Annotated in this window: 59 protein-coding genes and 2 tRNA genes (1 of these 61 cut by a window edge); 36 read left to right on the forward strand and 25 right to left on the reverse strand. The window is 46.3% G+C overall.

Translation table 11 applies throughout. The features are described 5' to 3' along the window. Positions 1-74 precede the first annotated feature (74 nt). Entirely contained in the window at positions 75-1,577 is a 1,503-nt protein-coding gene (locus ASJ33_RS04290; protein WP_041330862.1) for a phytoene desaturase family protein, read from the forward strand. On the opposite strand, the gene ASJ33_RS04295 is transcribed toward ASJ33_RS04290, so the two are convergent. Continuing rightward, positions 1,574-2,164: a PAP2 family protein gene (locus ASJ33_RS04295; protein ID WP_023652283.1), complete on the reverse strand. Its 591-nt coding sequence runs from the start codon at positions 2,162-2,164 to the stop codon at positions 1,574-1,576. The genes ASJ33_RS04290 and ASJ33_RS04295 overlap by 4 nt on opposite strands. A gap of 218 nt (positions 2,165-2,382) precedes the next feature. Here ASJ33_RS04295 and ASJ33_RS04300 point away from each other — a divergent pair, with 218 nt between their 5' ends. From ASJ33_RS04300 to ASJ33_RS04315, 4 genes are all read left to right on the forward strand, one after another. Continuing rightward, complete coding sequence (locus tag ASJ33_RS04300) at positions 2,383-3,129, forward strand: ABC transporter ATP-binding protein (protein WP_023652284.1); 747 nt, start codon at positions 2,383-2,385, stop codon at positions 3,127-3,129. Beyond that, entirely contained in the window at positions 3,122-3,847 is a 726-nt protein-coding gene (locus ASJ33_RS04305; RefSeq protein WP_041330867.1) for an ABC transporter permease, read from the forward strand. The genes ASJ33_RS04300 and ASJ33_RS04305 overlap by 8 nt, the downstream gene beginning before the upstream one ends. Before the next feature lie 99 nt (positions 3,848-3,946). Beyond that, entirely contained in the window at positions 3,947-4,702 is a 756-nt protein-coding gene (locus ASJ33_RS04310) for an ABC transporter ATP-binding protein (RefSeq protein WP_012882010.1), read from the forward strand. Beyond that, the gene (locus tag ASJ33_RS04315) at positions 4,684-5,919 is read left to right on the forward strand and encodes a SufB/SufD family protein (RefSeq protein ID WP_023652286.1); all 1,236 of its coding nucleotides are present in this window, start codon (positions 4,684-4,686) and stop codon (positions 5,917-5,919) included. The genes ASJ33_RS04310 and ASJ33_RS04315 overlap by 19 nt, the downstream gene beginning before the upstream one ends. A 67-nt stretch (positions 5,920-5,986) precedes the next feature. Here ASJ33_RS04315 and ASJ33_RS04320 read toward each other — a convergent pair whose 3' ends face one another. From ASJ33_RS04320 to ASJ33_RS04340, 5 genes are all read right to left on the reverse strand, one after another. Further along, complete coding sequence (locus tag ASJ33_RS04320; protein WP_023652287.1) at positions 5,987-6,778, reverse strand: ABC transporter ATP-binding protein; 792 nt, start codon at positions 6,776-6,778, stop codon at positions 5,987-5,989. Positions 6,779-6,865: 87 nt separating this feature from the next. After that, positions 6,866-6,938 (reverse strand) — tRNA-Lys (locus ASJ33_RS04325). 114 nt (positions 6,939-7,052) lie between these two features. Beyond that, the gene (locus ASJ33_RS04330; RefSeq protein WP_012882013.1) at positions 7,053-7,706 is read right to left on the reverse strand and encodes a thymidylate synthase; all 654 of its coding nucleotides are present in this window, start codon (positions 7,704-7,706) and stop codon (positions 7,053-7,055) included. 11 nt (positions 7,707-7,717) lie between these two features. Next, positions 7,718-8,422 carry a hypothetical protein gene (locus ASJ33_RS04335; RefSeq protein WP_023652288.1) on the reverse strand — a complete coding sequence of 235 codons (705 nt, stop codon included), beginning with the start codon at positions 8,420-8,422 and terminating at the stop codon, positions 7,718-7,720. A 12-nt stretch (positions 8,423-8,434) separates the two neighbouring features. Further along, the gene (locus ASJ33_RS04340) at positions 8,435-9,025 is read right to left on the reverse strand and encodes a hypothetical protein (protein WP_023652289.1); all 591 of its coding nucleotides are present in this window, start codon (positions 9,023-9,025) and stop codon (positions 8,435-8,437) included. Between the two features lie 168 nt (positions 9,026-9,193). Between ASJ33_RS04340 and ASJ33_RS04345 the strand changes: the two genes are divergently transcribed. Genes ASJ33_RS04345 through ASJ33_RS04355 form a run of 3 tightly spaced genes read left to right on the forward strand, consistent with a single transcriptional unit; the run spans position 9,194 to position 11,632 of the window. Continuing rightward, positions 9,194-9,544, forward strand: coding sequence for an archease (locus ASJ33_RS04345; protein WP_236886573.1), 351 nt, complete (start codon positions 9,194-9,196; stop codon positions 9,542-9,544). 9 nt (positions 9,545-9,553) lie between these two features. Continuing rightward, positions 9,554-11,014: an RtcB family protein gene (locus tag ASJ33_RS04350; RefSeq protein ID WP_023652291.1), complete on the forward strand. Its 1,461-nt coding sequence runs from the start codon at positions 9,554-9,556 to the stop codon at positions 11,012-11,014. Beyond that, positions 11,015-11,632 carry a SagB/ThcOx family dehydrogenase gene (locus ASJ33_RS04355; RefSeq protein ID WP_023652292.1) on the forward strand — a complete coding sequence of 206 codons (618 nt, stop codon included), beginning with the start codon at positions 11,015-11,017 and terminating at the stop codon, positions 11,630-11,632. Between the two features lie 2 nt (positions 11,633-11,634). Here the strand turns inward: ASJ33_RS04355 and cimA are convergent, their stop codons facing one another. From cimA to ASJ33_RS04410, 11 genes are all read right to left on the reverse strand, one after another. After that, on the reverse strand, positions 11,635-13,236 hold the full coding sequence (gene cimA / locus ASJ33_RS04360) for a citramalate synthase (protein ID WP_023652293.1): 1,602 nt from the start codon (positions 13,234-13,236) through the stop codon (positions 11,635-11,637). Positions 13,237-13,242: 6 nt separating this feature from the next. Next, positions 13,243-14,340: a 3-isopropylmalate dehydrogenase gene (gene leuB, locus ASJ33_RS04365; RefSeq protein ID WP_041330870.1), complete on the reverse strand. Its 1,098-nt coding sequence runs from the start codon at positions 14,338-14,340 to the stop codon at positions 13,243-13,245. Next, positions 14,341-14,841, reverse strand: a complete 501-nt coding sequence (gene leuD, locus ASJ33_RS04370; protein WP_012882021.1) for a 3-isopropylmalate dehydratase small subunit — start codon at positions 14,839-14,841, stop codon at positions 14,341-14,343. A gap of 71 nt (positions 14,842-14,912) precedes the next feature. After that, complete coding sequence (leuC, locus tag ASJ33_RS04375) at positions 14,913-16,166, reverse strand: 3-isopropylmalate dehydratase large subunit (protein WP_041330873.1); 1,254 nt, start codon at positions 16,164-16,166, stop codon at positions 14,913-14,915. 17 nt (positions 16,167-16,183) lie between these two features. Beyond that, on the reverse strand, positions 16,184-16,585 hold the full coding sequence (locus ASJ33_RS04380; protein ID WP_041330876.1) for an MgtC/SapB family protein: 402 nt from the start codon (positions 16,583-16,585) through the stop codon (positions 16,184-16,186). Positions 16,586-16,600: 15 nt separating this feature from the next. Beyond that, positions 16,601-18,118, reverse strand: a complete 1,518-nt coding sequence (locus tag ASJ33_RS04385; RefSeq protein WP_041330877.1) for a 2-isopropylmalate synthase — start codon at positions 18,116-18,118, stop codon at positions 16,601-16,603. A gap of 175 nt (positions 18,119-18,293) precedes the next feature. After that, positions 18,294-19,292: a ketol-acid reductoisomerase gene (gene ilvC / locus ASJ33_RS04390; protein WP_041330878.1), complete on the reverse strand. Its 999-nt coding sequence runs from the start codon at positions 19,290-19,292 to the stop codon at positions 18,294-18,296. Positions 19,293-19,310: 18 nt separating this feature from the next. Then, positions 19,311-19,847, reverse strand: coding sequence for an acetolactate synthase small subunit (gene ilvN / locus ASJ33_RS04395; RefSeq protein ID WP_023652300.1), 537 nt, complete (start codon positions 19,845-19,847; stop codon positions 19,311-19,313). Next, positions 19,823-21,532 carry a biosynthetic-type acetolactate synthase large subunit gene (gene ilvB, locus ASJ33_RS04400; protein ID WP_023652301.1) on the reverse strand — a complete coding sequence of 570 codons (1,710 nt, stop codon included), beginning with the start codon at positions 21,530-21,532 and terminating at the stop codon, positions 19,823-19,825. Before ilvB ends, ilvN begins: the two co-directional genes overlap by 25 nt. A gap of 21 nt (positions 21,533-21,553) precedes the next feature. Next, a complete protein-coding gene (gene ilvD, locus ASJ33_RS04405; RefSeq protein WP_041330881.1) occupies positions 21,554-23,221 on the reverse strand; it encodes a dihydroxy-acid dehydratase in 1,668 nt (555 codons plus the stop codon). A gap of 100 nt (positions 23,222-23,321) precedes the next feature. Then, entirely contained in the window at positions 23,322-23,963 is a 642-nt protein-coding gene (locus tag ASJ33_RS04410) for an L-threonylcarbamoyladenylate synthase (RefSeq protein ID WP_023652303.1), read from the reverse strand. Between the two features lie 231 nt (positions 23,964-24,194). Between ASJ33_RS04410 and guaA the strand changes: the two genes are divergently transcribed. The 6 genes from guaA to ASJ33_RS04440 are packed head-to-tail and all read left to right on the forward strand — an operon-like array spanning position 24,195 to position 30,133. Continuing rightward, entirely contained in the window at positions 24,195-25,796 is a 1,602-nt protein-coding gene (gene guaA, locus ASJ33_RS04415; protein ID WP_172644179.1) for a glutamine-hydrolyzing GMP synthase, read from the forward strand. A 6-nt stretch (positions 25,797-25,802) separates the two neighbouring features. Further along, the gene (locus ASJ33_RS04420; RefSeq protein ID WP_012882031.1) at positions 25,803-26,114 is read left to right on the forward strand and encodes a hypothetical protein; all 312 of its coding nucleotides are present in this window, start codon (positions 25,803-25,805) and stop codon (positions 26,112-26,114) included. Between the two features lie 19 nt (positions 26,115-26,133). Continuing rightward, positions 26,134-27,411 (forward strand): phosphoribosylamine--glycine ligase, encoded by a 1,278-nt coding sequence (purD, locus tag ASJ33_RS04425; RefSeq protein ID WP_041330883.1) that lies wholly within the window; start codon positions 26,134-26,136, stop codon positions 27,409-27,411. After that, on the forward strand, positions 27,402-27,866 hold the full coding sequence (gene purE, locus ASJ33_RS04430) for a 5-(carboxyamino)imidazole ribonucleotide mutase (RefSeq protein ID WP_012882033.1): 465 nt from the start codon (positions 27,402-27,404) through the stop codon (positions 27,864-27,866). The genes purD and purE overlap by 10 nt, the downstream gene beginning before the upstream one ends. Then, a complete protein-coding gene (purB, locus tag ASJ33_RS04435) occupies positions 27,863-29,218 on the forward strand; it encodes an adenylosuccinate lyase (protein WP_023652306.1) in 1,356 nt (451 codons plus the stop codon). The genes purE and purB overlap by 4 nt, the downstream gene beginning before the upstream one ends. Then, positions 29,219-30,133, forward strand: a complete 915-nt coding sequence (locus tag ASJ33_RS04440; RefSeq protein WP_023652307.1) for a phosphoribosylaminoimidazolesuccinocarboxamide synthase — start codon at positions 29,219-29,221, stop codon at positions 30,131-30,133. Between the two features lie 65 nt (positions 30,134-30,198). Here ASJ33_RS04440 and hisB read toward each other — a convergent pair whose 3' ends face one another. From hisB to ASJ33_RS04465, 5 genes are read right to left on the reverse strand one after another with little or no spacing between them, the layout of a single operon-like run. Further along, a complete protein-coding gene (gene hisB / locus ASJ33_RS04445) occupies positions 30,199-30,789 on the reverse strand; it encodes an imidazoleglycerol-phosphate dehydratase HisB (RefSeq protein ID WP_023652308.1) in 591 nt (196 codons plus the stop codon). A 1-nt stretch (position 30,790) separates the two neighbouring features. After that, positions 30,791-31,867: a histidinol-phosphate transaminase gene (hisC, locus tag ASJ33_RS04450; protein WP_041330884.1), complete on the reverse strand. Its 1,077-nt coding sequence runs from the start codon at positions 31,865-31,867 to the stop codon at positions 30,791-30,793. Between the two features lie 12 nt (positions 31,868-31,879). Continuing rightward, the gene (gene hisD, locus ASJ33_RS04455; RefSeq protein WP_041330885.1) at positions 31,880-33,190 is read right to left on the reverse strand and encodes a histidinol dehydrogenase; all 1,311 of its coding nucleotides are present in this window, start codon (positions 33,188-33,190) and stop codon (positions 31,880-31,882) included. A gap of 6 nt (positions 33,191-33,196) precedes the next feature. Next, a complete protein-coding gene (gene hisG / locus ASJ33_RS04460; RefSeq protein WP_041330887.1) occupies positions 33,197-34,603 on the reverse strand; it encodes an ATP phosphoribosyltransferase in 1,407 nt (468 codons plus the stop codon). Then, positions 34,596-35,834 (reverse strand): ATP phosphoribosyltransferase regulatory subunit, encoded by a 1,239-nt coding sequence (locus ASJ33_RS04465; protein WP_041330888.1) that lies wholly within the window; start codon positions 35,832-35,834, stop codon positions 34,596-34,598. Before ASJ33_RS04465 ends, hisG begins: the two co-directional genes overlap by 8 nt. 141 nt (positions 35,835-35,975) lie before the next feature. On the opposite strand from ASJ33_RS04465, the gene ASJ33_RS04470 reads away from it, so the two are divergent. Beyond that, complete coding sequence (locus tag ASJ33_RS04470; RefSeq protein ID WP_023652313.1) at positions 35,976-36,266, forward strand: NfeD family protein; 291 nt, start codon at positions 35,976-35,978, stop codon at positions 36,264-36,266. Beyond that, entirely contained in the window at positions 36,267-37,070 is an 804-nt protein-coding gene (locus ASJ33_RS04475) for a slipin family protein (protein WP_012882041.1), read from the forward strand. Between the two features lie 71 nt (positions 37,071-37,141). On the opposite strand, the gene ASJ33_RS04480 is transcribed toward ASJ33_RS04475, so the two are convergent. After that, on the reverse strand, positions 37,142-37,930 hold the full coding sequence (locus tag ASJ33_RS04480) for a biotin--[acetyl-CoA-carboxylase] ligase (RefSeq protein WP_023652314.1): 789 nt from the start codon (positions 37,928-37,930) through the stop codon (positions 37,142-37,144). An 88-nt stretch (positions 37,931-38,018) separates the two neighbouring features. Here ASJ33_RS04480 and ASJ33_RS04485 point away from each other — a divergent pair, with 88 nt between their 5' ends. From ASJ33_RS04485 to ASJ33_RS04575, 19 genes are all read left to right on the forward strand, one after another. Continuing rightward, positions 38,019-38,573, forward strand: a complete 555-nt coding sequence (locus ASJ33_RS04485; RefSeq protein ID WP_023652315.1) for a DNA polymerase ligase N-terminal domain-containing protein — start codon at positions 38,019-38,021, stop codon at positions 38,571-38,573. A 39-nt stretch (positions 38,574-38,612) separates the two neighbouring features. After that, complete coding sequence (locus ASJ33_RS04490) at positions 38,613-39,509, forward strand: ABC transporter ATP-binding protein (protein ID WP_023652316.1); 897 nt, start codon at positions 38,613-38,615, stop codon at positions 39,507-39,509. Then, positions 39,502-40,719: an ABC transporter permease gene (locus ASJ33_RS04495; RefSeq protein WP_023652317.1), complete on the forward strand. Its 1,218-nt coding sequence runs from the start codon at positions 39,502-39,504 to the stop codon at positions 40,717-40,719. Before ASJ33_RS04490 ends, ASJ33_RS04495 begins: the two co-directional genes overlap by 8 nt. Before the next feature lie 103 nt (positions 40,720-40,822). Beyond that, positions 40,823-40,897 (forward strand) — tRNA-Gly (locus tag ASJ33_RS04500). A 25-nt stretch (positions 40,898-40,922) separates the two neighbouring features. Then, positions 40,923-41,138, forward strand: coding sequence for a hypothetical protein (locus tag ASJ33_RS04505; protein WP_023652318.1), 216 nt, complete (start codon positions 40,923-40,925; stop codon positions 41,136-41,138). A 45-nt stretch (positions 41,139-41,183) separates the two neighbouring features. Next, positions 41,184-41,399 (forward strand): hypothetical protein, encoded by a 216-nt coding sequence (locus tag ASJ33_RS04510; protein ID WP_012882047.1) that lies wholly within the window; start codon positions 41,184-41,186, stop codon positions 41,397-41,399. Between the two features lie 287 nt (positions 41,400-41,686). Then, positions 41,687-42,910, forward strand: coding sequence for an ABC transporter permease (locus tag ASJ33_RS04515; protein WP_041330890.1), 1,224 nt, complete (start codon positions 41,687-41,689; stop codon positions 42,908-42,910). A gap of 1 nt (position 42,911) precedes the next feature. Beyond that, positions 42,912-43,622, forward strand: coding sequence for an ABC transporter ATP-binding protein (locus tag ASJ33_RS04520; protein ID WP_023652320.1), 711 nt, complete (start codon positions 42,912-42,914; stop codon positions 43,620-43,622). Between the two features lie 12 nt (positions 43,623-43,634). Next, a complete protein-coding gene (gene hemW / locus ASJ33_RS04525) occupies positions 43,635-44,771 on the forward strand; it encodes a radical SAM family heme chaperone HemW (RefSeq protein WP_023652321.1) in 1,137 nt (378 codons plus the stop codon). Between the two features lie 61 nt (positions 44,772-44,832). Continuing rightward, positions 44,833-46,650, forward strand: a complete 1,818-nt coding sequence (gene lepA, locus ASJ33_RS04530) for a translation elongation factor 4 (RefSeq protein ID WP_012882050.1) — start codon at positions 44,833-44,835, stop codon at positions 46,648-46,650. 139 nt (positions 46,651-46,789) lie between these two features. Further along, the gene (locus tag ASJ33_RS04535; RefSeq protein ID WP_041330893.1) at positions 46,790-48,736 is read left to right on the forward strand and encodes an NADH-quinone oxidoreductase subunit L; all 1,947 of its coding nucleotides are present in this window, start codon (positions 46,790-46,792) and stop codon (positions 48,734-48,736) included. Beyond that, positions 48,733-49,581, forward strand: a complete 849-nt coding sequence (locus tag ASJ33_RS04540) for an NADH-quinone oxidoreductase subunit H (RefSeq protein WP_041330895.1) — start codon at positions 48,733-48,735, stop codon at positions 49,579-49,581. Before ASJ33_RS04535 ends, ASJ33_RS04540 begins: the two co-directional genes overlap by 4 nt. Further along, positions 49,582-50,049 (forward strand): NADH-quinone oxidoreductase subunit B family protein, encoded by a 468-nt coding sequence (locus ASJ33_RS04545; RefSeq protein ID WP_012882053.1) that lies wholly within the window; start codon positions 49,582-49,584, stop codon positions 50,047-50,049. Beyond that, a complete protein-coding gene (gene nuoE / locus ASJ33_RS04550; protein ID WP_023652324.1) occupies positions 50,042-50,527 on the forward strand; it encodes an NADH-quinone oxidoreductase subunit NuoE in 486 nt (161 codons plus the stop codon). The genes ASJ33_RS04545 and nuoE overlap by 8 nt, the downstream gene beginning before the upstream one ends. Positions 50,528-50,540: 13 nt before the next feature. Continuing rightward, positions 50,541-52,463 (forward strand): NADH-ubiquinone oxidoreductase-F iron-sulfur binding region domain-containing protein, encoded by a 1,923-nt coding sequence (locus tag ASJ33_RS04555; protein WP_041330897.1) that lies wholly within the window; start codon positions 50,541-50,543, stop codon positions 52,461-52,463. Then, on the forward strand, positions 52,463-53,056 hold the full coding sequence (locus ASJ33_RS04560; protein ID WP_041330901.1) for a 2Fe-2S iron-sulfur cluster-binding protein: 594 nt from the start codon (positions 52,463-52,465) through the stop codon (positions 53,054-53,056). Before ASJ33_RS04555 ends, ASJ33_RS04560 begins: the two co-directional genes overlap by 1 nt. Positions 53,057-53,058: 2 nt before the next feature. Continuing rightward, positions 53,059-54,444, forward strand: coding sequence for an FAD-dependent oxidoreductase (locus ASJ33_RS04565; protein WP_041330902.1), 1,386 nt, complete (start codon positions 53,059-53,061; stop codon positions 54,442-54,444). Then, positions 54,445-55,524 (forward strand): nickel-dependent hydrogenase large subunit, encoded by a 1,080-nt coding sequence (locus ASJ33_RS04570; RefSeq protein WP_041330903.1) that lies wholly within the window; start codon positions 54,445-54,447, stop codon positions 55,522-55,524. 9 nt (positions 55,525-55,533) lie between these two features. Next, on the forward strand, positions 55,534-55,878 hold the full coding sequence (locus tag ASJ33_RS04575) for a 4Fe-4S binding protein (protein ID WP_041330905.1): 345 nt from the start codon (positions 55,534-55,536) through the stop codon (positions 55,876-55,878). Positions 55,879-55,957: 79 nt separating this feature from the next. Here ASJ33_RS04575 and epmA read toward each other — a convergent pair whose 3' ends face one another. Together epmA and efp are read right to left on the reverse strand one after the other, a co-directional pair. Continuing rightward, positions 55,958-56,887: an EF-P lysine aminoacylase EpmA gene (gene epmA, locus ASJ33_RS04580; RefSeq protein ID WP_023652330.1), complete on the reverse strand. Its 930-nt coding sequence runs from the start codon at positions 56,885-56,887 to the stop codon at positions 55,958-55,960. A gap of 5 nt (positions 56,888-56,892) precedes the next feature. Further along, positions 56,893-57,459, reverse strand: a complete 567-nt coding sequence (gene efp, locus ASJ33_RS04585) for an elongation factor P (RefSeq protein WP_012882061.1) — start codon at positions 57,457-57,459, stop codon at positions 56,893-56,895. A 189-nt stretch (positions 57,460-57,648) separates the two neighbouring features. On the opposite strand from efp, the gene ASJ33_RS04590 reads away from it, so the two are divergent. Further along, a protein-coding gene (locus ASJ33_RS04590) for a MarR family winged helix-turn-helix transcriptional regulator (protein ID WP_023652331.1) crosses the window boundary here: on the forward strand, positions 57,649-57,671 show its beginning. It continues 463 nt past the right edge of the window; only the first 23 of its 486 coding nucleotides appear in the window; its start codon is at positions 57,649-57,651; its stop codon lies off the right edge, out of view.

Consider the following 57,671-nt stretch of genomic DNA (forward strand, 5'->3'; position numbering starts at 1 on the left):
TTTTTATTTATTTTTCCGCTATTGACGCTTAGACAAAAGCGGAATATTATTCGGCTGTATTTCAGGAGGCCGTCATGTCTGCAAAGAAAGTTATCATTATCGGTGCGGGTCTGGCCGGACTTTCTGCCGGTTGTTATTCCCGTATGAATGGTTATGATACCTGTATTTATGAACATCATTCTGAGCCGGGTGGGGTTGCGGCTACCTGGCGGCGGGGTGAATACCTGATTGACGGCGGTATTCACTTTATGATGGGGTATAAGAACGGCACTGATTTATTTAATATTTACCGCCAGCTTGGGGTGGCAGACCCTGCCAATTTTGTTCCGGCAAAATCATACGGCAGTTTTATCGATATTGAACAGGGCCGGCAATTGGATATACCTCTCAATATTTCAGAACTGGCTTTAGATATGAAAATGCTTTCTCCTGCCGACACCCCGTTGATAGATGATTTGGCAACTGCAGTAGGTGCTTTCTCCTGCAAAGATTTAACCACTTACGGGCAAATAAATCCGCCTGAACTCACTTCCGGATTAGACAGGCTTACCACTATCTGGAAAATGCGTGGTCTATTTAAATATATGTCTGGCAAATACACACGAAGTATGGAAGAATATACTTCGGGAATGCAAAACCGCTGGCTGGCTGATTGTCTGAATAATCTGTTTACTCCCCAGTCCCCTGTCTGGTTTGTAATCATGTTGTTAGCTATTGCCGGTGATGGGCAAATAAGCTATCTCTCAAAAGGCTGTAAAGATTTTGTACTCCAGATAGAAAAACGTTATAAAGATCTGAATGGAGAAATAATCTACTCCACGACAGTAGAGCAAATATTGGTTAACAATGACTGCGCAATCGGGGTCAGACTGACTGACGGGACTGAAGATTTTGCCGATTATATAATTTCGGCCGGGGATATTCATAATACTGTTTTTCACCTGCTTGACGGCAAATATATCGGTAAAAAGCTTCAGAATAAATTTGATACCTATGAACTCAGCCCCCCGTATTTTGCGGCCAGTTTCGGTGTAAAACATACTTTTGAAAATGAAAATGTTTTCAATACCATTGTTCTAAAACAGCCGCTGCGTATTGGGAAACGGGAAATCCATCAAATATTTGTCCGTATATTTAACTACAGCAATCATTTTGCTCCTGAAGGCAAGAGTGTCATTCAGGCCGAGTTTGAAACGGATTGGGATTACTGGGATAACCTTTGGCAGACAGACAAGGAAAAATACACTGCTGAAAAAGAACGGCTGGCATCAGAAATATTGACCCATCTGGAGATGCTCTATTTTGGCTTATCCCAACTGGTAGAGGTTACGGATATAGCTACTCCCTGCACTCTGAATCGTTATACGTTAAATTATAAAGGTGCACCTGAGGGTTGGAGGATTAACCTTCAAAATTTCAAGGAAGAAACACGACGGACTTTAGAGGGGCTTTCAAACCTCTATCTGGCGGGGCATTGGGTATCAGGGGGTGTTCCGGGGGTAATTCTTTCCGGGCGTCAGGCTGTGCAGCTTATATGTGCCAAAGAAAAAAAGCCTTTTTTTACACGGACTACTTAAATATTCACCATATTAAAAATATTAAAAACGGTGACTATCACTGTACCAGCCAGCAATGCACCGGCTGTTACCTGCCCCATGGTATGTTCTTTCAGATAAACTCTGGCCCAAGCCATCATTGGTACCAGTAGCATGAAACCTAAAGCGCTATAGCCGTAAAGCATCAAGGCTATGCTGGAGAAAGCGCTGGCAAATGCGGTGTGAACGCTTATTTTCCAAAAGAAATTTACTATCATAAAAAGCACACTGGAAACAAAACCGGCAAACAAAGCGGCAATAAGTTTATCCGGTGCGCCAATAAATATCAGTACAATCAGGGCGGCGCCCACCATTACCGAGCCTAAAACATATAAAATATGGCGCTGCTCACGTGGGTTTGAAAAAACCGACTGCAATTTGCCTTTTTTGACCATATTCAAAATAACCAGAAATATCGGCAGCATGCACAAAACTATAAATATAAATGACCACCTGATGGCTTCCCACAAGTTTTCGGTGGAGTCTTTAGCCAGCAGGAAAACGAACAGTATACTTAGTGTGAGCGGATTGAAAATATCGGAGATGTAGTTTGCCAGTTTGGTTTTCAAGTCACCTTCCCAGTATATAAAACCTTCATTCCCATATTAGCATAAACTGTTATCCAGCACTAATAAGTTTCGGATATGTTTCCCTCACTCTTGCGGCAGTGCGTATATTGCGGGTATTATGAATGGTATTTATATCTAAGAAATCAGGCAGTATCAAGCTTTAGGTACTTGGCAGTGAAGACTTTTAAATCCTGCCGTTAACTAGAAAGGGATACATTATGACTGAAACTGCTATCAGCTTGCGGGATATTTCTTTCAATTATAAACACATCAAAGCTTTGGATGGTTTGAGTTTGGAGATTCCCTGCGGTATAAGCTTCGGGATAATGGGGCCTAACGGGGCAGGCAAAACCACTCTTATTCGGATAATGGTGGGGCTTCTCCGCCAAAAAAGCGGATATCTTGCCATACTGGGCAAAGAGTTCAGCCGCCAGCTGGAATATCAGCTGGGGTACATGCCCCAGATACATTCCCTGTATACCGAACTGACAGTCAGCCAGAATATAGACTTTTTTGCCTGTATCTACGGGCTACGGGATAAAACACTGCGTAAAGCCCGTATAGAAGAAGTAATCAGGCTGGTAGACCTCTGGGATAGACGGAACGATGCTGTGATGAACCTTTCCGGTGGCATGAAACAGAGGGTAAGTCTGGCTTGTGCCATTGTCCATAATCCTCCGGTAATATTTCTGGATGAACCTACCGTGGGGCTTGACCCTGAACTGCGCTGCCGTTTTTGGGAGTATTTTAAAAATTTAAACCAAAAAGGTGTGACTATTATAATTTCCAGCCATACTCTTGATGATGCCGCCCACTGTGACCGTCTGGCGTTTCTGCGTGAAGGCAAAGTAATTGCCGAAGGTACTCCGCCAGAATTAAAGGCGGCTACGGGTAAAGCTGATGCCAGTCTGGAAGATGCCTTTTTGTATTCCATCCGCACAGGAGGTGCTCTCAGCCATGAATAATATACTGGCTATTGCCCAGAGGCTTATCCGCCAGTTGCTCCATGACCGGCGGACTATGGCGCTGATAATAGTAGTTCCGGTGGTGGTTATGGGGCTTATAGGTATCAGCTTCCCTGATGCAACAGTGCTTGATTATATTGCCCCGGCCATGCTGGCCACTTTAGCCCTGTTTTTCAGCTTCCTGCTGACCGGCATTTCATTCCTTAGGGAGACATCTCAGGGTACTATGGAAAGGCTTATGGCTGCACCTGTTTCCCGTCTGGACATAGTTGCCGGTTATCTTTTGGGTTTTTTCGTGTTTGCCTTGCTCCAGACACTTATCATTGTTCTTTTCACCATCTACGTGCTGGGAGTCAACTTTCAGGGTGAACTCTGGCAGATTCTGCTCTTTCAGGTGTTTATTATTACCGGGGCGGTTACCCTGGGCATTTTCACCAGCAGTTTTGCCAAAAATGAATTTCAAATGGTTCAGTTTATCCCTCTTATTATTGTTCCCCAGGTGTTTTTGTGCGGTGTCATCTGGCCTGTTTCCCAGATGCCGGAGTGGCTTCAGTATCTGTCAAATATATTGCCGCTGACTTATGGTGTGGATGGCATGCGTGAAATAATGCTTCAGGGTAAAAATCTGACTGAATTAGGGTTTCAGTGTGGCGTTTTGATACTGTTTGCGGTTATTACTACTGTTTTGGCAACACTTACCGTACCCAAACGCCGCTAAAGCAAAACAGGCAGGCAAATTCTTGCTCTGCAAATTGCATATCCGCCGCTTTACTGGTAACATTTAATATGTACTTAGCATAGATACAGGGGTATTTAAATGGATTCAGAAATTCTGCTTGAGGTTAAGGATCTCCATGTTGAGGTAGATGGTCGTGAAATACTCCACGGAGTTGACCTGATACTACCCGCAGGAGAGACCCATGTTATCTTTGGGCCTAACGGCAGCGGTAAAACCACCCTGCTGATGACACTCATGGGTTTTCCCCGTTACAAAATAACTAAAGGACAGCTCATATTTAACGGCAAAGATATTACCCATGTTCCGCTTGATGAGCGTGCCCGTTTGGGCATTGGCATCAGTTTTCAGCGTCCGCCGGTGGTACGCGGGGTAAAACTGAGGGAAATGGTTCGAAGTTCTCTTCGTACTAAAGAGGATTCAGGCGTAATTGACGAGCTTGCCAAAAAAGCAAACATGATAAATTTTCTGGAGAGAGATGTAAACCACGGTTTTTCCGGCGGTGAAATCAAACGTTCCGAGTTGCTACAGCTACTGGCGCAGGGTCCAGATATGGTGTTGCTTGATGAACCGGAATCAGGGGTTGATTTGGAAAATATCGCCCTTATCGGCAGCCTTATAAACGATTTGTTAGAGAAAAAGCACCCTATCCGCGAACGCAAACGCGGTGGTTTGGTAATAACCCATACCGGGCATATTTTGGATTATGTAAACGCCCGTACCGGTTATGTGCTCTGTCACGGGCGCATAAATTGCACCGGGGATCCGCGGGATATGCTTGAAACCATCAAGCAGAACGGTTATCAGGAGTGTGTAGAATGTCCCCGAAAGATCTAAGGCCTAATCTGGCTGATAAAGCCGGTGCTGCTATAAATAAAAAGCCCGCTATTGGTGATGATATACTTCTGGAAAAATTCACCGATAATACGGAAGCTCATAAATATGTAAGCAAGCCATCTGAGCTTGCCGCTGAAGATAAAGCCCGCATGCTTGAGTCAGGTGTAGTACTGGATGACCTGAAAGAACGGAGCGGAACATATATCCAGATGGATAACCGCCCGGTTCATTTTTCAGCTCAGCAAGATGGCATAGAGATTATGTCAACCAGTGAAGCCGCTCTGAAGTATGATTGGTTGAAAGATTACTGGTGGAAAGCGGTATCTGTAGATGCAGATAAATATACTGCTCACGTTGAGCTTAATAAGGCGGATGGCTATTTTATACGGGCACTTCCCGGCGTAAAAACTGAATTCCCCGTACAATCCTGTATGTATATGGCAAAAAACCAGTCCATCCAGAATGTCCACAATATTATCATTGCCGAAGAAGGTTCCGAGCTGCATATTATTACCGGTTGTACTTCCGCTCACCGCACTGAGACCGGTCTGCATCTGGGTGTGACCGAGTTTTTTATAAAAAAGGGCGCTAAAGTAACCTTTACCATGATACATACCTGGTCACCGGATATAGCAGTTCGCCCGCGTACCGGTGCTATAGTGGAAGAAAACGGCGTTTTTCTGAGCAACTACGTTATCATGAAGACTGTTAAAAACCTGCAGTCATATCCGGTAGCTTACCTGAATGGCGAAAATGCAGTTGCCCGCTTTAATAGTGTTATGGTTTGCCCACCCGGCTCTAAAATGGATGTCGGTTCGCGGGTTTTCCTGAATGCCAAGCATACCCGGACCGAGCTTATTACCCGTGCCCTCACCACCGGCGGAGAAATCATTTCCCGCGGGTATATTGAAGGGAAAGTGCCGGATTGCAAGGGACACCTGGAATGCCGCGGCCTTATTTTGGGTGACAATGGCATTATTTATGCTATACCTGAGCTGATGGGAAAGGTGTCCGGGGTGGATTTATCCCATGAAGCGGCGGTTGGTAAGATAGCCGAAGAAGAAGTCGAGTACTTGATGGCCAGGGGCTTGAACAAAGATGAAGCTACAGCTGCTATCGTACGCGGCTTTTTAAATGTAGATGTAGAGGGTTTGCCTCCCCTGCTCAAGGAAGAAATGGACAAAGCTATTAAACTGGGCGACCAGGAAGGCATGTAAGAATAAAATTACATTTGTGACAGATTTAAGCCCTCTGGAAACAGAGGGCTTATTAGTATAATTGGTGTTAATACAGATAATAAAAGCTGTCTTTATTCAGCAAATTCACTTCAAATCCGAAAAGTTCTGAAAAATTGGCCTCAGTCATTATTTCGGTTTTTACTCCATCCCGAAAAATACTGCCATCTTTCAGCATAACTACTCTGTTTATTTCCGGTATTATATCGGTAAGGTTATGGGTCACCAGTATTATCTGGGTATCCATATTTGAAATTTTGCTGAGTAGCATACGCAACTGGTGGGCAGATTTCATATCAAGGTTGGTAGTTGGTTCGTCCAGGAGCAGGCTTTGGGGGTTATTTACCAGTGCTCTGGCAATAACTACTCTTCGGGCTTCCCCGCTGGAAATTTCATCTGTCAGTCTTTTGGCTAGATGGTCTATTTCCAGCATATGCATTATATCTTTGGCATAAGTTTCCATCTGCGGGCTGACCAGATTTGCATCATGAAGATAAGATGAACCAAAATAACCGCTTAACACCGCTTCTTTGCAGGTCTGGCTGATATCTTGGCTTAAAATTTCGGCGGATACTATTCCCAACTGGCTTCGCAGCGAAAACACATCCCAGTTCTCCTGCCCGAGTATACGCAGGCTTGAACCATGTGGGTCAAATATCGGGTACAGTTCGCGGGTTATGGTCTTAATCAGACTGGATTTACCCGCCCCATTCGGGCCGAGTATTGCCAGATTCTGCCCTCTATTGATAACCATGTTTATGTTTTTCAGGCACAGGCGCTCACCGCGCATAAGGCTGATATTTTTAAACTCTATAAGAGGGGGCAAATCCCTTTTGGTCATAATAATATCCTTTTGCATTACCTGTTAATATCCGGAAATAGAAAAGCGGTCAATATCCTGCATGACCGCTTGGGAAACGTGATAAAGTGAGCCGAGGAGGACTCGAACCTCCAACCAATTGATTAAGAGTCAATTGCTCTGCCAATTGAGCTATCGGCCCACGTTTAAAGCATCCATATTTTAACACTATAGGCAGTTTGTGACAAATAACTGCTGGCTGTTTTTGAAAAGAACGTTCAGCATTATAGTACAAATAAGCTGAAATGCCAAATGCCTAAACGCCGTTCATGCCGGCGGCGGTTTTGGCTATATCCCATGCATAATCATATATATGCATACCCTTGCTCATGGCGATAATCTCACCGTCCTCCACCCCTATTTCGGCAGCCATGTATTCCTTCAGCATCTGGATAGCGGCCAGATTAGACGGGAAACCTGCCCATAAATCCCACGAGCGGAAATATATAATAAAATGGAGTTTCCCATAACGCACTCTGGTATCTATACTGCGGAGGCAGGGAGGGTCTTCCAAATCCAGTGTTTCGGGGTTGCCTACAGTCATAAATGCCTGATTAGTATTGAAGCCTGTTTCCTTGTACATTTTGATGACTTTGGCAATCTGGGCTTCAAGATACTGGCCATAGGTATATTGCTCACCTTCCGCCCGGTGGGCAGTCATAAGATACGGCAGGTAGTTATCTATGTATTCCATAGTGGAGGGTGCAGGTACACCGGGCGGAACATCAGGTATAAGGGGGCGGTTACCGGGGTTTTTAATATGGACAGTTATCATATCCAGTTCTTTGCGTTTTTGTCCTGAATAACTGCCACGTTCAATAGTGTACTCATAACCGTCTGTAAGTACCTGCCTCAGGCACAAAAACCATGCTTCAGAGAGATCTCTGGCTTCCACTGAGGTAATTTTCATCAGTCTTCCCCTTATTTTTTCTTAAACAGGGCAAAAAAACGATCCTGATATTCGTTAAAAAGCTCCCAACGTTCCAATTCATCTTTCAATTCTTTCGGGTCAGCTTCATCACGAAGTGTTTTAGAAAACAGTTCTTCAATATAAAAACGGGCATCACTGGGTACACCATCAGTACCTATTCCCAGCCGTCCCTGGCTGCCCAAATCTGACAGATTGCCTTGCAGCGAATGACGGGTAAGATCGTAGATGAATTTTAACAGAGATACATCCCAAAGGGTATCTTCCCCTTGGATTATGGTGGTTAGTTTGGTTTTATCTTTATCCAGTTGTTGGCTTATATTCTGAGCTACGGTGTGCAATTCCCCCGGTACAATATTCAGCCCCTTGGATTCATTTTTATAGGCATACATTAGCCCGGGTGCCTGAGAGCCATAACGGTCAACCAGCAGGCTGAAATAGCGTTTGGCTTCGTCAGAGAAGCCTTCAAGTCGGGTCAGGTAATACGGGGTGACTATCCGCGGCTGCTGAACTATCACTTTCCCTTCTCTAATTACCGTTTCCATCTGTGAAGACGTGTCGTCTTCTGCAACAGGATAAGACGGCGTAGTCAGCAGATAATAATCTATATTGGTAATACCGAATGTTGCCAGCCGCTGTTTTGGCGGCCGGAGTATCCGTGTATTTGCCACAGCTTTAAAAATCAGAGAATCATCCACCCTAATAAACCCCTACTTTATCTGTGAAAGTGCTTGTTTCATTTGAGCCAGAGATTCTATATACCTTGCCTCAAATTCATTTTTCCGTTTCCGCCATTCTTCCTGAAAACGGGGGTGCTTCTCTATGTCATTTGACAGACCCGGAGGCATTTCCATCCCCTGTTGCATAGCCTTTTGCAGGTATTGTGAATATTGCTGCTTTAGTTGGTCATAAGCGCTGCGGCGCTGTTTTTCACCCTGGTCAGTATAATGTGCCATGATTTGTTTTATCTGGCTGATAATTGTTTCTGCGTTTGCCTGATCTTCCTTGATGCCCTTTATACCTTCCATTGCCTTGCTAGCGGTATTGGCCGCGGCTTCATTTTCAGGCAGAGTAATGAGGGGCAAAAGATGGTTTTCTATGCCTTTTCCCACATACTCACGTGGTTTCCCTTGGTATTGTTGAAGTTCATCTTTGAGGTTAATATTCCCTTTTAGATAGGCGGTGGCCAGCTTTTCCCCGGCAGGCAGGTACTTCCAACGGGCTTTCTCATCCTCGGTAACTTCTTCAATATCCTTAAGCTTTTCCATGGCGATTTCAAAAGCAGACTTAATTTCGCCCATATTCACTCCGATTTCATTTATTCGCCTCTATTATACTAAATGACGGTTAAAGCTGAAAGAAATTTACGCTCACAAATGGCTAAAATGTTATAATAAATAGCGATGTTTTCCGGATACAAGCTGATTCAGCATACTGCCGATACGGGCATTCTCGCTCAAGGGGCAAATTTGAGTGATGCCTTCGCGTTTATGGCCAGTGGCCTTTTCAATCTTATTACAGATACCTCTACCCTGAAACAGGATAAAACTGTATCAATAAGCTTTGATGCTGACAATTATGAAAATCTGCTGGTTAAGTGGCTGAATGAACTTATATATATATTTGACACTCAAAGATTGGTGTTTTGCCGTTTTGAAGTAGCGGTGAGTTCTGCTTTTAAGCTTACCGCTATCTGTTTTGGTCAGAAAGTTACTGCGGATATCCCTTTACATCATTATGTAAAGGGCGCTACTTATCACTTGCTTAAAGTTAAAAAGATTACCGGAGGGTACAAGCTTCAAGTGTTATTGGATATCTAGGAGGCAGTTATGACCAGCCCGTGGCAGGGAATACTAAAAAAAATAGATGATTACCGTTGGGAAATTCCTCAAAACTACAAAGTAGGTATGAAAGTGCCCGGTCTGGTATATGCCAGTGAGCATATGCTTAACCAAATATGGGAGGAGCATGCTATAGAGCAGATTGCCAATGTAGCTTTCTTGCCTGGCATTACCGGCAAGTCTATGGCGATGCCTGATATACACTGGGGGTATGGATTTCCTATTGGAGGGGTGGCTGCTACCCGAATAAGTGATGGAGTAATCTCACCGGGTGGTGTAGGTTTTGATATAAACTGCGGAACCCGCCTTTTGAGGACGAACCTGTGCGTGGAAGAAGTGCAGCCAAAGATAAACGAACTTTTAAATGGACTTTTTGACAAAATACCCTCCGGTGTGGGTACTGGCGGTAATATAAAACTAAGCCTGACCGATATTGATAATGTAATGACCCGCGGTGGGAGCTGGGCTTTGGAAAAAGGTATGGGCGAAGCCGAAGATGTTAAACTGACGGAAGAATCCGGCAGCTTGTCCGGTGCGAACCCTGACGAAGTTTCCATTAAAGCCAAGACCAGAGGTTCTTCCCAGCTGGGTACACTGGGTTCAGGCAACCACTTTTTGGAAGTGCAGGTTGTAGATGAAATATTTGACACTGAAGTGGCAGATGTATTTGGAGTTCAGCAAACAGGGCAAGTGCTTTTTCTTATCCACACCGGTTCGCGGGGTTTGGGACATCAGGTATGCACTGATTACGTACAGCTGTTAAACGAGATGTCTAAAAAGTATGGCATAAATTTACCTGACCGTCAGCTGGCCTGTGCCCCGTTAAAATCAGAAGATGGTCAGGATTATCTGGCAGCGATGGCATGTGCCGCTAATTATGCTTGGGCTAACCGCCAGTGCATTACCCAGTGGGCACGTGAAGTATTTATGAAAATATTTGAAAAAGGCCCGCGTGATTTAGGTATGAGCCAGATATACGATGTAGCCCATAATATTGCCAAGATAGAGGAACATACGGTAGACGGTAAAATTCAAAATGTGTGTGTCCATCGCAAAGGTGCTACCCGCTCTTTCCCTGCCGGGCGGCCTGAAATACCAGCTGTTTACCGAAAAGTAGGGCAGCCTGTTATAATACCCGGTGATATGGGGAGATACTCTTATGTAGCGGTAGGTACCGAGACTGCCATGCATGAAACATTCGGATCTACCTGCCATGGTGCCGGCAGGATACTAAGCCGGGGTGCAGCCAAAAAAACTGCGTCCGGTGCCCAGCTTATAGATACCCTTAAGACTCAGGGGATAAGTATAAGGGTAGGAGATATTGGCAGTTTGGTGGAAGAAGCATCCGAGGCCTACAAAGATGTGGCTGATGTGGTGGAAGTGACTCACAAAGCTGGTATTGCCCGGAACATATTTAAAACCAGACCGTTGGGAGTAATAAAAGGATAAATGACTGATATTATAAAATTAGCCCTGCCCGCTGTGCGGGGGAAAATGACACTTGAAGAGGCTATAAACAAACGGCGTTCGGTAAGATCCTTTTCAAGCCGCGGGCTGACTATGGAGATGTTATCCCAATTATTATGGGCGTCAAACGGCATTACCGATATCGTAGATAAATTGCGTTCTACTCCCAGTGCCGGGGCAATTTATCCGCTGGACCTTTATATCATCGTTGGGAACAAAGGAATAGAAGCTTTGGAAGCCGGTGTATACCGGTATAACCCTGAGCGGCACGGTATTCATCTGCAAGTGAATGGTGATTTCCGCAAGCAACTGGCAGAGGGGTGTTTTAAGCAGAATTTTGTGGCAGATGCACCCTTTTCACTGGTTATCTGTTATCGGCCGGAAGAGCTTATAAAAAGATATGGCACCTGTGCTGATAAGTATGCCTATTTTGAAGTGGGACATGTGGCTCAAAACTTTAGTTTGGAATGTGTGGCTTTGGGTTTAGGAAGTGTAGTAATAGGTGCTTTTGCCGAAGAAATTATATGCAAATCTATGAATCTAAGCGGGCACCCCAAACCCCTGTATATAATTGCGGCGGGTTTCCCCGCCGCCAAATAAGTTTACTGTTTCTTGCAGTTTTTACATTTCTTGGTAATCAGCCAGTATTCAAAGCTGTCTGACAAAGCTAGCCAGCTGGCTTCGATGATATTTGGGCTGGCACCTACCGTATGCCAGGTACTTTCACCATCAGTAGATTCAATCAGCACCCTCACCAAAGCATCTGTACCGCTGGTCTGCTCCAGTATACGCACCTTGTAGTCTGAAAGATGGACGGAAGAAAGCTCAGGGTAAAACTGGCAAAGACCCTTACGCAAAGCAGCATCAAGTGCGTTTATGGGGCCATTGCCTTCGGCTACCGTATGCATAACTTCGCCGTCTACCCTCACTTTTACTATACCTTCGGCCATCATTTCGTCTTGGCTGCGCATAGCTGAGGGGCGGCGCTGTTTTTCCACTACTACCATGAAGTCTATAAGCTCAAACGGGGCTGCATAACCCATTTGGGTGCGGTTTACCAGCAAATCAAAAGAAGCCTCTGCATTTTCATACTGAAAACCCAGGCTTTCCATTCTCTTGACCTGCTGAAGCAGGTCTTTGACTTCTTTTGAGTCAGGCGTCAGATTTATGCCAATAGCTTTTGCTCTTTGGACAATATTTGACCTGCCTGCAAGTTCCGATACCAGCAGACGCTGATGGTTACCCACCAGTTCCGGTTCTATATGCTGATAGCTGCCTGACCATTTGCTGAGGCCGCTGACATGCAGGCCTGCTTTGTGGGAAAAGGCGCTGGCACCCACATACGGCAAAAACGGTTCGGAAACCAGATTTGCCAGTTCGCTTATATAATGGGAAGTTTCAGTTAGTAGTTTCAGTTGGCTGTCGGTTATGCAGTCTATACTCATTTTTAACTTCAAGATAGGTATGATGGAACATAAATTAGCATTGCCGCACCGTTCGCCAAAACCGTTTATCGTACCCTGAATCTGGCTGGCACCGGCTTTGAGAGCGGCTATGCTGTTAGCTACGGCCATTTCTGTATCATTATGAGAGTGAATACCTACGCAAATATTTACCGACTTGGTTACCGCTTCTACGGCTTTGGCTATTTCTTCGGGCAGACTGCCTCCATTGGTATCGCAAAGCACCACGCCCTCAGCTCCGGCCTTTTCCGCCGCCTGCAAAACCTGTATGGAATATTCGGGGTTGTCTTTGTAGCCGTCAAAAAAGTGTTCAGCATCCAGAAATACCTTTATGCATTTTGAACGCAGGTATTCAATGGAATCAGTAATCATGGACAGATTTTCTTCCAGAGTGGTTTCCAGCACTTGGGTCACCTGTCTGGCTGAACTCTTACCGACTAATGTAACATATTCCGTACCTGCCTCAACCAGTTGCTTCAGAGTTGCATCTGCTTCGGCTTTAACTTTGGGGCGGCGGGTAGACCCAAAAGCAACCATTTTGGCATTTTTCAGTTTAAGTGACCGTGCTTGAGTAAAAAACTCGCTGTCTTTGGGGTTTGAGCCCGGCCAGCCGCCCTCAATATAGTGTATACCCAGTTCATCCAGTTTTTGGGCAATCTTAAGCTTGTCCGCTACCGTAAAGGAAATTCCTTCACGCTGAGAACCGTCTCTTAGAGTAGTATCGTATAATTTTACCTGCACAGGAGTTTAGCCTCCTATCGTTTTAGCTATCTGGCTGCCCATCTCGGCTGTACCGAGCTTGGTGTTGCCCTTTTTAAATATATCTATCGTAGCATAACCAGCCGCTAGAACCTTGTCAACCGCCGCCTCGATTTCAGCAGCTTCGGCCTCCAGCCCGCAGGAATAGCGAAGCATCATGGCTATGCTTAAAATGGTGGCAATGGGGTTGGCAATATTTTGTTTAGCAATAGTGGGTGCACTGCCGTGAATAGGTTCGTAAAGGCCGAAAGTTTTAGTGCCTTTTGCCGGTATGCCTGCCAAAGAGGCAGAGGGCAGCATGCCCATAGATCCTGCTAGCATGGAGGCTTCGTCTGTTAAAATATCGCCAAACATATTTTCAGTCACAATAACATCAAAATATGTGGGTGCAAGTATCAATTTCATGGCACAGGCATCAACCAGTATATGTTCCACTGTTACATCAGGATAATCTTTTGCTAGTTCTATAACTACCTGCCGCCACAAGCGTGAAGACAGCAGCACATTGGCTTTGTCTACGCTGACCAGTTTCTTTTTGCGGCTTCGTGCCAATTCAAAGCCAACACGCACAATTCGTTCAATCTCCTTTTCGGAGTAGGTCATGCTGTCAGTAGCTTTGCGGATGCCCGAAGGTGTAGTCCAGCGTTTTTTCGGCTTGGCAAAATAAACACCACCCGTCAATTCTCGTATAAATATAAAGTCAGTGCTTTTTATTATTTCGGCTTTTACGGGAGCGGAATTTATCAGCGAAGGAGCCACCTTGACCGGGCGGATATTGGCAAAAAGACCAAGGCCGCGTCTTAAGGCCAGCAAACCGTCTTCAGGGTGAACCGGCAATTTGGGGTCATCAAAGCGGGGGTCACCTACGGCTGCCAGTAAAACGGCATCAGACTTTTTGCACATGGCCAGCGTTGTCGGACTGAGTGCCACCCCCTCTTTGTCTATGCAGCAGCCGCCAATAAGACCGTACTGATATTCAAAAGTATGTTTGTATTTTTTGGCAACAGCATTAAGCACCTTTAGGCCTTCGGCCATAACTTCCGGGCCTATGCCGTCACCGGGCAGAACTGTCAGTTTGAAATCCAACTAAACACCTCTTCCGCAAAGTTTTTCACGGGTATATTCTATAAGACCGCCGGCCTTTATAAGGCGGGACATAAACTCAGGATAGGGTTTGGCGGCAAAGCTTTCACCTGTAGTCAGGTCTTTGATAACGCCGCTTTCCAAATCTATTTCCAGTTCATCGCCACTGTTTATTTTTTCGGCTGCTTCCGCACTTTCAAGCAATGGCAGGCCTATGTTTATAGCGTTGCGGAAAAATATACGGGCAAAACTGGAGGCTATAACCGCCGAAACCCCCGAAGCTTTTATGGAAATAGGAGCATGCTCACGTGACGAACCGCAGCCGAAATTGGTGGTGGCTACGATAAAATCACCCGGCTTAACCTTTTTTACAAAGTCCAAATCTATATCTTCCATACAGTGTTCGGCCAATGCCTTGGGTTCAGATACGTTTAAATAACGGGCAGGAATAATGGCATCCGTATCAACATTTTCACCGTATTTATGTACAAATCCTTTTAACATCTTTTCTCCTAGCTGAATAAAGCCTGTTTTAAACAAGAGCTTCTTCGTATCCCTCTGACAGGGTTAACTATTTAAATTTCATCGGGATGGGCAATGTACCCCTTGATGGCAGTAGCGGTGGCAACTGCCGGCCCGGCCAGATATACTTCGCTCTTGGGGCTGCCCATACGCCCTACAAAATTGCGGTTAGTGGTTGCCAGACAGCGTTCACCGGCGGCCAAAATACCCATATGCCCGCCGAGGCAAGGACCGCAGGTGGGAGTGGAAACCGCAACCCCGGCATTGATAAAGGTTTCAATATAGCCGGCCTTCAGGGCGTCCAGATAGACCTGCTGCGAACCGGGTATAACAATAGTCCGCAAATCAGGGTTAACTTTATTCCCTTCAAGTAACTTGGCAGATATGGCCAAGTCTTCCAGCCTGCCGTTAGTGCATGAGCCGATGATAACCTGGTCAACCTTTATTTTACCAATCTGGCTGATGGGACGGGCATTTGCCGGTGAATGCGGCAGTGATACCTGCGGCTCAAGTTTGGAAATATCAAAATTATATGTTTTGGCATAAGATGCATCAGCATCATTATCATAAACCGTGTACTGGCGTTTGGCTCTGGGGGTTACATATTCCAGGGTTTTTTCGTCAACCCTGAAAAGTCCTGCCTTGCCGCCAGCCTCTATGGCCATATTTGACATGGTAAAGCGGTTTTCCATGGATAGGGCATCAATAGCCTCTCCGCAGAAATACATGGCAGAGTACAAAGCCCCGTCTACCCCTATTTGCCCTATGGTGTACAAAATCAGGTCTTTGCCGCCAATCCATTTAGGCAGCTTGCCCGAATAGTTAAATTTAATGGTGAGGGGGACTTTCATCCAAACCTCACCGGTTGCCATGGCGGCGGCTATATCTGTTGAGCCCATGCCGGTAGTAAAAGCGCCAAGTGCCCCGTAAGTGCAGGTGTGCGAATCAGCGCCTACCACAATATCCCCCGGCAGTACCAGACCCTGCTCGTGCAGGATTACGTGCTCAACGCCCATTTTGCCGCATTCGAAAAAGAGTATCCCCTGCTCACGGGCAAATTCACGCACCATTTTTACCTGTTCGGCAGATGCAATGTCTTTGTTGGGTACAAAATGGTCAGGCACAAAAACTATCTTATTGGGATCAAACACCTTGCTGACCCCAATCTTTTTAAATTCTTTAACGGCTATAGGTGCGGTAATGTCATTAGCCAGTACCAGGTCTACCTTGGCATTTATAAAATCACCCGGGCTGACCTGTGTTTTACCGCTGTGGGCGGCCAGTATTTTTTCAACTAAGTTCATCATAACCTCTCCAAGAATATCTAACGGAATTTTACCCGGTCAATAAGTAATATAAGCAGTATCACACCGGTACTGACGGCGGATAAAAAGTACATACCTGCACCCACCGCCAATCCTATGCCGGCAACAGCCCAGATAGTGGCGGCAGTGGTTAACCCCTCAACATGTCCCTCTGACTGGCGGAGTATAGCCCCCGCTCCCAGAAAGCCCACCCCGGTAACTATCCCGGCAGCTATCCGGCTGATATCCGTTTCTGAAAAACCATATATAGATACCAGCGTTATCAGGCAGGAACCCACGCAGATAAGAGTATTGGTGCGCAGCCCGGCTGCCTTGCCCGAGCGTTCCCGTTCATAACCAATAGCACCGCCCAGTACCACGGCCAGCAGAATGCGAAACAGCATTTCCACTTCTATCGGCATGGCATGTCGCTCCTTTTAAGATGCGTTCTTGACCCTGAGCAAACGGTTTAAAGCGTTCATATAAGCCTTGGCACTGGCTACTATTATATCCGTATCTGATCCGCGTCCGGTATATGTTACCCCGTCACTCTCAATACGGATAAGCACTTCACCCAGTGCATCAATGCCGGCCGTAACAGACTTGACCGAAAACTCAGTCAGTTTGTTAGGTACATTTACTATTCGGTTTATGGCCTTGTAAACAGCATCTACCGGCCCGCTGCCCAAAGCGGCATCTTCAACTGCCCCGCCGTTCGGGGTGGTTAGTCTGACGGCAGCAGTGGGTATGCCTCGGTCTCCGGAGGTAACCTGTATCCGGTCCAGATGATAAAGCTCAACTGTAGTCCGCAGTTCTTCGGCAACCAGGGCTTCTATGTCACGGTCGGTTACGTCCTTCTTTTTATCGGCCAAATCTTTAAAGGCTTTGAATGCGCGGTCAAAATCTTCTTCGTTGAGGTCAAAACCCAGCTCTGTCAGGTGCTGTTTAAAGGCATGGCGGCCGGAAAGTTTGCCCAGCACCAGACTGGAAGCCTGAATACCCACTTCTTTGGGGTCCATAATCTCAAAAGTTTTAGCCATTTTAATAACGCCGTCCTGGTGGATACCTGACTGGTGGCGGAAAGCATTTTCACCCACCACAGCCTTGTTGGGCTGGATAGCAAAACCGGTCAGAGCGCTGACCAGGCGGCTGCTGCGGTATATTTCCTGGGTGTTTATACTCGTTTCAAAGTTGAAATAGTCACTTCGGGTGCGCAGTGCCATCACCACTTCTTCCAGTGCGGCATTGCCGGCACGTTCGCCTATGCCGTTCAGGGTGCATTCCACCTGTCTGGCACCGTTTTTAACCGCAGCCAGCGAATTGGCTGTACCCATGCCCAAATCATCGTGGCAGTGTACGCTTATTACCGCTTTGTTTATATTAGGTACATTCTGGCGGATACCCTTTATGAGTTCGCCGAACTCACTGGGGATAGCGTAACCCACAGTATCAGGTATATTCAGGGTGGTAGCCCCGGCATCTATAACTGCTTCCAGCAGTTTATAAAGAAACTCCGGGTCAGAACGGCTGGCATCCATAGGTGAAAACTCTATATCATCAGTATAGCTTTTGGCTCTGGCAACCATAGTACGCGCCAGCTCCATTACTTCTTCACGGCTCTTTTTTATCTGGTGAACCATGTGTATTTCAGACGAAGAAATAAACACATGAATTCGGGGGTGGGCAGCTTCTTTCAAAGCCTCCCAGGCACGGTCAATATCAGCCGGTATAGCTCTGGCCAGACCGCAGATGACAGGGGTGCGCACTTCCTGGGCTATCAGCTTTACCGCTTCAAAATCACCGGGAGAGGTGATGGGAAAACCTGCTTCAATGATATCCACCCCCAGTTTTTCCAGCTGCCGGGCTATCTCCAGTTTTTCCTGTGCATTCAAAGACGCACCGGCAGCCTGTTCTCCATCTCTGAGGGTGGTATCAAAAATTTTTATTTTGTCCATGACAAAAATCCTTTCTGAAAGAAAATTACTCTATATTTAGCATTATAACCGGATACCCCTCTTCGTCCAGAAAGAGGGGCTGCTAAGGATGAGAAGTTTCCCTTCAGCCAGGCTGTGATACAGTCCGCTTATATTATTTGGAATGTAATCTGTCATGGTTATTTTAAAATACCCTTTACTTTTTCTTTTTCAGCCAGCTCATCATAGAGCGCAGTTCGGCACCCACTTCTTCAATAAGGTGCTCAGACTCCATGCGGCGTAGGGAGTTATAAACAGGGCGTCCGGCCTGATTTTCCAGTATCCATTCCTTGGCAAAGCTGCCGTCCTGAATCTCGCCCAGTATCTCACCCATAGTTTCATAGGTTTCTTCGTTGATAACTCTGGGACCGCGGGTGAAGTCACCGTATTTGGCGGTGTCAGAAATGGAATCACGCATATAGGCAATACCACCCTGATACATCAAGTCTACAATCAGCTTGAGCTCATGCAGACATTCAAAATAAGCCACTTCGGGCTGGTATCCGGCTTCCACCAGGGTTTCAAAGCCGGCTTTGACCAGAGAGGTAGTGCCGCCGCATAAAACGGCCTGCTCACCAAAAAGGTCGGTTTCGGTTTCTTCGGCAAAAGTGGTTTCCAGTATGCCGGCACGGTTAGAGCCGATGCCCTTGGCATAAGCCAGAGCCATTTCTTTGGCCTTGCCGCTGGCATCCTGTTCAACAGCAATCAGCGAAGGAGCGCCTGCACCCTCGGTGAAGACCTGTCTCAGCATATAGCCGGGGCATTTGGGGGCAATCATGGTCACGTCTACAAAAGACGGGGGGACTATCTGCCCGTAATGAATATTGAAGCCATGGGCAAACATCAGCATTTTGCCGGGTTTCAGTCCCTGTTCAACAGAGTCTTTATAAATCTTGGACTGAGCGGTATCAGGGGCCAGCATCATAATAATGTCAGCCTTTTTCGCCATTTCGGCTACGCTCATCACCTCGAAACCGTCAGCGGTGGCCTTTTTCCAGCCGCGTCCGCCTTCCACACAAGCCACAATAACCTTCAGACCTGAATCACGCAGGTTTTGGGCGTGGGCATGACCCTGCGCACCATAACCGACAATACCGATAATTTTCTTTTCAATAAGGCTTAAGTCACAGTCCTTATCGTAATATATAACAGCCATTTTTCCTCCTAGAGCTTTCTACTCTTTTGTTTTTAATTCTTTAGATGATTGCAATTCAGTAGCGGTAGCAAGCCCGCCGCGCGTCATGGCAATACGGCCGGTGCGGGTTATTTCCTTTATACCAAATGCACGTAACAGATTATATAGCGAATTTACTTTTTCTTCATCTCCGGTTACTTCCACTGTCAGCGAGTCGGAAGCTACATCCACTATCTTTGCCCTGAAAATATCTACAATCTGCATTATTTCACTGCGGTTGGCCGGAGTGGATTTCACTTTTATGAGGGCCAGTTCGCGGCAGATAATATCCTGCCCGGTAATATCTGAAACCTTGACCACGTCTACTACTTTATCAAGCTGTTTGCGTACTTGCTCAACCATGGTATTTGCCCCGTCAACCACAATGGTCATACGGGAAAAACCCGGCGTTTCGCTACGTCCGACTGCAATGCTGTCAATATTAAAACCACGCCGTCTGAAAAGGCTGGCCATGCGGTTTAATACGCCGGGCCTGTCTTCAACTAAAGCTACTATGGTATGCTTCGTCGGGGACATGCACTCACCTCTTTCTTAGGTTCTTCCAGTACTTCGTGGAGAGCGGCGCCGGGAGGAACCATGGGATATACGTTTTCTTCAGGTTCAATAACAAAATTCAGAAGGAAAGGTCCTTCGGCAGACATAGCCTGTTCAATAGCTGGTCGGACATCTTCCTTGCGTTTAACATTTAAAGCAGGTATGCCATAGGCTTCCGCAATTTTTATAAAATCAGGGCAGCCCAAAGGAGTGGCAACGTAATTTTTATTATAGAATAAATCCTGCCACTGGCGAACCATACCCAGATAACCGTTATTGAAAACAGCTATTTTTACCGCAGCCCTTTCCTGCACTATTGTCCCCAGTTCTTGCATATTCATCTGAAAGCCACCGTCACCGGCAATGCACCAGACAGTTTCGTCAGGGCAGCCAACCTTGGCGCCCAAAGCGGCCGGCAGGTCAAAGCCCATAGTGCCCAAGCCTCCGGAGGTTACCAGAGAATTGGGGCGGATATAGGTGTAATGCTGAGCCGCCCACATCTGGTGCTGACCCACACCGGTAACCACAATGGCATTGCCGCCGGTAGCTTCGCTTATCTGTTGGACTATATACTGAGGCAAGATAAGGTCAGTATGCCTTATGGAAAGCGGAGGGTGTTCCCTGCGCCAGTTTTCCAGTTGTCTTAGCCAGTCCGGGTGCTGAACGCACTCCACCTGTTTGTTGAGTGATTTAAGTACGGTTTTTACGTCACCCACTATAGGTACATCTACTCGTACATTTTTGCCTATTTCAGCCGGGTCTATATCTATATGAATAACGCTGGCATGGGGAGCAAATGAGCTTAGCTTTCCGGTAACCCGGTCATCAAAACGCATGCCGATAGCTATTATCAGGTCTGTAGCTGCTACAGCCATATTGGCGTAAGCCATACCGTGCATACCCAGCATGCCATAACTTAGTATATGGTCTTCGGGGAAACTGCTGACACCCAGCAAAGTGGTAATAACGGGTAGCTGGCAGTTTTCCGCCAAAGTTTTAAGTTCCTCGTTGGCACCGGATATATTCACCCCGTGACCGGCAATAATCACCGGTTTCTCAGCTGTTTCTATCAGCTTGGCAGCTTTTTGTATCTGCATCAGGTTGCCCTTTATAACGGGTTTGTAGCCAGGTAAATCAGGTTCATCAGGGTATTCAAATTCCGCCTGTTCAATGAATACGTCTTTGGGTATATCTATCAGCACCGGGCCAGGGCGTCCGGTTCGGGCTAAATAAAAAGCTTCCTTTATAGTATCCGCCAGCGCACTTGCTCTGGTTACCAGATAATTTTGCTTGGTAATTGGTAAAGTAATACCGGTGATATCAATCTCTTGAAAAGCGTCCTTGCCGATAAGGTTACGGGTAACCTGACCAGTTATAGCTACCATGGGTATAGAATCCATGTATGCATTGGCAATGCCGGTAATCAGGTTGGTAGCCCCCGGTCCCGAAGTCGCTAAGCAGACCCCAACTTTGCCGGTAACTCTGGCAAAGCCGTCAGCGGCATGGGCGGCACCCTGTTCATGCCGCGTCAGAATATGCCTTAAGGCGGGGTACTGGGGGAAAGTATCGTACAGAGGCAAGAGTACTCCACCCGGATACCCGAAGATTACATCTGCTCCTTCTTTAAGCAGACTTTCACATACTATCTGGGCGCCAGTCAATTTCATTTTCTCATTGCCCCCTTAGACTTAGTCTTTAAAAACCGCCCCGGTACTGGCCGAGGTGACATTTTCCGTATAATACTTCAAATAGCCATTTTTTATCTTCGGCTCGAACACAGGCACATTTGCCAGACGTTTCTGGATTTGTTCATCTGAAAGCTCTACTGAGAGCTTGTAGTTATGGATATCAATATTTATCATATCCCCGTCCTGTAGGGCGGCTATAGGTCCGTGCGCGGCTGCTTCCGGTGAAACATGTCCCATGGCGGCCCCTCGGGTTGCGCCTGAAAAACGCCCGTCCGTAATCAGGGCTACTTCTTTATCAAGTCCCATTCCGGCCAAAAGTGATGTTGGGGTAAGCATTTCCCTCATACCCGGTCCGCCTTTAGGCCCTTCATAACGGATAACCAGTACATCACCCGGGTTTATTTTACCGCCCATAATGGCTTTGGTAGCCAGCTCTTCAGAATCAAATATACGGGCAGGCCCGCGGTGAACCATCATCTCCGGGGCAACTGCAGAGCGTTTAACTACACTGCCGTTTGGTGCCAGATTTCCGAATAGAATAGCCAGCCCGCCCTTGGGTGAGTACGGGTTTGAGGCAAAACGAATGACTTTATTATCTGCTTTGGGTGCGTCATCTGCCAACTGGCCTATGGTTTTGCCGGAGACAGTCTGGGCATCATTTTTCAGCCATGGTTTCAGCTCTTTCAGCACGCTGCCTATTCCGCCTGCCTGGTCAAGGTTTTCAATATGGTATGGGCCTGATGGGCGGAGCTTGCACAGATTAGGAGTACAATCACTTATACGGTTTATCTGCTCCAGTGAAAAATCAGCCCCGGCTTCATGGGCAACCGCCATAACATGCAGAACCGAATTGGTGCTGCCGCCCAGTGCTACGTCCAGACTGAAAGCGTTGTAAATAGCATCCGGTGTTATTATATCTTTAGGGCGTGTATTATCTTTTATCAGGTGCATTATCTGCTGGCCGGCCTTTTTAGCAAGCTGTGTGCGGCGTGAATCCACCGCCGGTATAGTGCCATTGCCGGACAAAGCCATGCCCAGTGCTTCTGTAAGACAATTCATAGTATTGGCGGTAAACATTCCGGCACAGCTGCCGCAGCCGGGACAGGCTACTTTTTCAAGTTCCAGCAGTTCTTCTTCGGTCATCTGCCCTTTGGCCACCTGACCGACAGCTTCAAAAACACTGTTTAAATCAACACAGCTGACCTGGTCATTTTTCCTTAAACGTCCTGCCAGCATGGGGCCGCCGCTGACAAATATAGAGGGAATGTTCAAACGGCAAGCAGCCATGAGCATACCGGGAACAACCTTATCACAGTTAGGTATAAAAACCAGTCCGTCAAAAGCGTGAGCCATAGCCATAATCTCAACTGTGTTGGCAATGATTTCACGGCTGGGCAGGCTGTATTTCATGCCGGCATGGTTCATAGCAATGCCATCACAAACCGCAATGGTATTAAATTCAAAACCTACGCCGCCGGCAGCATTTATGCCTTCTTTGACGGCTTCGGAAATCTGTCTGAGGTGAATATGTCCGGGGACTACTTCGGTAAAGCTATTTACAATACCGATAAAGGGTTTTTGGAAACTTTCTGTATTCAGACCCAGGGCACGCAGCAAAGACCGGTGAGGGGCACGCTCAATACCTGATTTGACATCTTCGCTTTTCATATATGCGCTCCCGTTTGAAAGAATTAAAAACCGTCCTCAAAGGACGGGTTTACGACAGATTATTGGAAGTGTTTAACCATAACACAGTCCACGTTTGCTGTCAAGCTGAAAGGCTGGTTTTACCCGCTGTTTTAAGTATATCTGCTTCTTTTATTGCCCCCTGGCGGATAATCTTCAATTCATTATTGTTTACAGCTACTATGGTAGATTCCACTCCTCCGCTCACCTGACCCCCGTCAAGGATAAAATCCACCCTGTCACCCAGTTGGCTTCGGGCTTCAGTGGCATTTAGTGAGCTTTTACACCCGCTGAGGTTGGCGCTGGTGCCGGTAATTGGTTCACCGATTCGTTTCAGCATTTCAATTACCGCTGGTTGGTTAGGTATCCGTATGGCTACTGTTTCATTTCCGCCGGTTAGTTCAAGCGGAATATTATTTGTCTTCGGCAGTACCAGGGTAAGTCCTCCCGGCCAGTATTCTGCAGCCAGTTTACGGGCCAGCTCCGGAAAAACCTTGGCTACCTGATTTATCTGCGAGACGTCCCCTATCAGGGCGGGCAGACCTTTGGTATTGGCTCGGCCTTTTATGTCAAATACACGGTTTACTGCATGGGTATTTCGGGCTAATGCCCCAACTGCATAAACAGTGTCTGTCGGGAATATTACTACTCCGCCTTCTTTAAGTATCCTGACGGCGTTGGTTATCTGGTTTTCCATATCCTCATTAAATCGGTTATGTGTCATATATTTATTACCTTGTGCCATTTACAAATTGGTAGATATATCTAAATACTCTTGGGTTATTTAGTCAAGTATTATCAGGCTTGTACCATGTAAAAACAGACCTGTTTGCTTTACAATTTTAGCCTATAATGTTAAGCTACCATCAAGAAAATGATGAGCGAAATGAATAATAAACAATCAGCCGAGAGCCTAAGAGTTTCCACTACTGGGGATATTGAAGTCTCTACCTATTTGGAAATAGCCAAAGAAAAATCCGGTGCCAAGCCGGAGTGCATTGCTACTGGCGAAGAAAACCTGCGTGAGTCAATAGTAATTTTTGATTTTGGTTCACAATACAGCTTACTTATTGCCCGGCGCATACGCGAAATGCATGTCTACTGCGAGCTGGTTTCTCATGACACTCCATGGGAGAAAATAGCCCATCTGAATCCTAGAGGGTTTATTCTCTCCGGCGGACCATCCAGTGTGTATGAGCAGGGAGCACCTTTAGCTCCGGCCTATATATTTGAAAGTAAACTGCCTGTTCTGGGTATTTGCTATGGTATGCAGGCTATCACCCAGCAATTGGGTGGCGTAGTTGAACATAGTGAGAAACGTGAATACGGGCATGCTTTGCTTCATTCAAACGTGGTTAATACGGACCTTCTGGCAGATATGCCTGAACCTTCTCCCGTTTGGATGAGCCATGGGGATCGTATTGAGAAAATGCCGGCAGGGTTTACGGCTCTGGCCTACACTGAAAACTGCCCGGTTGCAGTTATGGGTAATGAATTTGATATTTACGGATTGCAGTTTCATCCCGAGGTTGTTCATTCTCCTCACGGTAAAATCATTCTTAAAAATTTCGTTTTCAATATATGTAAATGCCATGCTAACTGGACTATGGGTAATTATATTCAGGAAAGCATACAAAACATACGTGAGCAGGTTGGTGGCGGGCAAGTTATCTGTGCACTTTCCGGCGGTGTAGATTCGGCGGTTGTGGCTTCACTCATTCATAAAGCCATTGGTGAACAATTAACTTGCATTTATGTAAATAACGGCCTTCTCCGCCGTGAAGAGGCTGACCGCACACTGCACGTCTTTAAAAACCATATGGGCATGAAAATAATTTATGTAGATGCCGTTGACCGCTTTCTTGAAGGTCTCAGCGGTGTTACTGACCCCGAACAAAAGCGCAAGGTTATCGGAAGCGAATTTATAAAGGTATTTGAAGATGAAGCCTGTAAACTTGGCACGATTGACTTTCTGGCACAAGGAACACTTTATCCTGACGTTATAGAAAGCGTTTCTTCTGTGTCTAAAGCTTCTGCCAAGATAAAAAGCCATCATAACGTGGGCGGCCTGCCTGCCCATATGAAGTTAAAACTTATAGAGCCTTTGCGCTATCTCTTTAAAGATGAAGTGAGGCTGCTGGGCAAAGAGCTGGGTCTGCCGGACGAAATGATTTGGCGTCAGCCCTTCCCCGGCCCCGGTCTGGCAATACGTATTATAGGCGAAGTTACCCGTGAAAAGCTGGAAATCCTCCGCGCGGCGGACTGGATTGTAATGAGCGAAATTAAAAAAGCCAAAATGTATCACCAGGTATGGCAAAGCTTTGCTATCCTGACCGATGTTAAATCTGTGGGTGTTATGGGTGATTTCCGCACCTATGGTTATCTGGTAGCTATCAGGGCTGTAACCAGTGAAGATGCCATGACTGCAGACTGGGCGAAACTGCCTTATGATTTGCTGTCGGTTATATCCAACCGTATTGTTAATGAGGTTAAAGAAGTGAATAGGGTGGTTTATGATATAAGCTCCAAACCGCCTTCCACTATTGAATGGGAGTAAGGCATTATGACCGGCGGTTATATCATGGGGAGGGGCTACACTCCCGAGACTTGCATAGATGAGGTCAAAAAAGCTCTTACAGGTTTGGGTGGTCGGGCCTCTGCCGAAGAGATATTGCTTACGGTCAGAAAAAAAGGCCATTGGAGTGATGAAACTGTCTGGCAATGCATGGAGTCAAATACCATAAATTTCCCGCCTGCCTGCCGGCATAATACGGATACTGACTCAAAATTCCTTTTCTTAAGGGAAGACGGTAATTATGAATTCTATGCCCCCAAGTGGCATGGACGCTATGAGCGGGGTAAAAGAATAGTTTAGTTTTGCTTAGGAGACAACTCTGAAAGTTCTGGTTATTGGAAATGGGGCAAGGGAGCATGCTATTGTCTGGAAGTTTTCCCAAAGCCCGAAAATCACTAAAATTTACGTTGCCCCCGGCAACGCCGGTACAAGCCTTATAGCTGAAAATGTAGCTATAAGCTGCACAAATATCAAAGATTTGCTTTCCTTTGCCAAAGACAAAGCCATTGATATTACCTTTGTAGGACCTGAAGCACCTCTGGCAGGAGGGGTTGTAGATGTGTTTGAATCAGAAGGCCTGCGTATATTCGGCCCCTGCCGTGAAGCTGCCCAGTTGGAATCCAGCAAAGTTTTTACCAAAGAGCTGCTTCTTTCAAATAAAATTCCCACTGCTTACAGCCGCAGTTTTTCCAGTTATGAAAAAGCTTGTTCTTATTTGAGTAGGCTGGATATGCCGGTTGTGATAAAGGCGGATGGTTTGGCAGGTGGTAAAGGAGTTACGGTTGCCCAAACTCATGAGCAGGCTATGGCGGCTTTATCAGATATAATGGAGGCCAAAATATTCGGTGAAGCCGGTGAACATGTAGTTATAGAAGAGTGCATGGTGGGGCAGGAAATGAGCTTTTTTGCCGTTACTGACGGTAAAACTGTTGCACCTTTAAGTGCTGCTTGTGATTATAAACGGATTTATGATGGGGATAAGGGTGCTAATACTGGCGGTATGGGCAGTTATACGCCCCCTGCTTTTTTTACCCCCGAATTAAAGGAAGAAATAATGTCCCGCATTCTATTGCCGGTTATAAAGGCACTGGCGGATCGGGATATCGTATATAAAGGTGTTTTATATGCCGGTTTGATGATAACCGCTGAAGGGCCAAAAGTGATGGAGTTTAATGCCCGCTTTGGAGACCCCGAAACTCAGGTTTTAATGCCCCTGCTCAAGACAGACTTGCTTGAGATAGTGGAAGCCACTATTGAAGGCCGTCTTGACAAACTCAATATTGAAATGGAAGATTCATCTGCAGTCGGGGTTGTGCTGGCTTCTGGCGGATATCCGGCTGAATACCGTAAAAAATTACCTGTAAGCGGTCTTTCAGATATACCCTCGGATATACTTGTTTTCCATGCCGGCACAGTAGCTTCTGAAGAGGGCGAAATACTTACTAATGGCGGACGGGTACTTTGTCTTGTCAGTAAAGGCAAAAATATAGAGGAAGCCAGAGACAATGTATATAAAAATATTGACTGCATTTCTTTTGAAGATTGCCATTATCGTAGGGACATAGCCTTGTTAAATGGGAGGGAACTATGCCATTAGTTAGTATTGTTATGGGGTCTAAGTCTGACGCCGAGGTTATGAAGCCTACCGAAGAGATACTGGAGAAAATGGGTATTTCATTTGAAACTCTGGTTATGTCTGCCCATCGCACTCCGGAAAAAGTGCAGGAGTTTTGTCTTAATGCGCCCGCACGGGGTATTGAACTGGTTATAGCTGCTGCCGGGGGGGCGGCTCATCTGCCGGGAGTGATTGCCAGCTGGCTGACACTGCCAGTTATCGGCGTACCTGTTGCTTCAGGTGAACTTAAAGGAATTGATGCCCTGTACTCTATAGTCCAGATGCCGGCCGGTATACCGGTAGCTACAGTAGCCATCGGCTCTGCCGGTGCTAAAAATGCGGCATATCTGGCGGCTGAAATACTGGGTTTAAAATATCAAAATATCCGTCAGGCGTATGAAAGCTACCGTCGGGAACTTAAAGGTGAGAACAAATGATAGAGCGATATAGCCGCCCTCAAATGAAAAAGGTCTGGTCAGATGAAAGTAAATTTGCTTACTGGCTGGATATTGAAATTGCCGTCTGCGAAGCTTGGGCGAAGATGGGGGCAATTTCAAGGGAGGATATCACTAAAATAAAGCTGGCGCGCTTGAACTTTAAGCGCATGGAGGAGCTTCTGAAGGAAACTCACCATGATATGACGGCTTTTTTGGGTTCTGTAGCCGAAAGTCTGGGTGAAGAATCCCGCTTTATTCATATGGGCATGACTTCATCTGATGTGATGGATACGACTCTCAGCCTTCAGCTTGTGGAAGCTTCAAAGATACTAAACAACGGTGTTAAAGACCTGATAAATGCTTTGGCTGCCAAAGCTATGGAATATAAATATACTGTCCAAGTGGGACGTACTCATGGTGTTCATGCCGAACCCATTTCATTCGGACTGAAACTGGCCTTGTGGATGGAAGAAATGAAACGCAACCGCCAACGTCTTGCGGAGGCCACTAAGGCTATTACCGTAGGTAAAATGTCAGGAGCGGTAGGTACTTATGCTACTTTATCCCCTGAAATTGAAGAGATAGCCTGCAAAAAACTGGGGCTTTCACCCGCCTCTATTTCAAATCAGGTAATCCAGCGTGACCGCCATGCCCAGTACATGACTACTCTGGCTATTATCGCCGGTTCGCTGGAAAAGTTTGCTACCGAAATACGGGCTCTTCAGAAGACTGAATGCCACGAGGCTGAAGAACCATTTGAAAAAGGGCAAACCGGTTCGTCAGCTATGCCTCATAAGAAAAATCCTGAGCTTTGCGAACGAATTTGCGGTATTGCCCGTATAATACGCGGCTATTCCGTTACCGCCATGGAAAATCAGCCCTTGTGGCATGAGCGGGATATCAGCCACTCCTCTACCGAACGGGTAATAATGCCTGATGGCTGTCTGCTGCTGGATTACGCTTTGCACATTTTTACCAATGTTATAAAGGGTCTAAATGTTTTCCCTGAACAGATGGAAAAGAATCTTAACCTTACCGGCGGTCTGGTTTATTCACAGAGAGTTATGCTTGCCCTGATAAACAAGGGGCTTTCACGCCAGCAGGCATACAAAATGGTACAGAGGAATGCCATGCGCACTTGGCAAGGCGAAGATAATTTTATGAACCTGCTCAAGGCGGATGCCGAGGTTATGGAACACCTTTCTTCTGCCGAAGTTGACGAATTATTTGACTACAAATTTTATCTGCGCTACATAGATGATATATTCAGACGGGTAGGGCTGACTAATTCCCAGTGGAAGAAAGGCGGGGATGCCTCCTCTGATGAAGGACTGTCACCCAGAGCTATATAGATGACTGATAAAAAAGTACTTATGGAAACTGCCCTGCCTCTGCCTTCTTTTATAAAAGGAAAAGTGCGTGATACTTATCTGCTTGGTGATAAACTGCTTATCATTGCCAGTGACCGTATTTCCGCTTTTGATGTGATACTGCCTTCAGGCATACCAGGTAAAGGAAGGGTGCTTAACTGTATTTCATCATTTTGGTTTGAGAAAACTGCTCATATAATACCCAATCATGTTATAGAGCTGGTTGAAGATGTAAATTGTCTGGATAAATACCTGCCCGTAGCCGAACGGTTCAAATATCCGGAATATTTAAACAGCAGAAGTATGGTAGTCAAAAAAGTTAAGCGTGTTTCGGTTGAGTGTGTAGTGCGTGGTTATATTGCTGGGTCAGCCTGGAGTGAATATAAAAAGACGGGTACTGTAAATGGTGTCTCTATGCCGAAAGGTCTTTTGCAAAGTCAGGAGCTACCAGAACCTATATTTACCCCTACCACCAAGGGAGACGGCGAACATGACCGCCCCATGTCTATTGCTGAACTGGAAGCTATGGTCGGCAAAGAACTGGCTGATAAACTGGCTAAAAAGAGTTTGGAACTCTATAAATTCGGACGGGAATATGCCCGCCAAAGGGGTATTATTATAGCTGATACCAAGTTTGAGTTTGGTCTGGACGGCTCAGAGCTTATCCTTATTGATGAAGCACTTACCCCGGATTCCAGCCGTTTCTGGGATGAAAAAACCTATAAAGTGGGCGAAGCCCAGGATAGCTATGACAAACAACCCGTGAGGGATTATTTGGAAGCTATCGGCTGGGATAAAGAGCCTCCAGGCCCGGTATTGCCGGATGAAGTTATAAAGTCAACTACCTGCCGTTATGAATACGCTTACGAAAGAATAACCGGCCTGAAGTTGGGTTAACCTGCTAGCGTGGATATATATAAAAGGGGCGAAAGCCCCTTTCCCTATTCTACAAATCGTTTAAATCAGTTTTCCAGCATACCTTTGGTGCTGGGGGCAATGCCTTCGCGTCTGGGGTTTATACCAGTAGCTTTGTCCAGTGCCCGTGCCAATGCTTTGAAAAGAGCTTCTGCTTTGTGATGGTCATTAGAACCGTAAAGAATGCGGGCATGTAAATTTAGCCGACCCTCTATTGCAAAAGTCTCCAGAAAATGCCTGACTAGGTCCGTGGGAAAACCGGTAAGGTCATTTTTAGCAAACGGCAAATCCAGCACTGCATATCCCCTGCCGCTCAGGTCCAGAGCTACTGAAGCCAAGGAATCATCCATAGGTACAGTTGCATCTGCCATGCGGACAATACCCTTGCGTTCCCCTAACGCCTCGTTAAAGGCTTTACCCAAAGTGAGTGCCACATCTTCCACCAAATGATGTATATCATCCCCGTTGGCAGAGATATTTATGTCAAATAAACCATGCTTAGCCAGTTGGGAAAGCATATGGTCAAACAACCTGACCCCGGTACACATTTCAGCCTGCCCGCTGCCATCCAGATTCAGACTAAGGCTTATGGTGGTTTCGGTGGTCTGTCTTTTTATAGATGCTGTTCTACTGGTCATGTTATTCCCCCATTTCCCCAAGCGCTTTTAACAGTGCGTCTGTATCTTCGGGCTTGCCCACTGAAAACCGCAGGCAGTTTTCCATCATCGGTGCATCAAAGCATCTTACCAAAATGCCCTGTAACTCCAGTGCCTGCTGAATGTCTTTTGCCTTGCCTTTAATAAGTTTGCACAGTATAAAGTTAGCCGCAGACGGATAAGGCTTCAGCCAGCTAAATTTGCTTAGTTCAGTATATAACCGTTTACGTTCATCCACAATCTTTTTTACGGTTTCCAGCATATATTCACGCTGGAGCATAGTCTGGCGGACGGCAGTATCCGCTGCAATGTTTACTGAATAAGGGTCTTTGATACGTGATAAGTAGTCTGCAATCATCGGCGGGAAAAGCCCGTAACCTACCCGCAGTCCTGCCAGCCCTGCCCATTTGGAAAAGGTACGCAGTATCATAAGATTTGGATACTTAGCCATATCCGAAATCATAGTCTGGCCTGTAAACTCGTAATAAGCTTCGTCAACCACGGTGGGTACGCCCAAATCCAGTATTTGTATTATATCCTCTTTGCTTATGGCTGTACCGGTGGGGTTATTGGGGGCGGCTATAAATATAAGCTTGGTTTTTGGAGTAAGTGCATTTTTAATGCCGCTGATATTTACATTATAACCGGCATCACGCGGCACATTGACTACGGTTCCGCGGTTCAAATCAGTATAAAATTTATACATGGCGAAAGTAGGCGGGCAGTTGATAACCTCATCTCCGGGGTTTATAAACAGCCTCAGCAGTAAGTCTATCAACTGGTCAGAGCCTGCCCCGCAGATAATCTGCTCCATATTTACGCCGGTATATTCCGCCAGCAAACGGCGGATTTCAAATTGGGTGGCATCAGGGTAGATATGGTACTGGTCAAAGGCAGCCATAGCCTGCCGTACCGCTGGTGCAGCCCCGTACAGGTTTTCATTGGCATCCAGCTTGATTATCCGGTTTTTTGTCTTTACCAGTTCCGGTGCTTTGCAGGCAGAATAGCCGGCAAACCCTTCTAGATCTGTCCGCATATATTTTTTCATATCATATGTCATATTAGTTCTCACTTATCCCATTCGCTTTAAGGCGGCTTCGGCATGGCATTCCAGCCCTTCGGCTCTGGCAATAGTGGCAGCGGCTTTCCCCAGCTTTGCCATTTCCTCTTTGCTCACGTTTACAATATCTATATATTTTACAAAATCCAGTATATTAAGCGGGGAGCTGAAACGGGCAGTGCCTGAGGTGGGTAAGGCATGGCTTGGCCCAGCTACATAATCCCCCATTACCACACTGGCTTTTTCTCCGTAGAAGATACAGCCAGCGTGATTTATGCGGGACAAATACTGTTCTGAATCCTTTACCAGCAGGCATAAATGTTCGGCAGCATACATATTGGCCAGCGTAATGGCCTCGTTCATATTATCCACAACCGCAATCAGCCCGTTGTCCTTTAAAGACTGCCGGATAATATCCTTTCGGGCACAGGTATCGGTTTTTGCTTCCACGATATCGTTTACTTTGTTTGCCATTTCCTTAGATGTAGTCACCAGTATCGAGGCAGCCAGTGGGTCATGTTCGGCTTGAGCCAGTATATCAGAGGCACAATATTCGGCGTTAGCATATTGATCAGCAACTAACAGCACTTCGCTGGGGCCTTGAAGCCCGTCAATGTCCACCACTCCGAATACGGCTTTTTTGGCCAGTGTAACAAATATATTACCCGGCCCGCATATCTTGTCTACTTTGGGAATAGATTTGGTGCCGAAGGCAAGCGCTGCCACCGCCTGAGCACCGCCGCAGGCAAATACCCTGTCTACCCCGGCTATATAAGCGGCAGCCAGAGTGGGCGCAGGTATTTTCCCGTCTGCTCCCGGCGGGGTGACCAGTATAATCTCTTTTACGCCGGCTTCTTTAGCCGGAATGGCGGTCATCAGCACAGTTGACGGGTAAAAAGCTTTGCCGCCGGGTACATACAAGCCTACCCTTCCCAGCGGGCGGATAAGCTGCTTGCCCTGCATAATTTCAGCTGCTTTCCAGACAGCCTCTTTCTGAAAGCGGTGATAAGCCCGCACCTGAGCGGCGGCAAGTTTCAGTGCCTCAAATAGTTCAGCAGGTATTTCACCAGCGGCCTGTTTTATTTCGGCTGGACTTACCTCAAGTTTTGAAATAGCGGCACGATCAAACTTCAGGGTATACTCTAAAACAGCTTTATCACCCTGTTTGCGTACATCTGCAATAATACCATTTACAGCTTTTTCGGGGTCAACCCCTAGCCGTCTGGCAAGTTCGGTTCTCTGGGTTTCGTCCAGAAAAAAACCGGCTTTATCCTGGCGGGAGAGCCTTTTTTCTGCTTGGGCAAACCCGCGGATTATTTCCATTTTACTTTAGGCCTCCAATGCCTTTTTAAGCATACCTATTACCGTGTTTATCCGTTCGCTCTTGGCGGTGGAAACTACGCTCTGATAGTTGGCTATAACACAGGCGGTAGATTCAAACAAAGTATCTATTATTTTCAGATTGTGGCGGGCAATAGTACCGCCGGTTTCGGTATTTTCCACCAGCATATCCGCATCTTCCGGCAGAAAAGCCTCAGTTGCACCCCAGGTTGGAACAATGCGGTAATGCCCCAAATGGTTGCTTCTGGCGTAAAAGTCAGAAATATTGGTATATTCGGAAGCTATCCGCATTTCGCGGCTGCCGCAGTAATCTTTCAGTTCGTCCAGATTGGAAACCGGCACGTCGTTATGCACCACCGCCACCAGTTTTACCCAGCCGTATTTCAAATCCAGCAGTTCCTTTACCGGGCTGGTCGGGAACTGGTAAAGATGGTCAGTCAGCCAGTCACGCCCGGTAATAGCCAGGTCAAAATTGCCGTTGGCTACCTGTATGGGCATATCCTGGGGGCGGATTACCTTTACCGCAATGCCGTTTATGCCGAATGCCGGACGGTGATTGCCCGTGGCAGATGGGTAGTCTTCAATAGCTATCCCCGCGGCATCCAATATCTTACGGACATGGGGCTGCTGATGCCCGTCAGGCAGTGCCAAACGCACAGTATCATCCGGCATATCCAGAAAAGATGGCTGGCAGCCATTTACTGGTTCAATCTTAATATCTTCTGCTTTGGGTTCAACATAGCGGCTGATATTTGCCATTACAGATGAAATAGCCCCGCTCAGGTCTTTTTCCTCAAGGCTCTGGCTGTTGGCTATCAGATAGGCTTTAAAATCCAGTACTTTGGCGATGGAACGCAGATTTTTCTTGGCCAAGTCAGCTTCAGACTTGCGCGGCAGAATAACCACTTCGGCAGTATCCGGCGGATAGGCTTCCGCCGAACCCCAAAGCGGGAAAATACTGAAATTTTTAAGCCGCAGTTGCATAGCGAAAGCCTCGGCGATATTCGGGTATTCACTGGCTATGCGTATACGGGTATTGCAAGCTGAGAGTGCTGCCAAACTATCATATGGGCTGTTTACAGCCGTAGCCGCATATAATGAGCCATGCCCGTAGCCCAGATTTTTCAGTTTGACTATATTGCTGGAAGGGTAGCGTGAAGTCAGCTCGGTAAGCCAGTCTGCCCCGCATACACCCAAATCATAGTTGCCTATGGCCAGCTGAATGGGTATATCCTTCTCGTGAAATATCTTGGCGGACATTTCAGGGTTGGAAACTGATTTAAAGCAGTATATTTTTGCCTTATCAACGTAACCGTCAAGCCCCCACTGGCTTTTTTCCAGCAGGGCTTTGGTATCACCAAGCAATCTGCCTTTTGGCAGAGCCACTCTAAGCATCTTCTTCACCGCTTAGCAGGCATATTACCTCGGCCTGATTTTTAAACTCTGTGGTTTTGTCTTCAATCAGGTCTGTTACTTCATAGCTGTCAGCCGCTTTAACCGTAACTGCCCAGCCATAAGCGGCCGTATCCACACCGGGGTAAAAAAGCTCAGCGCTTATGCCGCACTCGCGGATAAGGTTAGCCATTTCGTAGGCGTTTTTAAGGTTATCACCTTCATATTTTATAAGTATTTTTTCTTCTACCATGTCATACATATCTTCGGCATCTATCATAGGTATAAGGCGGTTCAGATACAAAGCAAACCCGGCTGCCGGTTTATCAGGACCGCCCAGCAGGGGGATAAGCTTGTCATAGCGGCCGCCGCCGCCCACGTGTTCGCCGTTTACGAACAAATGGAAAATTACCCCTGTATAGTATTCAAAACCTTTGCCTGAGGCAAGGTCTATCTGGTAGCTGACACCCAGCTTATCCAGTATATCTACCCCTGCAATAAAATCATTCAGGGGTTCTTCCAGGTCACCGCCGGCAGCCCCGGCCATGGCCATAACGTTTTTCAGGAAAGCGGCTGAAGTGCCTTTGTTTTCCATCAAGAGTTTCAGGGTGCGGAAAAGTTCAGGCTTTTCGGCCTCAAGTCTGCTCATCAGAGCAACGTCCCCGTCCAGCAGTTGGTCAAATATCTTATGCTGTTCATCAGTATTCGGCTCAAGCTGGGCCAATACCGCTTTTATAAGCTGGGCATGTGAAAGCCTTAGCTCCACATCTTCAAAACCCAGTCTGGACAGGGTTTCCAGTGCCAGTGTGATTAACTCGGCATTAGCTTCCGAACCGGTAACGCCGATAAGCTCGGCTCCTAGCTGCCAATTTTCGCGGGATTTTTTGCCTGTTTCATCAAAGCGGAAAATATTGGAGGTATAGCACAAACGGGCAACTTCCATTTCACGGAGGTTATCTATATAAAGTCTGGCAGCCGGTATAGTGCCGTCCGGCCGCAGTACCACCCTTTCGCCGCTCCAACCGTCCCAGTCCAAAAAGGAATATACCCTTTTAAGCATTTGAGGGGTAAGTGTGCCGCTTGAGGTAAATAGGCTGAGGTATTCCAGCATGGGGGTACGCACTTCTTCGTAACCCCATGTAATGCAACTGTCATGGAAAATGCTCTCTATATACCTGAACCGAAGCATATCTTCGGGCAATAAATCACTGCAGCCTTTACAACGCGCAATCATGTTCTTCTACTCCGTTTAAAGTTAGTCTGTAGATTTTACAATACCCGGCCTGACCAAGCAAATGGTAGTAAAGTTATTGAAATATTATACCTTATAGCAATATACTTTAGTCGTCTTGTATTGGCTGATGAAGGAGTAAAGATGAGCTGGTATTGGATTGCCCCTTTAATCATCATAGCGGTGCTGGTAATTATTTTCGTGGTAAATCAAGTGGTCAGTGCTCACCTAAAACAAGCTGCCACCGGCAAAGAAGAGCTGTACGGCAAAAAAGCTTTGGTAAAAACCCCGCTAAACCCCGAAGGCAAAGTGCTATATGACGGGGAGATATGGGCGGCGCATATTGAAAACGGCACTGCCGAAGTGGGACAGGAAGTGGTTATAGTACGTCTGGAAGGATTGAAATTGTACGTCAAAATGGAAAGGAACGAATAAATGGAAGAAACCTTAAATACCTTAATTACGGTTGGTGTGGTTCTGGTTATACTGCTGCTTATACTCAGTATGGCTGTCAAGGTAGTTGCCGAGTACGAACGGGGTGTCATATTCCGGCTGGGGCGGCTTATCGGCGGCAAAGGGCCGGGTTTATTCTTCCTTATCCCCTTTGTGGACCGCATGGTAAAGGTTGACCTGCGGGTAGTTACTATGGATGTACCCGGACAGGAAGTTATTACCCGTGATAATGTCACCGTAAGGGTTAACGCCGTGGTTTATTTCAGAGTGGTAGACCCTGAGGCCTCGGTGGTGAAAGTGGTTGACCATTACCGGGCTACTTCCCAGATTTCCCAGACTACCCTCAGAAATGTACTTGGCCAGTCAGAGCTTGACGAACTGCTCTCCCAGCGTGAAAAACTGAACCAGATACTTCAGCAGATTATAGACGAAGCTACTGCCCCGTGGGGTGTTAAAGTCAGCATTGTAGAAATAAAAGAAGTGGAACTGCCCGAAGCTATGAAACGGTCTATGGCCGCTCAGGCTGAAGCCGAGCGGGTACGCCGTGCCAAGATTATTCATGCCGAAGGCGAAATGCAGGCTTCCCAGAAACTGGCTCAGGCCGGCAAGGTTATTGCCAAAGAGCCGGTCAGTCTGCAGCTGCGTTACCTGCAAACCATGACCGAAATTGCTTCAGAACACTCTAACACTATAATTTTCCCTGTGCCGGTAGACCTTATCAGCATGTTCATGGATAAAGGGAAAGGCATGACTAACCCGAAGACTGAAAAAGACACTAAAGAATAGTTTTGTACCATCAGATAAATAAGAAGGCCTGCTTTCAAAGCAGGCCTTCTTATTTATGTATATATTAAATATCAATCAGCATGCCTCAGGCTTACGTCCCCCGCCATTATATGCACCAGATTACCATCCGCCAGCCGTATTCTCAGGCTGCCATCCGGATTGACAGTTTCCACTATCCCCCTATAAATATCTCTGCCGCTTGTTACGTCTACTTCTTTACCTAGTGTAATCAGCCGTTTCTTCCACATTTCAAACACACATTCACCGTGTTCTTTTAAATAAAGATACAGCCTTTCAAACTCGTGCAGAAAGCCAAGTATCAGTTTCTCACGGCTTACAGGTTTCCCGGTATGGTTTATCAGGCTAGTTGCAATATCTCTTAGTTCGGGGTAGGTTTGCATATCGGTATTTACATTTATACCCAACCCTACCGCACTGGAATTCACCTGTCCGTCCCGTATATCATTTTCTATCAGCATTCCGCATACTTTTTTACCTTTTATCAGGATATCATTCGGCCATTTCAGTTCGGTCATTATACCGGTTGTATCTTCTATGGCAAAACTGACTGCCAGTGAAGCAGCCATTATCAAGCGTGAAAGTTCATTTTGATTGGGGTGCAGTATAAATGACATGTATATGTTACCCTGGGGTGATAACCACAACCGTTTCAGACGTCCATGTCCCTCTGTTTGCCTTTCGGTTATTATCACTGTACCGGCTTCGGCACCTTTGCGTGCCATATCCATTGCTACGGTCTGGGTAGATGCAGTTTCCGGCAGATAAATTATTTCCCTTCCCATAAAACAGGTGTGCAGATTATTTCGGATATCATTTATAGATATACAAGACATGCTCATATATTTCTCCGGAAGTTTAAATATCTGGACTTTACAGCAAAGACCATTATATTATACAACAACAGGCACATCGGGGGAGTAAACTGCTATGCCGTCCAACCCTCTGGAAGAATATAACCGCAAACGTAATTTTGCTAAAACTGCTGAACCTTCTGGTGTACGAAGTGCACTCTCTGTACAGCCAGTATTTGTTGTCCAAAAACACCTTGCCAGCCGCCTGCACTATGATTTCAGACTGGAAATTGATGGGGTTTTAAAATCATGGGCTGTTCCCAAAGGGCCATCTGCCAGCCCCAAAGAAAAACGGCTGGCTGTGCCTACCGAAGACCATCCCATGCAGTACGCCTCTTTTGAAGGTGTAATACCGGCGGGTGAATACGGGGCGGGGCAGGTGATAGTCTGGGATAGAGGCACTTTTACAAACCTTAAAGCAGGAAAAACACTGGCAGAGTCTTATGACACAGGACATCTGGTAATAGAACTTCAGGGTGAAAAACTCAGAGGCGGATATTCGCTTTTACGGACTAAAATGGGCTGGTTGATGGTGAAGATGGAAGATGCATTTGCCCGCCCGTTGTCAAATATACTTGATGAACAACCGGCTTCGGTGATAAGCGGAAAATTGGTTGAAGATATTACTTAAAACAGGCTTAGCGTCTATATACACAGGGGGAGTTAATCTATGAATGTAGTAGAAACACATGGCATATCTAAAATATATGGACGGAATATCATAGTAGATAATTTGTCTCTTAGCCTTGAACAGGGGCAGATTATGGGGCTTATTGGACCTAACGGGGCAGGCAAAACTACCACTCTCCGCATGATGATGGATATTATAAAGCCTGACAGCGGTAAAGTGCTTATACTGGGCGAACAGATGAATGCTGACGCCCAGAATCATATCGGCTATCTTCCTGAAGAACGCGGGCTTTACCGAAAGCAGAAAATTATAGATTCTCTGGTATATCTGGCTAGTTTAAAAGGCATGAACCCTTCTGCTGCCAAAGCTAAGGCTTTGGAATTACTGGAAAAAGTGGGGCTTTCAGCCCATGCTGAAAAAAAGATTGAGCAGCTTTCACATGGCATGGGGCAGTTGGTACAGTTAGTTTCCGCTATTCTTCATGACCCGGTTCTGATGATAATAGATGAACCGTTTAACGGGCTTGATCCGGTAAATGTTCAGCTGGTAAAGAATCTGATGCTGGAGTTACGCAGTAAAAATAAATCACTTATCCTTTCTACTCACCGCATGAATGAAGTAGAAGAAATGTGTGATCGGGTTTGCATGCTTAATAAAGGTCAGCAAGTGCTTTACGGCAATCTGGTTGATATCAAAAATCACTACCGCAGCAATACTCTTGAAGTAGATTACGAAGGTGAATTCCCACCTCTGGATAAAGTTCTTGATGCCAAAGCGGAAAGCGGCAAAGCTCATATTATATTAAATGGAAACACCACTGCCCAGAATGTGCTGGTGCAACTGGTAAACAGCGGACTGATTATTCACCGCTTTGAAATAGCTACTCCTACTTTAAATGATATTTTTATCAGCATTGCAGGTAAGAAAAATGTCTAAATACAGTATTGTTTTAAAACACGAGTTCATGTCAACCTTGAAACGCAAAGGTTTTTTGATAACATCACTGGCTTTGCCGGTGCTGGGTTTGGTGGGTATTTTGGTGGGTATGGTGGTGCAGGATATAAACGCACAGCCGGATACTGCCGAACCCCTGCAAATAGGTTATGTGGATCAGGTGGGGGTTTTCAGCGGCTATCAGGAACAGCCAGGGGTTGTACTGGTGCCTCAAACAGACTCTCAGACAGCGGTTGATAATATGCTAAATGGGGAACTGGACGAATTTCTCATTATACCTGAGAACTATATAAATACCGGTATAATTCAGCGTTTTACCCTGGAAACTGAAATTTCTCCCGGCGGGGATATTTCTTACGCTATATCCAGCTTTCTTACCTCAAATCTTTTAGGCGGCAAGGTGGATGCCGATATCTTAAGCCGTGTACAAAACCCGTTTGCTCTGGTAAATACCGTTATAGACGAATCCGGCCAGCCGGCACCTGGTCAGGGCGGCATTCCCAACTATATTGTTTCCTATCTTTTCGGCATTCTTTTGTTGTTGGCCATATTTACGGCTTCTGGCTATCTGCTGCAAGGGCTGAGTGAGGAAAAAGAAAACCGTATTATGGAAGTACTCCTTTCTTCTGTCACCACCCGTGAACTTATGACCGGCAAAATAGTAGGTCTGGGTCTGGCTGGACTTATACAAGTCACTTTCTGGCTGGTATGTGCATGGGGTCTGGTTCAATTTGCTACTAAAACCTTCGGCGACATTCTGGGGGCTTTATCTATACAGGCGGATATGATAATAGTCTGTCTGGTTTTCTTTGTACTTGGCTATTTTCTGTATTCCATACTTATGGCGGCGATTGGCGCTATTACCTCTAACGTGCGCGACGGGCAGCAGCTGTCAGTTATTGTTACTATGTCTGCAGCTTTTCCTTTTTACCTGATGCCGTTTATTTTGGAAGGTGGAGATAGTATCCTGAACAAAGCTCTTTCACTTTTCCCTATGACCGCACCTATTACCATTATCATGCGGATGGGTACGGGTATCCCTGTATGGGAGATTGTATTGGCAGCTATTCTTCTAAGCCTTACTATTTGGCTGTTTTTCGGGTTAGCCGCCAAATTATTCAGAGTATTTTTGCTTATGTATGGTAAAACCCCCAGCATAAAAGAAATACTGCACCTTATCAGGCAAACTTAGGCTGGCCGAGAGCAAAGCCGATATTTTGTACGGCTAAACAGGCTGGAAAGCTGCCAAGCCCTTTACTATTCGGCCGAATTGCTCTAAAATAGCCTCAAAACTTGCGGGTGTAACTCAGCGGTAGAGTGCTTGCTTCCCAAGCAAGACGTCGCGGGTTCGAATCCCGTCACCCGCTCCATAACAAATTTAGAAAGAGGTGCTGCGTGGGAACTGCAATTGATTACCAAAAGCAAATGACCGAAATCGTGTATGTGAACCTGCCAGGGCCTGAAGAACCTCAACCAGGCATGACAGGTGGAGAACTCCTCCATGGTTTTTTGGCTGAACTCAACAGGGCTCCTTCGGCTGAAACGAGGGCTTTTGTAAGCACTTTAGCCGCCAAGTGGAATATTCATTACCGCAACAGCAGCGGTCGCTAATATCCCCCCGCACTTATCCCGTCAAGGGGGTAAAAGAGGTGCATCATGGGTGTAGCAATTGAATACCAGAAAGTTATGACCGAGATTGTGTACATTAACCTTCCCGGTCCCGAAGAGCCTATGCCCGGTATGACAGGCGGAGAACTCCTCCATGGTTTCTTGGCGGAGCTTAACCGTGCAGTTTCACCTGAAAGCCGGGCATATGTAGCTTCATTGGCTGCCAAGTGGAATATCCATTACCGTAATTCCTCTTCCAAATAAATCCGTTTGTGATTATATAGTAGCTTCGGTAAGCATCTGTGACGCGATGCACCGCGGTATCTTGTCTTGCCAACCAGGCACTCCTCCGCATAAGCCGCAGATATTATTTCCCGTTTTTTGTTAGCCGCTTTACTCAAGCAATATTTACGTGCTTGCCCATACACTTCTCAGTTACCACTCAGTAACTATTTGTATTTTGCTGCAACTGGTGTGAATTGCAATAAAAATGATTGACAAAAACAGTTTTCTGAAATAATCTTTTTTAAACAGCCAACAGGTGAGCTTATTTGAAAGAGATTTTGCATTACGCCTGGATAGAAATTATCCGCCGTCCTGCCCGCAGCATTGGCAATATGCTGGGCTACAGCTTGGCACTAGCCATTGTCGTAGTATTGTTTTCAGTGCTCAGTTTTTCTCAGGACGCCTCTACTGCGGTACTTAATTCTACCGGTACTCATTTCATAACTTATCTCCCCCAGTGCAACACCGAAGCCTGTGCTGTAGACCTGAAAGATCCGCTTCACGAAGGTTTTATAGCCAACAATACTCCGGCAAAAGTAATTTCAGCTGATATTGTCAGCCAGATAACGGCGCTTGATACCGTCAAAGATGCCTCGGCTTTTATTCTGTTCCGTTTTTACGACGAAGCCACCGCTAAATACACTCTGGTAGCAGGTTTTGACCCTCTTAATGGCACGGCAGTTAAAACTAACTGCTGTGCCGCCGGGGATATTATCCAGGGCGAATTCCTTACCTCAACTGATACCGGGCTGGTCATGCTTGAGGAATCCTTTGCTCTGGCTGAAAACCTTCCGGTAGGTTTCCGGCTGGATATAGGCGGACAGAGCTTTCAGGTGGGGGGAATTATAAATGCGGGCATACGCCCCGGCAAAGCTGATGTCTATATGCCTATAAACGAGCTTCGCACTCTTATAAATACCCGCCTTAATACTGCTCTGCCATCAGATGCAACCAACATTATACTGGTGGAATCTGCCGGTGCAGATGTACATTACCATGCTATAAATCAGGTAGAAGAAATAATGGGTGACCGTAGTCTGGTTTCCACTTATGCCTGTTCCAAACCAGCTTCAACCGCCATGGGCATAGGTGAAAATGGCATCTGGCTGATTTCAGGTATTTTGCTTATAAGCGTAATTGCTTTAGCCTTGAAATCTGAATATTCGGCGGTACTGGAACGGCGGCGGGATATTGGTATCTTAAAAGCCATAGGCCTTAACAACAGCACTATTGTCTGGCAGATAACAGCCCAATCAGTTATACAGGCACTTATCGGAGCCGGAGCAGGTATTTTGCTGGGTATTATACTTATATACACTGTGCCGTTTGCCAGTCTCAGCGGAATTGTCAGCCAGGATACGCTGGGGATTGACTGGACGGTCACGCTGAGCGCTTTCGGTCTGGCCATAGCGGGCGGAATAATAGCCGGGATAATCCCCGCCGTAAGCGAAGCCTCAATGCGCCCGGCTGAAAGCCTGAGGGGGCTCTAGAATGAAAAGGTCCAGCCTGGAAGCCATAAATCTTCACCGTTCTTTCCGGAAAGGTGTCCAATCCATACCCGTTTTACGGGATATCAATCTGAGGGTTGAGCCGGGTGAAGTGGTGGTTATCCGCGGCAAGAGCGGGGCAGGTAAGTCCGTTCTCCTCTGGATATTATCCGGTTTAGACAATCCGGATTCAGGAAAGGTGCTTTTTGACGGGCGGGAATTAAATACACTTAGCAATTCGCAACGCTCTGAACTCCGCCGAAGCCGCCTGGGCATTATTTTCCAGAATTTTAATCTGATTGGTTCGTGGAATACATATGAAAACGTGGCAATCGCCTTACGTAATTCAGCGCTTTCAACGCTTGAAAAATCAGAGCGGATTCACCGTATTTTAGCGGATTTGGGACTATCAGACAGGCTTCAAAATCTGCCCTCAGAGCTAAGCATCGGGCAGCAGCAAAGGGTGGCTATTGCCCGGACAATGGCCGCCAAACCCGAAATAATACTGGCAGATGAGCCCACCGGTGATGTAGACCCCGAAACAGGGGCTGAAATAATAGAGATGCTGCTTTCACCTGTAAAAGCAGGTAAAGCCGGGTTGGTAGTAGCTACCCACGGCAATTTCCCGCTAGCGGTTGCTACCAGGGTATATACTCTAAGCGATGGTGTTTTAATACCGTTTGAACCTTCTACTGCCCCCGCTGCTCAATCCTGATATAATATTCTTATGACTGAAAACAGCCTTGCTTTGTATATGCATTTCCCTTTTTGCCTTAAAAAATGCGGATACTGCTCGTTTGTTTCTTATACAAATAAGCTTGAGCACATACCTGATTATGTAAACTGCCTGAAGAAAGAAATAAAGCTGCGGACAGATGGGCTTTGCTTCCACAGCCTGTATTTTGGCGGGGGCACACCCAGTCTTTTATCACCGGCGCAGATAGCAGATATCATATCCGGTATAAAGACTTCTGCCCGGATTTTACCCGATGCGGAAGTTACCTTAGAAGCAAATCCGGGTACTCTTACCCTGCAGTATCTTGAACAAATAAACCGCCTTGGCATAAACCGCTTGAGCTTGGGTATCCAAAGTTTTTCAGATGTAGAACTGGCAGTGCTGGGGCGTTTGCATAATACCACCCAGGCACAGGATGTATACAAAAAAGCCCGAGCCGCCGGTTTTGACAATATAAACCTTGACCTTATTTATGGCCTGCCCCATTCTACTCCTCTTTCTTTTAAGACCAATCTCAATGAAGTGCTGAAACTGGCACCGGAGCATATTTCACTCTATGGTCTGACTTTGGAGGAAGACACCCCTATGTATCTGCAGGTACAAAAAGGGTTATTGCCCTTTATGGATTCTGAAATTGCCGCTGACCAGTATCAGCTGGCTGAAGAAATGCTGGATAATGCCGGATACCGTCATTATGAGATATCCAACTGGGCTAAACCGGGATACCAAAGCCTCCATAACCTCACCTACTGGCAAAACAGGCCATATCTGGGTTTGGGTGTAGCAGGGCATTCATTTTTTCAAAATTGCCGTACAGCTAATGATATAAATCTTGATGAGTATTTATTCTGCTGGCAGAATAATTGTCCTCCTAAGCCATCTGAAAATATATATGTAGACTTGGCTAATCAGCTGGCGGAAACTATCATACTGGGTCTTCGGTTGGACAACGGGGTAAGTGCCGAATATGTGGAAAACCGTTTCGGCCCGTGCGTTATGGATGTGTATTATCCCCAGATTCAGGAATGTGTTGAGCTTGGGCTCTTGGAAGAACATGACAGATGTATCCGCTTGACACCTAGAGGCCGTTTGCTTTCTAACGAGGTTTTCTGGCGTTTCTTGCCTTAAAGATTAAAATACGCTAATTTATATATTCAGCAATCACAAGCATATAGTTAAAGTTGGTGATATGAGTCAATCCAGTGTAAGAAATTTCTGCATTATTGCCCATATAGATCACGGCAAGTCCACTCTGGCTGACCGTTTGATAGAGATGACCGGTACTCTTCGGCGTGACGAAATGTGCGAACAGGTTATGGACAGTATGGAGCTTGAGCGTGAGCGCGGCATAACCATAAAAGCCAAGGCTATCCGTCTGCGTTATATCTCGAAGAACAATCAGGAATACCGCCTGAATCTTATAGACACTCCCGGACACGTGGATTTTTCTTATGAAGTTTCACGGACTATTGCCGCTTGTGAAGGGGCTATCCTTGTCATAGACGCAACTCAAGGCATTCAGGCCCAAACCCTGGCAAACGTTTACCTTGCAATAGAGTACAATCTGGAAATTATTCCGGTTATTAATAAAATCGACCTGCCCGGGGCTGATATCCCGCGGGTAATGGGTGAAATTAAAAGTGTATTGGGTTACGATGAAGATTCCGTAATCCAAATCAGTGCAAAATTGGGTTTGGGCGTACCGGAATTGCTGGAAGCTATTGTAACCAGAGTGCCTGCCCCCAAGGGTAATGCTAATCTGCCTCTGCGGGCGCTTATATTTGATTCACATTATGACCCATACAAAGGTGTGGTTGCCTATTTGCGGGTAGCCGACGGTAATATAAACAAGGGTGATGACCTGCGCCTGATGGGACAAGGCACAGAATTCAAAGTGCTTGAAGCCGGATATTTTGCCCCTGCCCAGGTAGCTGCTTTGAGGCTTGATGTAGGTGATGTAGGTTATATAGCCACCGGGCTTAAGTCTGTAGGTGAATGCCGAGTGGGTGATACAGTGACACTGCAGCATGGGGGTGCAACCCAGCCGCTTATTGGTTATCATCCGGCCAAAGCCATGGTCTTTGCCGGCATCTATCCCACCCAGACAGATGACTATCACGAACTGCGTGAAGCTATGGAAAAGCTAAGCCTGAATGATGCTTCACTATCTTCTGAACCGGAATCCAGCCCGCTTTTAGGTCACGGATTCCGCTGCGGTTTCTTGGGGCTGCTCCATCTGGATATAATAGTTGAAAGGCTGGAACGTGAATTTAACCTTTCACTGGTAGTAACCTCCCCCGGTGTCAGCCTGACAGTCACCCGTACCAGCGGTGAAGTCCTTACAGTCGTAAACCCAAATGAAATGCCTTTGCCACACGAAATAGCCCGTATTGAAGAGCCGTGGGTTTCGGTGGTGATTATAACCCCTTCAAAATATATCGGTACGGTTATGGATTTAGTCCGGGAAAATTACGGCGTTTATAAAAATACCGAGTATCTGGGGCAGCTGGCCATGAGTGAGCTTGGGCAGCGGGTACAGCTTCATTACGATATGCCTCTGCGCTCCATACTCACCACTTTTCATGACCAACTGAAAAGCCGCACTCAGGGTTATGCCTCATTGGACTACGAGTTTATCGGCTACCGCGATGCTCATCTTTCCAAGATAGACGTTCTGGTGAATGATGTACCGGTAGATGCTTTCAGCCGTATTATTCCTCCGGATAAAGCTCATGAAATAGGTGAAGCACTGGTAAAGAAGCTGAAGGAAATGATACCCAGACAGCTATATCAAGTCACTCTTCAGGCGGCTATCGGCAGTAAAATTGTGGCACGGGCTGACATATCTGCCAAACGCAAAGATGTAATTGCCAAGTGTTACGGCGGTGATATTACCCGTAAACGTAAACTTCTGGATAAACAGAAGGAAGGCAAGAAGAAAATGCGTCAAATTGGCAAAGTGGAAGTGCCAAAAGAAGCATTTTTAAGTGTCCTGAAACTTCAATAATTTGCTATTTTGCCTTGCCAAAGGGCAATTAGTGTGTTACAATACCGCCACTTAAGCTACTTTCGGGTATTCTATTGTCTTTTGTATACGTATGTTTTCGTGCCCGTAAGTAGACATTACTAAAAAGGAAGATTAGATTTTGGCCATTAGTCTTATTGCTATTGCCGTTCTCTTCCCCTTTGCAGCCGGCTTGATTTGTCTGTTTCTGAAAAACACCCTTCTCCGGTCTGGGCTTGTTGCCTCCTCTGCTATTGTGCTTATTTCCAGCTCTATTCTGTTGTTTTCACAGGGTGGTTTACCTATTGAATACAGTCCCGCCCACCAGTGGGATAGTATTATTTTGATATTGGACTATGTTTTGCTGGCGTTCTTCTTGTTTGTGGGCGTCAAAGATATTATTAAGAACGGTTGGAGTGCCAGAGGTATTCTAACTTCCGGTTTGGTGCTTTCACAGATAATCCTACTCGGTCTATTTGAGTTTGTTTGGGCACCTGCCGTTCCGCTTTCTTCAGAACCGGCTTTTTTTATTGATCAGCTCTCTATTATCATGTGCCTTATTATTTCCATTATCGGTTCGCTTATACTTCTTTACGCAATCAAATATATGAAAGATCATGAGCATCATCAGCATCTTGGCATCACCCGCCAGCCCCGTTTCTTTTTCTTTATGACCATACTGCTGGGTGCTATGAACGGCATTGTCTTTTCTGATAACCTTCTCTGGATATACTTTTTCTGGGAAATAACTACTTTATGTTGTTTTGCCCTGATCGGACATGAACAAACCAAAGAATCTATAAATAATGCGTTCCGGGCATTGTGGATGAATCTGATAGGCGGTCTAGGTTTTGTGCTGGCTATCATTTATGTCTTTACAAATTATGACAGCATCTCCCTGCAAGCCTTGATAACCAACCCGGCCATAGCCATGGCACCTCTTTTCTTCCTGTTTATAGCCGCTTTCACCAAAGCAGCCCAGGTACCGTTTCAAGGCTGGCTTTTGGGAGCAATGGTGGCACCGGTGCCTGTTTCTGCTTTACTTCACTCCTCCACCATGGTCAAAGCGGGCATTTACCTTTCTATCCGTTTGGCACCGTCTATTACCGATACTGCTTTGGCTACTTTAATTGCCCTGTTCGGGGCATTTACCTTTATGGTAACTGCCATTATGGCCATAAGCCAGCGTGAATCCAAGAAAGTTTTGGCCTACTCCACCATTTCAAACCTTGGGCTGATTATAATGTGCGTAGGTATAAATACTCCTTTGGCAATTACTGCTGCCATTGTGCTCACCATTTTTCATGCCATATCTAAAGCGCTGCTCTTTATGTGTGTAGGCGTTATAGACCACTCTATGGGCAGTCGAGACATTGAAGATATGGAAGGCCTGGTACGCCGTTATCCTTTGATAGCCGGCATAACAGTTGCCGGTATTCTCTCAATGATGCTGGTGCCTTTTGGTATGCTGCTGGGTAAATGGGCTGCCATAGAGGCTACTTCAGCTATGTCAGGGTTTATTTCGCCGCTGGTGTTCCTGCTGCTGGTTATAGGTTCGGCGGCTACTACCGTTTTCTGGGTGAAATGGCTGGGGCGTTTTTTCAGTGTAACACCTGGAATTGTGAAAATACGTTTTGAACGTTTTTCATTTTTATATCACAGCCCTTTACTGATGTTGCTGGCTTTTGCCGGAGTGTTCAGTATAGGGGTGATATCCTTCTATGAAAGCTTTATTTTACCGGCTGTAACTGCTTTCTATCCGAATGTCATTGACACTTCAAATGGATTTTTTGGAAGTGCCGCAGGTTTATTTACCGCCTGGCCGCTTTTTATCCTGCTGGCCATAGCCATTATACTGGTGCCGGTTTTATTTAAACCCAAAACTAAAAACCTCAGCACTGCCTATATGTGCGGTGAAAATGTAAGCACTTCAGCTGACAGCTTTTATTCTGTAGCTGATGGTGAAACTAAACTAAAGCTGGGGTCTATGTATCTTGACACCCAGTTTGCCAATTCCCATCTGGATACCGGGCTAAAAATAGTTGGCCTTTTGATACTGGTTAGTATGCTGGTAGTGGTGCTGATATGAACGAATGGTTGCTGGTTGCCCTAGCCCTGGTTTTGCCCCCGGTACTCGGCAGTTTGCTTCGCGGGTTTGACCGTATATTAACTGCCCGCATGCAGGGAAGATTCGGGCCGCCTTTGCTTCAGCCTATCTACGATACTATCAAGCTGCTTGCCAAACGCCGCATGATTACTGGCCGTATGCAGGCCGTTGGTTCTATAGGTTACCTGCTGTTTATCATGGCGGCTACAGTCATGTTTTTCCTCGGCCAAGACCTGCTGCTGATTGTACTGGTGCTGGGTGTGGCAGACGTATTTCTGGTTGTGGGTGCTTTTGCCACCCGTTCCCCGTACAGCCAGATTGGTGCCAACCGTGAGCTTCTGCAGATACTTTCTTATGAACCTATCTTGATTATAATGGCTATCGAGCTTTATGTTGCTAACGGCAGTTTCATGATTTCCGAAATAGACCAGCCCTTGCTGCCCTCATTGTGGCCCATATTGCTCACCCTGGTTCTGGTACTGGTTATTCTTATGCGTAAATCCCCGTTTGATATATCTTCTTCGGAACATGCCCATCAAGAACTGGTGAAAGGTGTATTTACCGAATATTCAGGCATTCACCTTGGGCTTATAGAAATTGCTCATATGTACGAACTGATACTGGTACTGGGATTTATCTCTCTCATGTGGCTTCCGGGTATTGTGCCCGGCGTTGCCCTGGCACTGGGTTGCTGGTTTTTGGTGCTGGTGATTGACAATATTACAGCCCGTCTTACCTGGTCGTCCATGCTCAAAATATCATGGATGTTCGGGCTGGGTTTGGCGTTGGTTAACCTTATCGGACTTTCAGTACTGGGAGGGGCATAATTGGATTTTGTTACAAAGTCCCAGATAAAATCACCTTGGCTGCTCCATTTTGATTGCGGCAGTTGCAATGGGTGTGATATTGAAATACTGGCCTGCCTTACCCCTATTTATGATGTTGAACGTTTCGGCATTGTAAACATGGGAAACCCCAAACACTCGGATGTACTTCTGGTAACCGGCCCCGCCAATAAACGTAATTACCGTGTTTTACAAAACTTGTATCAGCAAATGCCTGACCCAAAAGTAGTTATTGTTATAGGCACTTGCGGTTGCAGCGGCGGTGTTTTTCATAACTGTCCGAATATACTGGGCGGTGTAGATAAGGTAATACCTGTAGATGTTTATGTCCCCGGCTGTGCCGCCAGACCAGAAGCCATTATAGACGGTGTGGTTATGGGACTTGGCAAGCTGGCTGAGAAAAAAGCTAAAGCCAAAGCCGATGCCAAATGTGAGGAACAGCATGTGTAATTGTGAGACTAAAACACCTGAGGTTATTGACTTGTCCAAGCTGGACAATATCCTTGACGGTTACCGTGATAAAGCTGATATGCTTATTCAGGTGCTCTTAAAAATTCAAAAAGAATACAACTGGCTTCCCAAAGAGGCTTTGTATAAAGTAAGCCAAATCCTGAATGTACCTGTGAATAGGGTTTATCATGTAGCCACTTTCTATAAACTTTTCAGCGTAATACCCAAAGGCAAGCACAATGTAAGTGTCTGCGTGGGTACTGCTTGCCACGTATTTGGTGCACCCAAGATACTTGACCGCCTGGAGAAATCACTGGGTATAAAAGCCGGCGAAACTACTCCTGACCTTAAGTTCTCTCTTGAAACGGTAAACTGTCTGGGTTGCTGTGCTTTAGGGCCGGTTGTGGTGGTTGACGGCCATTATCATGGCAAGTTGCCTACCGCCGATGCTGAAAAAATATTGGCAGACTACGATTAGTTAGGAGCATATGATGCCAAGGCTAAATACTCCGGCTGAGCTGGAAATACTGCGAAAAAAACTGGTTGAAAAACAGTCTGCCAACCGTCTCTGCATAACGATATGTTGCGGCACCGGTTGTCGGGCATTGGGTTCGGTTAAACTGGTAGATGCTTTCCGGGCTGAGCTTGCCAAACAGGGCCTGGAAAGTTCAGTTGATATTAAAGAGACCGGCTGCCATGGTTTTTGTGAAAAAGGTTCGGTAGTTGTTATCTATCCCCAAAATATCTGCTATTTCCATGTAAAACCTGAAGACGCCGCAGACGTTGTTGCTAAAACAATAAAAACCGGCGAACTGGTAGACCATTTGCTTTACAAAGACCCTGCCAGCGGCGAAAGGCTGGTTTATCATCAGGATATCCCCTTTTACAAATATCAGGAACGGACTGTACTGGGCGATAACGAGCATATAAACCCCCAGAATATAGAGGATTATATCCAGCGGGGCGGTTATTCCGCCCTGGTTAAAACTCTTTTCCACATGACCCCTGAATCAGTACTGGACGAAGTGGACAAAGCTAACCTGCGGGGGCGCGGTGGCGGCGGTTTCCCGGCCGGTAAAAAGTGGCGAACTACCCGTGATGCCGCAGACCTTGTCAAATATGTACTAGTTAACTGTGACGAAGGTGATCCGGGGGCATTTATGGACCGTTCCATCATGGAGGGGAATCCCCACTGTGTATTGGAAGGTCTAGCTATCGGGGCTTTTGCAATCGGTGCAAAAGAAGGTTATATATATGTCCGTGCTGAATATCCTCTGGCGGTGGAAAACCTGTATGCTGCCATAAGGCAGGCAGAGGAGTATGGTCTGCTTGGTAAAAATATACTTGGCTCCGGCTTTGATTTTATTGTCAAAGTCCACGAAGGTGCAGGCGCTTTTGTTTCCGGCGAATCTTCGGCCCTAATGACTGCCATTGAAGGACGGGTCGGTGAACCCCGCCCCAAATATATCCGCACTGCTATCAAGGGGCTCTGGGATAAACCCTCAAATCTAAATAACGTGGAAACCTGGGCTAATGTCCCCCATATTATAAACAAAGGGGCGGAGTGGTTCAGGTCTATCGGTACCGAAGGCAGCAAAGGCACCAAAATATTTGCTTTGGTTGGCAAGGTTAACAATACCGGATTGGTAGAAGTGCCTATGGGTACTACCCTCCGGGACATTATATTTAAAATAGGCGGCGGTCTGCGTGACGGTAAAAAAATAAAAGCTGTACAGACAGGCGGTCCGTCAGGCGGCTGCATACCCGAAAACCTGCTGGATTCGCCTGTTGATTATGATGTGCTGAGTAAACTGGGTTCTATGGTAGGTTCAGGCGGGCTTATCATAATGGACGAAGAAACCTGCATGGTAGATATTGCCCGCTATTTTATAAACTTTCTTTCAGACGAATCCTGCGGAAAATGCCTGCCCTGCCGCGAAGGACTCCGCCAGCTGGTAGATATACTTACCCGTATTACCGAAGGCAAAGGCACTATGGCAGATATGGACACTCTGGAAGACCTGAGCGGGGTGATGAGTGAAGCCTGCCTGTGCGCTTTGGGACAGCAAGCCCCCAATCCTTTGCTGACCACCCTTAAATATTTCCGCCATGAATACATTGACCACATTAAAAACAAACACTGCGAAGCCGGTGTCTGCAAAGCCTTGCTTACTTTCTATATTGACCCTGACAAATGCAAAGCCTGCATGATTTGCGCCCGAAACTGCCCCACTGATGCCATCAAGGGCGGCAAAGGGCTTATTCATACTATAGAACAGGATAAATGCATCAAATGCGGTGCCTGTCTGGATACCTGCCCGGCCAAATTTGATGCGGTCAGGAAAATATCCGGCATACCTGTCCCACAAAATGTACCGTCTGAACCTATTCCTTTGAACCGGAAGGCAGAATAATGGAAGAAATCAAGCTTACCATAGATGGCAGGGAAATTACTGCTCAAAACGGGCAAACTGTTTTTCAGGCAGCGGCCGCAACTGGTATTCATATACCTTCGCTTTGCTTTCATGAGCAGCTTGAACCATACGGCGGATGCCGTGTATGCAGCGTGGAGGTAGTAACAGGCTCGCGCTCCAAGGTGGTAGCTTCGTGTGTTTATCCGGCATCAAACGGTCTGGTAGTAAATACCAATACCGAAAAAATACGCCATATCCGCAAGGTACTTATAGAGTTGCTGCTTACTAAAGCCCCCGCTTCAAAACCCATACGAGACCTGGCTGAAGAATATGGTGCGGATACCGCCCGCTTCAGTCATGATGCTTCTTTTTGTATACTCTGCGGCTTATGCGTGCGCTACTGTGCCGAGGTTAAAAAGGCCAATGCTTTGTGCTTTATCAGCCGGGGTACTCAGCGTGAAGTAACGTTTGTACCTGAAATTGCCAACCGTGAATGTGAAAAGTGCCAGCAATGTTTTGATATTTGTCCCACAAACTTTATCCGGGCTAATTTTGAAATGGCCAAAGCTCTCACTTTCGGGACTGAGGAATAGTTATGTTAGAAAATGCTGAATATATAAAAACCGAAGAACTGCTTGACCAAACCCAAAAGCTCTATGACGAAGGGGCAATATTCTGTACGGCTTCCTGTATAGACTTAGGTGATGAATTTGAAGTCATTTACCACTACAATCTGGAAAATGGCCTTAGGATGAAGCATCTTCGGTTAAAAATAGATAAAAATGAAACTGTTTCCAGTATTTCAAACATATATCTATGTGCTTCGCTTATTGAAAACGAAATGCAGGAGCTTTACCAGCTCAAACTCAGCAAAATTGCCATAGATTTCAGCGGCGGGTTTCTGGTCACCAAAGAAACCCCCAAAAGCTATATGATAAAAGCCCCTGATTACAAGCTTATTCCGGTAGAACGCCTGACTGCCCCCTGCCAAAAGGCCTGCCCCGCCGGCATAGATGTATCCCGTTATGTCCGCCTTTGCGGCGAAGGGAATTATGATGCGGCCTTGGCTGTAATCAAACAGGCCATGCCCTTCCCAGGAATATTGGGGCGGGTTTGCCTGGCCCCCTGTGAATCTGCCTGCCGCCAAGGCAAGTGCGGAGAATCTATAAGCATCAAACAGCTTAAACGGGCGGCCTATGAATACGGCCATTATACAGATACCATCACCGCCAAACCCACCGGCAAAAAAGTGGCCGTGGTTGGCTCTGGTCCGGCTGGCTTGGCAGCAGCTTATTTTCTGGCTAAAAAAGGGCATAAAGTAACTGTGTTTGAGGTTTTGCCGAAAGCCGGCGGCTATATGCGGGTAGGCATACCTGAATATGCACTGCCCCGCCAGATACTGGATGCCGAAATTGAAAACGTTGCCAAACTGGGTGTTGAGTTCAAGCTGGGTACAGCCGTAAATTCGCTGAGTAGCCTCAAAGAAATGGGGTTTGATGCCACTTTGCTGGCGCTGGGTGCCAATCAGGGAGTACGCCGCTCCAACATAATAGCCGCTTTCAGCGGAGCTACAGACGTATTTAAAAAATTCGGGCTGGCAGTTGAAAATATAAACGGCAGCAATGTGCTTAAGGTTGACGATGATACGCTTAGTACTTCGCAGGAGGGTGTTTTTGCCTGCGGAGACGCCGTAAACGGGCCTACATCTGTTATTCATGCCGTTGCCTCCGGTAAAAAAGCGGCCGCCAGTATAGACAAATATCTGGGCAGTGACGGCAAGTGGGTATACGAAAATATTGTAGCCCACGAGCCGGTATCCCGTGATATTTTCCTTGAACGTATTTTACCCAAGAGCAAACCTTTGAGTGTTAAATATGATATTAAGCAAGCCAAAGAGCGAAATGAAGAAATTGCCGGCTATAGCCGTGAAGTTGCCGCCGCCGAAGGCAAACGCTGCTGGCGCTGTGATTTGGAGGAATAAATGGCACGCACAGTAATACCCTTCGGGCCACAGCATCCGGTATTCCCTGAGCCGGTACAGCTTAAACTGGAATGCGAAGACGAAACGGTAGTCGGAGTTACGCCTGTTATCGGTTATGTACACCGCGGGGTAGAAAAGGCCTGTGAGATAAATACCCTGCGGCAGAATATATTTCTGGTAGAACGTATCTGCGGCATCTGTTCAATCCAGCACGCCCTTTGCTATTGCCAGGGCATAGAGGAACTGGCCGGTATTGAAATTCCCCAGCGGGCGCATTATCTGCGCACTGCCTGGGCTGAGCTTTCCCGTCTTCACAGCCATAGCCTCTGGCTGGGTTTGTTGGCGGATGCACTCGGTTTTGAAAGTCTGTTCATGCAAATCTGGCGCGCCCGTGAGATTATCCTGGATATACTGGAGATGACTGCCGGACACCGGGTTATCACCTCTGCCTGTGTGGTGGGCGGGGTACGCCGTGACATAGATGATGAGATGCTGAAAAAGACTGAAAATATGCTGGGTGAGTTTAGAAAGATGATGGATAAAACTATCCTGCCCACCCTGCTGAATGACCCCACCTTGAAAAAACGGACTGTAGGCAAAGGTATTTTATCCTATGACCAGGCTGTTACTTTAGGATCTTGCGGCCCTACCATGCGCGGCAGCGGCGTTTCGTCTGATGTCCGTTCCACCGGGTATGCCGCTTTTAAGGAGTTGGGCTTTGAACCGGTAGTGGAAACTGCCGGAGACAGCTATGCCCGTACTTTAGTACGCACCCGTGAATTATATCAATCTATAGACCTTACTCTGGCGGCTCTCCATCAGATGCCTGCCGGTGAAATAATGGTTAAGGCAGATGCCTATCCTGAAGGGGAAATATTCACCCGGGTGGAACAACCCCGAGGTGAACTTACTTACTATATAAAGGCTAACGGCACCAACCACCTTGATAGGTGCAAAATACGCACCCCCACTTTTGCAAATATCCCTACCCTATTGGTAATGCTGCCGGGGTGTGAACTGGCAGATGTGCCTGTTATTACCTTATCTATAGACCCATGTATATCCTGCACGGAGCGTTAGGAGAAGGCTATGCCCTGGATGATAGGAACAATACTTAAAAATTTGTTTTCAACTCCCCCCACCCGCCGCTACCCATACGAAAAACGGGAGTCATTTGATGGTTCACGCGGTAACATTACCTGGGATGCCGGGCGTTGTGATATGTGCAACGATTGTGCCCGGGTCTGCCCTGCCCGCGCTATTACGCTTAAACCGGAAAAACACATTATAGAGTATGACCCGTTGAAGTGTATTTACTGCGGGACCTGTACTGAGACATGTCTGCAGCATGCCATTATCCAGCATCCGTTGTATGCTGCACCTCAGGTTGAACATATTTGCCAGATAACCGAAGTACATCACTACCGCTACTAGGCAAATAGTTTCTTTAATAATCAATCCCTGTTACAACCGGGGTTGATTATTTGACAAGCAAAAACATTATGTCAATATGTCAGGCAGTGTCTGCGGTAAATGGCATTACGTCTTGTATTTGGTCTGTATTACAGAAAAACATAACCAGGCGGTCTATACCCAGTGCATTTCCTGCACAAACGGGCAAATGTTTTACGGCCTCTAAAAATTTATCAGGTGAAACTACCCGTCTATTCTGTTCGGATTCTATCAGCCATTTTTCTTCGGCAAAACGGCTTGCCTGCTCAAGCGGGTCTGTCAGCTCTGAATAGGCATTGGCCATTTCCAAGCCGGATATAAAAAACTCTGCTCGTTCGGCTACTTCCGGTTTAGTCTCTTTTATCCTGGCCAGAGATGCCATTTTAGCCGGATAATCCATCAGCACCATAGGCTGTTCGGATGGAAAAGACGGAATAACCTTTAACACCAGGTCATCATCAAAACGCTTTCCATCATCTATAATTATAGGATTCCAGCCTGCGATATCCCTAAACGCATCATGTACCGTTTTGCGTTCCCACGGGGGGGTAAGGTCAATATTATGCCCCAGATAAGAAACCATGGGTTTGCCAAAAAGCTTCATGGCGATATAATAAAATAGATTCTCGGTATCAGTTATCATCTGCAGGTAATCTGTTCCGACCCTATACCATTCAAGCATACTGAATTCAGGGTTGTGATGGCGGCCTTTTTCTTCAGCCCGGAAACAGCGGCTTATCTGATAGATGGTTGTATATCCCGCTGCCAGCATACGCTTCATATACAGTTCAGGTGAGGTCGACAGATAACCATTTTGGCATTCAATCGGTTTTATATAGCGTTCCGGCGCAACTGAGGGAACAAAAACAGGGGTCTCCACTTCCAGAAACCCCTGCTCATTGAAAAAACTGCGGATTAAACCCAGGATTTGCATGCGGCGTTTCAGGTTATCTTTCAGTCTTTCCAGCCGCTGCCTCTCATCAGAATACATTACAGTTACTTCTTGTTGCCTACTCTTTCAACATAGGCACCGGTACGGGTATCTACTTTTATAATATCCCCTGCCTTCATAAATGTTGGCACACCAATTTCCATGCCATTGGAAAGTTTGGCTGGTTTATTCTGGGCAGTTACTGTTTCCTTGCCTGTACTCATGGAAGTTTCAATTACTTCCAACTCAACAAAATTAGGCAGCGTGATTTCAATAGGCGTATCACCTAAAAGCTGCACAGGGATAACCATGCCATCTTTCAGGAAAACGCCTCTTGAACCCATGCGGTCTTCAGCCATATAGTGCTGTTCAAAGGTGTCAGTGTTCATAAATATATAATTGCCGTTTTCATGATAGAGATACTGCATATCATAGGTAGATACATCAGCTTCTTTGAGCTTATCCCCGGAATGAAAAGTGCGCTCCAGAATACCGCCGTCCATTAGGTTGCGGAATTTTATCCTGTACACAGCGCTTCCTTTGCCCGGCTTCATAAAATCCACATCATCCACGTTGTACGGTATATCATCCAACAGGATTTTCTTGTTCTTGCTGACTTCCTCTATATTCATACTGGCCTTTCGTATTAGAAAATACTAAATGTGTTCAATCCGAAAATAATAATGTATATACGTGTACCAAGTCAAATTGGTTGTCAGGTATATTGACGCTATTATTTTTTGTAATTATAATTAGTGATAAGCAAATAGTTGTAGTAACAATAAATATTCATGTCACCAATATATATTGAGAGAACACACATGACTAAGGAAAATTGCTTTGA

The sequence above is a fragment of the Dehalococcoides mccartyi genome (genome assembly GCF_001889305.1).
GTDB classification, from domain to species: domain Bacteria; phylum Chloroflexota; class Dehalococcoidia; order Dehalococcoidales; family Dehalococcoidaceae; genus Dehalococcoides; species Dehalococcoides mccartyi_A.

What these genes read in the sequence shown, in the direction of transcription:
- ASJ33_RS04495 (WP_023652317.1), top strand. Translation starts at nt 39,502, where the DNA reads ATGTCTAAATACAGTATTGTTTTAAAACACGAGTTCATGTCAACCTTG.
- ASJ33_RS04560 (WP_041330901.1), top strand. Translation starts at nt 52,463, where the DNA reads ATGGAAGAAATCAAGCTTACCATAGATGGCAGGGAAATTACTGCTCAA.
- ASJ33_RS04480 (WP_023652314.1), bottom strand. Translation starts at nt 37,930, where the DNA reads ATGAGCATGTCTTGTATATCTATAAATGATATCCGAAATAATCTGCAC.
- ASJ33_RS04310 (WP_012882010.1), top strand. Translation starts at nt 3,947, where the DNA reads ATGGATTCAGAAATTCTGCTTGAGGTTAAGGATCTCCATGTTGAGGTA.
- leuC (WP_041330873.1), bottom strand. Translation starts at nt 16,166, where the DNA reads ATGATGAACTTAGTTGAAAAAATACTGGCCGCCCACAGCGGTAAAACA.
- ASJ33_RS04540 (WP_041330895.1), top strand. Translation starts at nt 48,733, where the DNA reads ATGAACGAATGGTTGCTGGTTGCCCTAGCCCTGGTTTTGCCCCCGGTA.
- ilvB (WP_023652301.1), bottom strand. Translation starts at nt 21,532, where the DNA reads ATGAAATTGACTGGCGCCCAGATAGTATGTGAAAGTCTGCTTAAAGAA.
- efp (WP_012882061.1), bottom strand. Translation starts at nt 57,459, where the DNA reads ATGAATATAGAGGAAGTCAGCAAGAACAAGAAAATCCTGTTGGATGAT.
- ASJ33_RS04475 (WP_012882041.1), top strand. Translation starts at nt 36,267, where the DNA reads ATGGAAGAAACCTTAAATACCTTAATTACGGTTGGTGTGGTTCTGGTT.
- hemW (WP_023652321.1), top strand. Translation starts at nt 43,635, where the DNA reads ATGACTGAAAACAGCCTTGCTTTGTATATGCATTTCCCTTTTTGCCTT.
- hisG (WP_041330887.1), bottom strand. Translation starts at nt 34,603, where the DNA reads ATGCTTAGAGTGGCTCTGCCAAAAGGCAGATTGCTTGGTGATACCAAA.
- hisC (WP_041330884.1), bottom strand. Translation starts at nt 31,867, where the DNA reads ATGACATATGATATGAAAAAATATATGCGGACAGATCTAGAAGGGTTT.
- ASJ33_RS04520 (WP_023652320.1), top strand. Translation starts at nt 42,912, where the DNA reads ATGAAAAGGTCCAGCCTGGAAGCCATAAATCTTCACCGTTCTTTCCGG.
- ASJ33_RS04570 (WP_041330903.1), top strand. Translation starts at nt 54,445, where the DNA reads ATGGCACGCACAGTAATACCCTTCGGGCCACAGCATCCGGTATTCCCT.
- ilvN (WP_023652300.1), bottom strand. Translation starts at nt 19,847, where the DNA reads ATGTCCCCGACGAAGCATACCATAGTAGCTTTAGTTGAAGACAGGCCC.
- ASJ33_RS04465 (WP_041330888.1), bottom strand. Translation starts at nt 35,834, where the DNA reads ATGATTGCGCGTTGTAAAGGCTGCAGTGATTTATTGCCCGAAGATATG.
- ASJ33_RS04315 (WP_023652286.1), top strand. Translation starts at nt 4,684, where the DNA reads ATGTCCCCGAAAGATCTAAGGCCTAATCTGGCTGATAAAGCCGGTGCT.
- ASJ33_RS04410 (WP_023652303.1), bottom strand. Translation starts at nt 23,963, where the DNA reads ATGACACATAACCGATTTAATGAGGATATGGAAAACCAGATAACCAAC.
- lepA (WP_012882050.1), top strand. Translation starts at nt 44,833, where the DNA reads ATGAGTCAATCCAGTGTAAGAAATTTCTGCATTATTGCCCATATAGAT.
- ASJ33_RS04555 (WP_041330897.1), top strand. Translation starts at nt 50,541, where the DNA reads ATGCCAAGGCTAAATACTCCGGCTGAGCTGGAAATACTGCGAAAAAAA.
- ASJ33_RS04305 (WP_041330867.1), top strand. Translation starts at nt 3,122, where the DNA reads ATGAATAATATACTGGCTATTGCCCAGAGGCTTATCCGCCAGTTGCTC.
- ASJ33_RS04320 (WP_023652287.1), bottom strand. Translation starts at nt 6,778, where the DNA reads ATGACCAAAAGGGATTTGCCCCCTCTTATAGAGTTTAAAAATATCAGC.
- ilvD (WP_041330881.1), bottom strand. Translation starts at nt 23,221, where the DNA reads ATGAAAAGCGAAGATGTCAAATCAGGTATTGAGCGTGCCCCTCACCGG.
- ASJ33_RS04355 (WP_023652292.1), top strand. Translation starts at nt 11,015, where the DNA reads ATGACTGATATTATAAAATTAGCCCTGCCCGCTGTGCGGGGGAAAATG.
- hisD (WP_041330885.1), bottom strand. Translation starts at nt 33,190, where the DNA reads ATGGAAATAATCCGCGGGTTTGCCCAAGCAGAAAAAAGGCTCTCCCGC.
- purB (WP_023652306.1), top strand. Translation starts at nt 27,863, where the DNA reads ATGATAGAGCGATATAGCCGCCCTCAAATGAAAAAGGTCTGGTCAGAT.
- ASJ33_RS04470 (WP_023652313.1), top strand. Translation starts at nt 35,976, where the DNA reads ATGAGCTGGTATTGGATTGCCCCTTTAATCATCATAGCGGTGCTGGTA.
- hisB (WP_023652308.1), bottom strand. Translation starts at nt 30,789, where the DNA reads ATGACCAGTAGAACAGCATCTATAAAAAGACAGACCACCGAAACCACC.
- ASJ33_RS04290 (WP_041330862.1), top strand. Translation starts at nt 75, where the DNA reads ATGTCTGCAAAGAAAGTTATCATTATCGGTGCGGGTCTGGCCGGACTT.
- ASJ33_RS04565 (WP_041330902.1), top strand. Translation starts at nt 53,059, where the DNA reads ATGTTAGAAAATGCTGAATATATAAAAACCGAAGAACTGCTTGACCAA.
- ASJ33_RS04440 (WP_023652307.1), top strand. Translation starts at nt 29,219, where the DNA reads ATGACTGATAAAAAAGTACTTATGGAAACTGCCCTGCCTCTGCCTTCT.
- leuD (WP_012882021.1), bottom strand. Translation starts at nt 14,841, where the DNA reads ATGTTAAAAGGATTTGTACATAAATACGGTGAAAATGTTGATACGGAT.
- nuoE (WP_023652324.1), top strand. Translation starts at nt 50,042, where the DNA reads ATGTGTAATTGTGAGACTAAAACACCTGAGGTTATTGACTTGTCCAAG.
- ilvC (WP_041330878.1), bottom strand. Translation starts at nt 19,292, where the DNA reads ATGGCTGTTATATATTACGATAAGGACTGTGACTTAAGCCTTATTGAA.
- ASJ33_RS04420 (WP_012882031.1), top strand. Translation starts at nt 25,803, where the DNA reads ATGACCGGCGGTTATATCATGGGGAGGGGCTACACTCCCGAGACTTGC.
- ASJ33_RS04575 (WP_041330905.1), top strand. Translation starts at nt 55,534, where the DNA reads ATGCCCTGGATGATAGGAACAATACTTAAAAATTTGTTTTCAACTCCC.
- ASJ33_RS04350 (WP_023652291.1), top strand. Translation starts at nt 9,554, where the DNA reads ATGACCAGCCCGTGGCAGGGAATACTAAAAAAAATAGATGATTACCGT.
- purE (WP_012882033.1), top strand. Translation starts at nt 27,402, where the DNA reads ATGCCATTAGTTAGTATTGTTATGGGGTCTAAGTCTGACGCCGAGGTT.
- ASJ33_RS04485 (WP_023652315.1), top strand. Translation starts at nt 38,019, where the DNA reads ATGCCGTCCAACCCTCTGGAAGAATATAACCGCAAACGTAATTTTGCT.
- ASJ33_RS04330 (WP_012882013.1), bottom strand. Translation starts at nt 7,706, where the DNA reads ATGAAAATTACCTCAGTGGAAGCCAGAGATCTCTCTGAAGCATGGTTT.
- ASJ33_RS04380 (WP_041330876.1), bottom strand. Translation starts at nt 16,585, where the DNA reads ATGCCGATAGAAGTGGAAATGCTGTTTCGCATTCTGCTGGCCGTGGTA.
- ASJ33_RS04510 (WP_012882047.1), top strand. Translation starts at nt 41,184, where the DNA reads ATGGGTGTAGCAATTGAATACCAGAAAGTTATGACCGAGATTGTGTAC.
- ASJ33_RS04490 (WP_023652316.1), top strand. Translation starts at nt 38,613, where the DNA reads ATGAATGTAGTAGAAACACATGGCATATCTAAAATATATGGACGGAAT.
- ASJ33_RS04385 (WP_041330877.1), bottom strand. Translation starts at nt 18,118, where the DNA reads ATGGACAAAATAAAAATTTTTGATACCACCCTCAGAGATGGAGAACAG.
- epmA (WP_023652330.1), bottom strand. Translation starts at nt 56,887, where the DNA reads ATGTATTCTGATGAGAGGCAGCGGCTGGAAAGACTGAAAGATAACCTG.
- ASJ33_RS04300 (WP_023652284.1), top strand. Translation starts at nt 2,383, where the DNA reads ATGACTGAAACTGCTATCAGCTTGCGGGATATTTCTTTCAATTATAAA.
- ASJ33_RS04340 (WP_023652289.1), bottom strand. Translation starts at nt 9,025, where the DNA reads ATGGGCGAAATTAAGTCTGCTTTTGAAATCGCCATGGAAAAGCTTAAG.